Origin of the sequence: Parablautia sp. Marseille-Q6255, assembly GCF_951230155.1 — a bacterium.
Classification (GTDB): Bacteria; Bacillota; Clostridia; order Lachnospirales; family Lachnospiraceae; genus Choladousia.
Map to the genome: position 1 here is coordinate 115,344 of NZ_CATNVD010000007.1, position 54,521 is coordinate 169,864.

Annotated in this window: 48 protein-coding genes and 1 riboswitch (1 of these 49 only partly in view); of the genes, 5 read left to right on the forward strand and 43 right to left on the reverse strand. The window is 47.6% G+C overall.

What is annotated here, in order from left to right; genetic code table 11:
* From QOX44_RS06835 to QOX44_RS06870, 8 genes are all read right to left on the reverse strand, one after another.
* Nucleotides 1-1,157 carry the 5' portion of a glycoside hydrolase family 31 protein gene (locus QOX44_RS06835; protein WP_283682262.1) on the reverse strand. 838 nt of this gene lie to the left of the window's left edge, so only the first 1,157 of its 1,995 coding nucleotides appear in the window; it begins with the start codon at nucleotides 1,155-1,157; the stop codon falls past the left edge of the window.
* A 183-nt stretch (nucleotides 1,158-1,340) separates the two neighbouring features.
* On the reverse strand, nucleotides 1,341-2,165 hold the full coding sequence (locus tag QOX44_RS06840) for a carbohydrate ABC transporter permease (RefSeq protein WP_283682263.1): 825 nt from the start codon (nucleotides 2,163-2,165) through the stop codon (nucleotides 1,341-1,343).
* Complete coding sequence (locus QOX44_RS06845; RefSeq protein ID WP_283682264.1) at nucleotides 2,155-3,060, reverse strand: carbohydrate ABC transporter permease; 906 nt, start codon at nucleotides 3,058-3,060, stop codon at nucleotides 2,155-2,157. The genes QOX44_RS06840 and QOX44_RS06845 overlap by 11 nt, the downstream gene beginning before the upstream one ends.
* Before the next feature lie 145 nt (nucleotides 3,061-3,205).
* Nucleotides 3,206-4,453 carry an ABC transporter substrate-binding protein gene (locus QOX44_RS06850; RefSeq protein ID WP_283682265.1) on the reverse strand — a complete coding sequence of 416 codons (1,248 nt, stop codon included), beginning with the start codon at nucleotides 4,451-4,453 and terminating at the stop codon, nucleotides 3,206-3,208.
* Nucleotides 4,454-4,573: 120 nt separating this feature from the next.
* Entirely contained in the window at nucleotides 4,574-6,640 is a 2,067-nt protein-coding gene (locus tag QOX44_RS06855) for a glycoside hydrolase family 31 protein (RefSeq protein WP_283682266.1), read from the reverse strand.
* Complete coding sequence (locus tag QOX44_RS06860) at nucleotides 6,637-7,662, reverse strand: LacI family DNA-binding transcriptional regulator (protein ID WP_283682267.1); 1,026 nt, start codon at nucleotides 7,660-7,662, stop codon at nucleotides 6,637-6,639. Before QOX44_RS06860 ends, QOX44_RS06855 begins: the two co-directional genes overlap by 4 nt.
* 277 nt (nucleotides 7,663-7,939) lie before the next feature.
* Nucleotides 7,940-10,168: an ASKHA domain-containing protein gene (locus QOX44_RS06865; RefSeq protein ID WP_283682268.1), complete on the reverse strand. Its 2,229-nt coding sequence runs from the start codon at nucleotides 10,166-10,168 to the stop codon at nucleotides 7,940-7,942.
* An 85-nt stretch (nucleotides 10,169-10,253) separates the two neighbouring features.
* Nucleotides 10,254-10,907 carry a corrinoid protein gene (locus QOX44_RS06870; RefSeq protein ID WP_283682269.1) on the reverse strand — a complete coding sequence of 218 codons (654 nt, stop codon included), beginning with the start codon at nucleotides 10,905-10,907 and terminating at the stop codon, nucleotides 10,254-10,256.
* A gap of 200 nt (nucleotides 10,908-11,107) precedes the next feature.
* On the opposite strand from QOX44_RS06870, the gene QOX44_RS06875 reads away from it, so the two are divergent.
* Nucleotides 11,108-12,358 (forward strand): PocR ligand-binding domain-containing protein, encoded by a 1,251-nt coding sequence (locus tag QOX44_RS06875; RefSeq protein WP_283682270.1) that lies wholly within the window; start codon nucleotides 11,108-11,110, stop codon nucleotides 12,356-12,358.
* A gap of 73 nt (nucleotides 12,359-12,431) precedes the next feature.
* On the opposite strand, the gene QOX44_RS06880 is transcribed toward QOX44_RS06875, so the two are convergent.
* The 11 genes from QOX44_RS06880 to QOX44_RS06930 form a co-directional block, all read right to left on the reverse strand.
* Nucleotides 12,432-13,439 carry a uroporphyrinogen decarboxylase family protein gene (locus QOX44_RS06880; RefSeq protein ID WP_283682271.1) on the reverse strand — a complete coding sequence of 336 codons (1,008 nt, stop codon included), beginning with the start codon at nucleotides 13,437-13,439 and terminating at the stop codon, nucleotides 12,432-12,434.
* Between the two features lie 269 nt (nucleotides 13,440-13,708).
* Nucleotides 13,709-15,514 (reverse strand): single-stranded-DNA-specific exonuclease RecJ, encoded by a 1,806-nt coding sequence (locus QOX44_RS06885; protein WP_283682272.1) that lies wholly within the window; start codon nucleotides 15,512-15,514, stop codon nucleotides 13,709-13,711.
* 126 nt (nucleotides 15,515-15,640) lie between these two features.
* Entirely contained in the window at nucleotides 15,641-17,782 is a 2,142-nt protein-coding gene (secD, locus tag QOX44_RS06890; protein WP_283682273.1) for a protein translocase subunit SecD, read from the reverse strand.
* A gap of 12 nt (nucleotides 17,783-17,794) precedes the next feature.
* Nucleotides 17,795-19,156 (reverse strand): thioether cross-link-forming SCIFF peptide maturase, encoded by a 1,362-nt coding sequence (gene scfB / locus QOX44_RS06895; protein WP_283682274.1) that lies wholly within the window; start codon nucleotides 19,154-19,156, stop codon nucleotides 17,795-17,797.
* 163 nt (nucleotides 19,157-19,319) lie between these two features.
* The gene (gene scfA, locus QOX44_RS06900) at nucleotides 19,320-19,460 is read right to left on the reverse strand and encodes a six-cysteine ranthipeptide SCIFF (RefSeq protein WP_283682275.1); all 141 of its coding nucleotides are present in this window, start codon (nucleotides 19,458-19,460) and stop codon (nucleotides 19,320-19,322) included.
* Between the two features lie 120 nt (nucleotides 19,461-19,580).
* Nucleotides 19,581-20,345: an ABC transporter ATP-binding protein gene (locus QOX44_RS06905; RefSeq protein WP_283682276.1), complete on the reverse strand. Its 765-nt coding sequence runs from the start codon at nucleotides 20,343-20,345 to the stop codon at nucleotides 19,581-19,583.
* Nucleotides 20,342-21,409 carry a FecCD family ABC transporter permease gene (locus QOX44_RS06910; protein WP_283682277.1) on the reverse strand — a complete coding sequence of 356 codons (1,068 nt, stop codon included), beginning with the start codon at nucleotides 21,407-21,409 and terminating at the stop codon, nucleotides 20,342-20,344. The genes QOX44_RS06905 and QOX44_RS06910 overlap by 4 nt, the downstream gene beginning before the upstream one ends.
* Nucleotides 21,409-22,521 (reverse strand): ABC transporter substrate-binding protein, encoded by a 1,113-nt coding sequence (locus tag QOX44_RS06915; protein ID WP_283682278.1) that lies wholly within the window; start codon nucleotides 22,519-22,521, stop codon nucleotides 21,409-21,411. Before QOX44_RS06915 ends, QOX44_RS06910 begins: the two co-directional genes overlap by 1 nt.
* Before the next feature lie 133 nt (nucleotides 22,522-22,654).
* Nucleotides 22,655-22,783: riboswitch (cobalamin riboswitch) on the reverse strand.
* Between the two features lie 57 nt (nucleotides 22,784-22,840).
* A complete protein-coding gene (locus tag QOX44_RS06920; RefSeq protein WP_283682279.1) occupies nucleotides 22,841-23,557 on the reverse strand; it encodes an HAD family hydrolase in 717 nt (238 codons plus the stop codon).
* Between the two features lie 32 nt (nucleotides 23,558-23,589).
* Nucleotides 23,590-23,976: a DUF6483 family protein gene (locus QOX44_RS06925; RefSeq protein ID WP_283682280.1), complete on the reverse strand. Its 387-nt coding sequence runs from the start codon at nucleotides 23,974-23,976 to the stop codon at nucleotides 23,590-23,592.
* A 137-nt stretch (nucleotides 23,977-24,113) separates the two neighbouring features.
* Nucleotides 24,114-26,192, reverse strand: a complete 2,079-nt coding sequence (locus QOX44_RS06930; protein WP_283682281.1) for an elongation factor G — start codon at nucleotides 26,190-26,192, stop codon at nucleotides 24,114-24,116.
* 207 nt (nucleotides 26,193-26,399) lie between these two features.
* Between QOX44_RS06930 and QOX44_RS06935 the strand changes: the two genes are divergently transcribed.
* Entirely contained in the window at nucleotides 26,400-27,500 is a 1,101-nt protein-coding gene (locus tag QOX44_RS06935; RefSeq protein ID WP_283682282.1) for a prephenate dehydrogenase, read from the forward strand.
* Here QOX44_RS06935 and QOX44_RS06940 read toward each other — a convergent pair.
* The gene (locus QOX44_RS06940; protein ID WP_283682283.1) at nucleotides 27,482-28,666 is read right to left on the reverse strand and encodes an MFS transporter; all 1,185 of its coding nucleotides are present in this window, start codon (nucleotides 28,664-28,666) and stop codon (nucleotides 27,482-27,484) included. The two genes, QOX44_RS06935 and QOX44_RS06940, sit on opposite strands and share 19 nt — an antisense overlap.
* Nucleotides 28,667-28,672: 6 nt before the next feature.
* Complete coding sequence (locus tag QOX44_RS06945) at nucleotides 28,673-28,897, reverse strand: hypothetical protein (protein ID WP_283682284.1); 225 nt, start codon at nucleotides 28,895-28,897, stop codon at nucleotides 28,673-28,675.
* 144 nt (nucleotides 28,898-29,041) lie between these two features.
* On the opposite strand from QOX44_RS06945, the gene QOX44_RS06950 reads away from it, so the two are divergent.
* Both QOX44_RS06950 and QOX44_RS06955 read left to right on the forward strand, forming a co-directional pair.
* Nucleotides 29,042-29,992 (forward strand): AraC family transcriptional regulator, encoded by a 951-nt coding sequence (locus QOX44_RS06950; protein ID WP_283682285.1) that lies wholly within the window; start codon nucleotides 29,042-29,044, stop codon nucleotides 29,990-29,992.
* A 42-nt stretch (nucleotides 29,993-30,034) separates the two neighbouring features.
* A complete protein-coding gene (locus QOX44_RS06955; protein WP_283682286.1) occupies nucleotides 30,035-30,352 on the forward strand; it encodes a hypothetical protein in 318 nt (105 codons plus the stop codon).
* A gap of 192 nt (nucleotides 30,353-30,544) precedes the next feature.
* On the opposite strand, the gene QOX44_RS06960 is transcribed toward QOX44_RS06955, so the two are convergent.
* The 22 genes from QOX44_RS06960 to QOX44_RS07065 all read right to left on the reverse strand — a co-directional run bounded on the left by QOX44_RS06960 (nucleotide 30,545) and on the right by QOX44_RS07065 (nucleotide 53,625).
* Nucleotides 30,545-31,870 (reverse strand): M18 family aminopeptidase, encoded by a 1,326-nt coding sequence (locus QOX44_RS06960; protein WP_283682287.1) that lies wholly within the window; start codon nucleotides 31,868-31,870, stop codon nucleotides 30,545-30,547.
* A 17-nt stretch (nucleotides 31,871-31,887) separates the two neighbouring features.
* On the reverse strand, nucleotides 31,888-33,948 hold the full coding sequence (locus QOX44_RS06965; RefSeq protein WP_283682288.1) for an ABC transporter substrate binding protein: 2,061 nt from the start codon (nucleotides 33,946-33,948) through the stop codon (nucleotides 31,888-31,890).
* A gap of 69 nt (nucleotides 33,949-34,017) precedes the next feature.
* The gene (locus tag QOX44_RS06970) at nucleotides 34,018-36,105 is read right to left on the reverse strand and encodes a polyribonucleotide nucleotidyltransferase (protein ID WP_283682289.1); all 2,088 of its coding nucleotides are present in this window, start codon (nucleotides 36,103-36,105) and stop codon (nucleotides 34,018-34,020) included.
* Nucleotides 36,106-36,312: 207 nt separating this feature from the next.
* Nucleotides 36,313-36,579, reverse strand: a complete 267-nt coding sequence (gene rpsO / locus QOX44_RS06975; RefSeq protein ID WP_176850356.1) for a 30S ribosomal protein S15 — start codon at nucleotides 36,577-36,579, stop codon at nucleotides 36,313-36,315.
* A gap of 132 nt (nucleotides 36,580-36,711) precedes the next feature.
* Nucleotides 36,712-37,158, reverse strand: coding sequence for a DUF3592 domain-containing protein (locus QOX44_RS06980; protein ID WP_283682290.1), 447 nt, complete (start codon nucleotides 37,156-37,158; stop codon nucleotides 36,712-36,714).
* Nucleotides 37,151-38,044, reverse strand: coding sequence for a riboflavin biosynthesis protein RibF (gene ribF, locus QOX44_RS06985; RefSeq protein ID WP_283682291.1), 894 nt, complete (start codon nucleotides 38,042-38,044; stop codon nucleotides 37,151-37,153). The genes QOX44_RS06980 and ribF overlap by 8 nt, the downstream gene beginning before the upstream one ends.
* 55 nt (nucleotides 38,045-38,099) lie before the next feature.
* Nucleotides 38,100-39,002, reverse strand: coding sequence for a tRNA pseudouridine(55) synthase TruB (gene truB, locus QOX44_RS06990; RefSeq protein ID WP_283682292.1), 903 nt, complete (start codon nucleotides 39,000-39,002; stop codon nucleotides 38,100-38,102).
* Entirely contained in the window at nucleotides 38,995-39,963 is a 969-nt protein-coding gene (locus QOX44_RS06995; protein WP_283682293.1) for a DHH family phosphoesterase, read from the reverse strand. The genes truB and QOX44_RS06995 overlap by 8 nt, the downstream gene beginning before the upstream one ends.
* A 117-nt stretch (nucleotides 39,964-40,080) precedes the next feature.
* Nucleotides 40,081-40,449, reverse strand: coding sequence for a 30S ribosome-binding factor RbfA (rbfA, locus tag QOX44_RS07000; protein ID WP_283682294.1), 369 nt, complete (start codon nucleotides 40,447-40,449; stop codon nucleotides 40,081-40,083).
* 177 nt (nucleotides 40,450-40,626) lie between these two features.
* The gene (gene infB / locus QOX44_RS07005) at nucleotides 40,627-43,653 is read right to left on the reverse strand and encodes a translation initiation factor IF-2 (protein ID WP_283682295.1); all 3,027 of its coding nucleotides are present in this window, start codon (nucleotides 43,651-43,653) and stop codon (nucleotides 40,627-40,629) included.
* Nucleotides 43,631-43,978 (reverse strand): L7Ae/L30e/S12e/Gadd45 family ribosomal protein, encoded by a 348-nt coding sequence (locus QOX44_RS07010; protein ID WP_283682296.1) that lies wholly within the window; start codon nucleotides 43,976-43,978, stop codon nucleotides 43,631-43,633. Before QOX44_RS07010 ends, infB begins: the two co-directional genes overlap by 23 nt.
* Entirely contained in the window at nucleotides 43,965-44,246 is a 282-nt protein-coding gene (gene rnpM, locus QOX44_RS07015) for an RNase P modulator RnpM (RefSeq protein ID WP_283682297.1), read from the reverse strand. The genes QOX44_RS07010 and rnpM overlap by 14 nt, the downstream gene beginning before the upstream one ends.
* A gap of 2 nt (nucleotides 44,247-44,248) precedes the next feature.
* Nucleotides 44,249-45,496: a transcription termination factor NusA gene (gene nusA, locus QOX44_RS07020; RefSeq protein WP_283682298.1), complete on the reverse strand. Its 1,248-nt coding sequence runs from the start codon at nucleotides 45,494-45,496 to the stop codon at nucleotides 44,249-44,251.
* 16 nt (nucleotides 45,497-45,512) lie between these two features.
* Nucleotides 45,513-45,980: a ribosome maturation factor RimP gene (gene rimP / locus QOX44_RS07025; protein ID WP_283682299.1), complete on the reverse strand. Its 468-nt coding sequence runs from the start codon at nucleotides 45,978-45,980 to the stop codon at nucleotides 45,513-45,515.
* Between the two features lie 156 nt (nucleotides 45,981-46,136).
* On the reverse strand, nucleotides 46,137-47,453 hold the full coding sequence (locus QOX44_RS07030; protein ID WP_283682300.1) for a hypothetical protein: 1,317 nt from the start codon (nucleotides 47,451-47,453) through the stop codon (nucleotides 46,137-46,139).
* A 158-nt stretch (nucleotides 47,454-47,611) separates the two neighbouring features.
* Nucleotides 47,612-48,808: a glycine C-acetyltransferase gene (locus tag QOX44_RS07035; RefSeq protein ID WP_283682301.1), complete on the reverse strand. Its 1,197-nt coding sequence runs from the start codon at nucleotides 48,806-48,808 to the stop codon at nucleotides 47,612-47,614.
* Nucleotides 48,792-49,877, reverse strand: coding sequence for an L-threonine 3-dehydrogenase (tdh, locus tag QOX44_RS07040; RefSeq protein ID WP_283682302.1), 1,086 nt, complete (start codon nucleotides 49,875-49,877; stop codon nucleotides 48,792-48,794). The genes QOX44_RS07035 and tdh overlap by 17 nt, the downstream gene beginning before the upstream one ends.
* A 552-nt stretch (nucleotides 49,878-50,429) precedes the next feature.
* Nucleotides 50,430-50,594, reverse strand: a complete 165-nt coding sequence (locus QOX44_RS07045) for a hypothetical protein (protein ID WP_016439144.1) — start codon at nucleotides 50,592-50,594, stop codon at nucleotides 50,430-50,432.
* A gap of 386 nt (nucleotides 50,595-50,980) precedes the next feature.
* Nucleotides 50,981-51,529 carry a hypothetical protein gene (locus tag QOX44_RS07050; RefSeq protein ID WP_283682303.1) on the reverse strand — a complete coding sequence of 183 codons (549 nt, stop codon included), beginning with the start codon at nucleotides 51,527-51,529 and terminating at the stop codon, nucleotides 50,981-50,983.
* Nucleotides 51,530-52,190: 661 nt separating this feature from the next.
* Entirely contained in the window at nucleotides 52,191-52,325 is a 135-nt protein-coding gene (locus tag QOX44_RS07055; RefSeq protein ID WP_442955384.1) for a sigma factor-like helix-turn-helix DNA-binding protein, read from the reverse strand.
* A 182-nt stretch (nucleotides 52,326-52,507) separates the two neighbouring features.
* Nucleotides 52,508-53,494, reverse strand: a complete 987-nt coding sequence (locus QOX44_RS07060) for an alpha/beta hydrolase (protein WP_283682304.1) — start codon at nucleotides 53,492-53,494, stop codon at nucleotides 52,508-52,510.
* Nucleotides 53,491-53,625 (reverse strand): hypothetical protein, encoded by a 135-nt coding sequence (locus QOX44_RS07065; RefSeq protein ID WP_283682305.1) that lies wholly within the window; start codon nucleotides 53,623-53,625, stop codon nucleotides 53,491-53,493. Before QOX44_RS07065 ends, QOX44_RS07060 begins: the two co-directional genes overlap by 4 nt.
* 162 nt (nucleotides 53,626-53,787) lie before the next feature.
* On the opposite strand from QOX44_RS07065, the gene QOX44_RS07070 reads away from it, so the two are divergent.
* Entirely contained in the window at nucleotides 53,788-54,300 is a 513-nt protein-coding gene (locus QOX44_RS07070) for a TetR/AcrR family transcriptional regulator (protein WP_283682306.1), read from the forward strand.
* Nucleotides 54,301-54,521 lie beyond the last annotated feature (221 nt).

Below are 54,521 nucleotides of genomic sequence, written 5' to 3' on the forward strand. Positions count from 1 at the left end.
CCTGCAGAGCGCGTCATATAATATCCAAACAGGTTATGTACTTTGTCATGGCGTATCCGCTCTCCCCGGTAATTATGATAAAAGCTCCTGTAATCCTCCGGATTCTTCTCCAGCCCCGCCACCATATCTTTGAACGCAAAGAATGATTTTACGTCAAGATTTATGTCCCGGTATTCTTCCAATTTGTCAAATGTCTCTTTCAGCCTGCGCTCGGAATAAAAGATCGCCGGTTCATTCATATCGTTCCAGAAGCCGTCAATCCCCTTATCAAGCAGGAATTTATATTTCAGGCCAAACCATCTTCTCGCCTCGTCATTTAACATATCCGGAAAATGACAGCGCCCCGGCCACACGCCTACGACAAAATCCTCTCCGTTTTCATCCTTACAGAAATAGCCGTTTTTTACGCCCTCTTCGTACGTATCGTAGCCCTCTTCTATCTTTACGCCTGCATCGATGATCGGCACGAGATGAATGCCCTGCTCTTTCATTTCTGATACAAGTGCTTCAAAATCAGGGAAGCTCTCCCGGTCGATCGTAAAGTCCTTGTAGCGCTCCATGTAATCAATATCCAGGTAAATACTGTCGATCGGTATATGATTTTCCCGGTACTGCCTGGCTACCTCGCGCACCTCCTGCGACGTCCGATAGCTCCAGCGGCACTGACCAAATCCGAACGCCCACTTTGGCGGAAGAAACGGCAGACCGATCATTTCCCGGAACTCTTTTACGATCTCATCCGGCGTCTCCCCTTCAAACTCGTACAGCTCATAATCCATCCCGTCGATCCTGATCTCCAGCAGGCTGTGTTTCGTATACCCTATGTCAAATGCGATCTTATCTGGCGTATCGAGGAAGAGTCCGAACGGTCTTTTTCCCTTTCCCGCCACGATCAGAAAATTATGGGCGCCGTACAGTGAACTCGTATTTTCATGATGATGCGGCTCATCCGTACAGTTACTCACATAGATCCAGCCCCGCTTGTTGATCCCTCGCACATTTTCACCAAGACCGTATACGATGTCCTCCTCATCCATCATATATCTGAGCGTACTGCCTTCTTTTTCAAAAAACTGCGTTTTACTGCCGCAAGCCTCCGGCTTCTTGATCACTGCGTCCGTCTCGAGCGGACTTCCAAAAACATATCTCCTTACCATAATCTAACTCCAGTTCTGTAAATTTTATGTATCTGTTCAGTACCTTCACAGATACGATTCGTAACTCCATGAAAATCGGCTGCGCCGATGGGCTTTATTCACACCTGATTCATGCCTTTACGGTCTCATCAGCAGGTGATTCGTCTGTTCTGAACAGTTGCAATTTTATTATTTTATATGCTCCTATGATTTTACACCGCCTGCCATAACGCCCTGCCTGAAGTGCTTCTGTGCACAGATATACACGATCACGATCGGGATCATAGAGATCAGGCTGCCCGCCATCAATACATTATACTCGGTTCCGTACTGTCCGTTCAAGCTGTTTAATGCAAGCGTCAGCGTCATTTTATTTTTATCTGTCAGCATCAGAAGCGGCCAGAGATAATCGTTCCAGCTCTCCATAAATGTCGTGATCGTCAGCGTCGCGATAGAAGATCCGCAAAGCGGTAAAACGACTGTTCGGAAAATGCGGAACATGCTTGCTCCGTCGATGCGTGCCGCTTCAATAAAATCATCTGGAATCGAACGCATCTGCTGCACCAGCATGAAAATACCGAAAGCACGAAACATTGCCGGAAGTATCACGCTGGGGTACGTATTGATAAGCCCCAGCCGGTTCATGATCACAAACAGAGGAATCAGCGTAACCTGTGTCGGTATCATCATAGACGCCAGATAGATATTTAACACCGCTCCAGCGCCCGGAAAACGAATCTTCGTGAACGCAAAAGCCGCCATGGATGCGGAAAGCACTGTAATGAATGTATAAGAAAAAGTAATAAACAAGCTGTTTAACATAGCCCGCAGAAACGGAAATCTGGAAAATACTTTTTCATACGCATCAAGCGTCGGCTCTGCCGGTATCCACTCGATCGGGAGCGCCATCAGTGCGCCCTTGCTTTTTAAAGAAGTAGACACCATCCAGAAAAACGGAATCATCACAATGACTGAGATCAGACAGGCGACTGTATAAAACCGGACATTCTGCCATACCTTACGATTCATAATGCACCCATCCCTTCTGTCCTTTCATTTGGATCACGGTCAGCACAAAAATAATGACAAACAAAAGCCATGAATATGCAGACGCATAACCCATCTTGAAATATTTAAATCCATACGTATAGATTCGCTCGACCATTACCTGCGTTGCCCCGTTCGGTCCGCCCTCCGTCATGATCATGACCTGCGGAAATAGCTGGAATGCATTGATCAGCGACATGATCATACAGAAAAAGATCGAGGGAGTAAGAAGCGGAAGCGTAATAGAAAAGAACTGCCTGATCTTCCCTGCGCCATCCACACGCGCCGCCTCGTAATACGTTGTATCGATCATTTTCAGACCGGATAAAAGAAAGAGACCGAAAAAGCCCATATCCTTCCAGACAGATGCCAGTACGATCGCAGGCATCGCCCACACCTCGCTCGTCAGCCAGCTCGGTCCCCTGACACCGATATAGGAAAGCAGCTGATTAAAAATCCCGTACTGTGGGCTTAATACCCATTTCCAGATCAGGCTGGCTGCCACCCAGGAGGTCAGCACCGGAATGTAGTACATCACGCGAAATGCTGTGATGCCTTTCATATTTTTATTCAAAATCACTGCAATTCCAAGCGATGCCAGAAAAACAAGCGGAATGTACAACACAATATAATACAGTGTGTGTCCCAGTACCTTCCAGAATTCTGAAGTCGTCAAAATATTTATGTAATTTTCCAGCCCCACAAAATGCTGTGACAGTGTATTCAAATTCAGTTTATCCAGCCCGTTCCAGTCGGTCAGACTGATAAAAATCGAAATTACGATCGGTAGCAGACTGAAAATGATCATTCCCACAAAGCTCGGAAGCATAAATGGAACCGACCGTATCAGCGCCTGCTGCTTTTTCTTCTTGCTCATACCGTTCTCCTCATTTTGTCCATATCATCAGATATCCCGCAAATCCCATGTGCAGTATATCATATCGCATATGTCACATGATATACTGCATCGTGTGATCGCCGGATATCTGAAAATGCAGCATTATATAGCGAATCAAACCATTTTATTGAAGAGTGATCTGCGCTTCACACTCGCTCTGAGCCGCGTCAAGCGCCTCCTGTGGCGTAATCTTTCCGGATGCCGCTTCTGCGAGCTTTCCTGTGATAATGTCGGACATCAACGCATAATCCTCAATGACCGGAGCTACCTCAAGATAATCCAGAGAATCAAACACTGCCTGACGGTTCTGCGGAGGAGTCATTTCAAGATAACTGGAAAGCACCTCCTCATTGCTGATCGCCGGAAGATCCCATCCCGCGTCTATACGCATCTTTGCCGCCGTCTCACTTGATGCGAGCCAGTTGATCCAGCACTGTGCCGCTTCTTTTTTCTCTGTATCTGCATTTACTACAAGCGCATTGCTGAAGAAATGTGTCGCTTTTTGCGTCTGCCCCGGCTCTACACAGATATCCCATTCAAAATCACAACCTTCTGCAAAAGTAGAGAATGCCCATATACCGGTCGGTATCATGCCAAGACGTCCGCTCTGGAACAGATCCCAGTCTCCCATACCGCTCATCTGCTCATCATTTGGCTGCACGTTGCTGTCAGTGATCTTGGAGATCATCATTTCTGCTGCCGCTACATTTTCTTCGGAATTAATCGTAAACTCTGTCTTATCCTCATTTAAAATACTTCCGCCAAACTGAGCCGCCACCTTGAAAAATTCATTAAATGTCACTGGCTGATAGATACCGTACGTATTTTCATCAAGTGCCCGAATAGCCTCTGCCGCCGAAAGAGCGTCCTCCCAGGTCCACTCATCAGTCGGATAGTCGATCCCTGCCTGATCGAACAGGTCTTTATTATAAATGAGAACAACGTTAGAAAAATTGCCTGGCACACCGTACTGTGTTCCATCTACATTAAAGGCAGAAAGAGCCGTCTCATTATACCCCGATGCATCAAGATCATCGAGCGGCGCAAGCGCGCCCTTATTTGCATACGCTGCAAAGTTCTCGATATTCAGCTCATAACAGTCAGGAGCTGTACCGCCTGCTACTCTCGTCTGCATCTGCGTAAAGTAATCATCGAATCCTATCGTTTCAATCTCAACGGTAATGTTCGGATACTCTTCATGAAATGCTTCATACATCGCCTCCAGCGTTTCCTCCTGTCCGCCTGAAGCATTGAAGTTTGCATATGTAATCGTAACCTCTTCCTCTGCTGCCGCTGTCATCGTGCCTGCCGCCAAAACTGCTGCCATCGCTGTACCTGCCGCCATTGCTTTCCACTGCTTCATCTCTTTCATATTTCTTCTCCTTTCTATATTTAACCGGTTAACCGGCCAGAGTACACACATATTTTTCTTTGTTAAATAAATATTATCCATTTTTTACACTTCCCGCAGTCTGTTCAAGGCTTCCATCTTTTATTTCAGGATTTCCCATGAAATCTTACGCTTTGCGCCTTTTATATCTGCATGAACTCTCCCCTGCTCCCAGTTTAGAAGAATCTCTGATTCCTCGTCCCGGAAACGGTATTTTCCGCTCTCTCCTGCCAGTATAAAATGTAGCCGTTCAAATCCGTCGGATGACAGGCTTTCTGTCCTTATGTCATCTCCCTGCACGTGTTCCTTCATAGCCACTGCGTGACCGCCTCTTAAATAAACCGGAAAACGTTCCTTAGAAAGAATAACTTCATCCCCATTGTATTTTCTGTGAGAAAAGAAGCCGTACCACGTTCCCGGCGGAAGCCAGAGCTGTCTGCCCGTCTGATTCTCCTCAAAGAGCGGCGCGACAAGAAGACTTTCTCCGAACATATACTCATCCTCCCACTCAACAGACTGCCTGTGACAAGACCAGGTATATACAAGCGGCCGCATCATCGGTCGATACGCTTCACAGCAGTCCATTGCGCTGCTGTAGATGTACGGGACAAGATCCATATGGAGATTATGCCAGAAGCGAATCTCATCCAGCAATTCCGGTTCATCCCACGCCTTCGCAATGTTCCACGGACTCCGTTCATTATTCCCGTCTGCACCGGGCATAATCTCTTTGAACTGCCCTCCGTCCGGTTCTGAATGCCACTGCAAAGCCGGTACAAAGCACGCAAGCTGCGTCGCTCTCCGATACAGGTCCGACGTTGGAAGAGGTCCTGCAAATCCTGCTATATCAAAGCTCCAAAACGGGATACCCGTCATTGCCGCAGACAGACCTGCCTGAAATACATCTCTTAATTCACTGTTCTCAGACTGCTGATCGCCGCCCCAGTGGATCGGCATACGGTGTGCGCCCCGCGAGCCGGCTCTTGAAAACAGGACGTGATCCCTTCCCAAAAACTTTGTATACGCTTCTGTATACAGCCTTGCATACGCGTTTTTCGCTTCCGTTCCGTCCATTCCATTCTTTAATAGGACATCAGGGCGGTAAATAAACTCTCCTCCGTCTGTCTTGAACCCGTCTACCCCCATATCAAGAAGATACTGACGCTTTGCAAACCATGCGTCGCACGTATCCTGATTGGAAAAATCCGGTATGAGCGATGTCTCAAACCAGTTTCCTGCCGGAATCTGATACGGAGTTCCGTCGCTGTTTTTCACGCAGAGGTCTTTTCTGACGGCATCCTCTTTGTCAAAAATAAGCTGCGTGTTTTTCTCTTCCTCCTCTGACTGACCTTTGTATACCGGGATCTGCCACAGGACAAGACGGATCCCTCTGTCATGAAGACTGCGGATCATTTCAGCCGGATCGCTCCAATAACTGCTTTTGGAATAATCAAAATCATCCGCCGTAAATATACCTCCATCCGTCTTTGGCTCATAAGAAGCTCCGTTCCAGATGTAAAATGTCGCTTCATCGCTCCATGCTTCCAGCACCATCACACTTGCCGGAAACTGATACTTTTCCAGATACTTTATCTGATTCTCCACATCCTGCTGCGAATTCCAGTGATTCGCAGAGATCCACACGCCAAACGCATACTTCGGCGGCAGCTTTGCCTCTCCCAGAAGCTTCATGTATGCTGAAATCACCTCATCGACCGCTCCGGCAAACACATACACATCTGCATCCGAAGGAAGCTCGCACACGATCGTCTCATTGAAAGAAAACACTGTTTTCTTGTCGGTGTCAATATAAATACCAAGTCCCGTATCTGTTACAAAGAACGGAGCCGTCAGATACGTGTAATCTCCCTGATGGCAGAAATGCTCGATCACCTGATTAACGACCGTATTTCCCTTTTGGTTCAGTCCATTAAACTTCTCTCCCATACCGTACGCTCCGGCATACGGTACTTCAATCCGAAGGCAATCCTCTCCTTCGTTTCTCCTTCTATGCAGCAGGACCTGCGCTCCGCTTGGAAGAACTGCCTCCAGCGTCCCTTCGCCGCACGGTATCACCCATTGTTTCATAAAATAATCCGATACACCTCTCTTTCTTTGTTTCTGCAGACGGAATATCTTTCCCTTCCTGCCTTTCTTCTCATCGATCACACGCGTATTCTTCGCACACTGTCTCTCTCCACAATCTTTACCGGAAGTATTTCTTCGACCTTCTTCATCCTGGGATCCGCCATATTCTGTACAAGCAGCTCTACGGCATGCTCGCCTTTGAGCGAAATCTCCTGTCGGACTGTTGTCAGTCCCGGCGTCAGATATGCGGAAATATCGAGGTCGTCAAATCCCATGATCGAGATGTCCTCAGGTACACGCACGCCGGACTCATAAAAACCTTTCATCAGCCCGATCGCAAATATATCCGCCGTCGCTACAAGTGCCGTCAGCTCCGTGTGCGACTTCGCGATCCGGTAAGCGATGTCTGCGCCGCTGTCATAATCCACGTTTCCCTCAAAGACGTATTCTGCCCTGTACGGAACTGCGAATTCCTCCAACGCCTGCTGATACCCTTTAAACCGCTTCTGCATAACGCCATCCTCATGAAGCAGGCCTGCTACAAGCCCTACCTTCCGATGCCCGGCTTCCAGCACATGCTTTGTCGCCATATAGGAACTGTACTGGTCGTCGATACGCACCTGATGAAATCCGTCATACCTGCAATAGCTGTCGACCATCACGACCGGCACATCGAGCTGACCAAGCTGCTCAAAAAACTCATTCTGGTATGTGCCGATAATAATGACACCGTCAAGATTGCGTTCACGGATCAGATCCAGATAATCCGCCGTCACATCCGTTGCGGAGATCAGTACGTGATACCCGTGCTGCCTCGCGTGATACTCGATGCTGCCAAGAATCTCACTGTAGAAATTGTTGCGGAACATCAGCGTACTGCCCGGCTCTGTCTGCGGAACAACAACACCGATCAGCTTTGTGTCTTTCACGGACAGCCCGCGCGCATTTAAATCCGGCACATACTCAAGCTGCTTGATCACATCGAGTACAACCGCTTTCGTCTGCTCTGAGACTTTTTTCTTTCCATTTAGTACGTATGATACGGTCGCAACAGACACACCTGCCACCGCCGCCACATCCCGGATCGTTGGTCTTTGCTTCATAATGAGATTCCTCTGCTTCTGCCCTTCTTGTTCTTTGGTTTTTTACTTTGTTTCCTGCCTTTTATTGCTTCTTCCTGTTCTTTCTACTGGTAAATCATTACTTGTTTTAAACCCTGGTTAACCGGTTAACTAAATTATATTACCGCCGGTTCTTCCTGTCAATCCACAAGTTTTATACTGCTTTATTTTCATTATATTTCAACAAAATAAAACTGCTGTTTTTTAGCAATATGCCAAAAATACAGCAGCTTAGAATGAACGGCGCATGCACGGATAATTATTCTTCTCCAAACATCATGTATTCCATATAAAACTCCTGAAAATCCGGATCTGCCGACAGACTGATCTCGGTACTCATCCCGACCAGCGCATCCAGCCTGTCATCTCCCCGGCTGTCCATCAGATATCTGGCAGCGCCTGAGAGACTGCTGTTTCCTACTGTCCGGATCTTTCCGCGGAATTCCTCCGGGAGCATACCGATCGCGAACGCCTTTTCCACATCCAGCCGGAAGCCGAAGCCGCCCGCCACGCAGACGTGTGCGACCTGTTCCTTCTCTACTCCGTAACGAAGGAGAAGCGTCTCGATCCCGGCGCGCACTGCTGCCTTTGCAAGCTGGATCTCCCGTATGTCCTTCTGGGTGAAAACGATATTTTCTCCGCTCTTTGTTGTGGCCAGAGGAAAGCCTTCCTCAAAGTATTCCTCGTCAAGCAGTCCTGACGGTTCAACGAGCCCGCACCGCACCAGCTCTGCCGCCGTTTCCACAACCCCCGTGCCGCAGATGCCTGCAGGCTCGCGGTCCTGGATTGTGCGCACGGCGGCCGTATGATCCGCGCCGATCTCCACTGCGCAGATCGCGCCCGGGATACTTCCCGTCCCCCACTCGATATTGCCGCCTTCAAAAGCGGGGCCTGCCGCGGTCGATGCGGTATAGATCTGCCCGCGCCGTCCGACTGCCATCTCCCCGTTTGTACCGAGGTCGATCAGCATACTGACCTCATCTGTTTCGTCGAAGCCGCAGGCGTAGAGTCCCGATACAATGTCTCCGCCAACGTATGTCGAGATACCAGGGAGCACGGTGACTTCTGCATCACACAGATCACTGCCAAACAGTTCGCCAAATGTACTCTTGATAAGACCGATATTGACCGGCGTAAACGGATACACGCCCAGCGTATCGCAATCATATCCCATCAGCAGATGAACCATTGTCGTATTGGCGCCCACTGCGATCCTGCGCACAGAAGCGGAAGAAACTCCGCTCTCCTGCATCAGTCTGCAAAAGCCGGAGAACAGATCCTTGCGGATACTGTTTTTCAGCGCTTCCTTCTTTCCTTCTACAAATGCCTGGATCCGCGAAATGACATCGGCGCCGTACGCACGCTGTCCGTTGATAAAGGTCACTGTATGCAGGATACGCCCTGTCTCTCCCTCCAGAAGCTCCATTGCGACTGTCGTTGTCCCGATATCGACTGCCACGTCATACCATGCCCTCTCCGTCTGCGTGCCTCCCTGCATCACTTGCTTTTGCGGCTCTTGTTTTTGCTCTTCCAGTATATCGCCGACCACATCAAACTCTGATTCATCCGGCAGATCGAGAAGGATCTCCAGATCATCTTTTGGGAAAAGACAGCATGCCAGACGGTATCCGGCTGCAAGCTCTGCTTTATCAAGCGACTTTTTATCTCCTTCGGAAATCGGAGCATCCCCCGATAGGATCTTTATGCGGCACTTCCCGCACCGCCCTTTTCCTCCACACGGCGCGCTGATAAAAAAGCCGCTCCGCACGAGTGCATCCAGCGCCGACTCTCCTTCTTCCAGCAAGATCTTCTCTGTCACATTGCTGCGTGTCACCGTAAGCTCTGTCTTTGGGATATTTCTGTGGCGGCACGTCACATTCGGGCAGTTGCGGCAGTCATGCTGCGCTTTGAATATACCTGTATCCTGCGTCAGAATAAAAATCTGGCACGTTGTCTTTACCGGATCATACATATATCCGCTGCTGATCCCGATCCCGAACCGTTCCTGCAAATGCAGGTATTCCCACGCCACCTTCTGAGATTCCATGGAAATATCCTGCGGCGCCTCCAGCCTTCGCAGGATCCCTGTCTCATGCTCTGCGCAGACCTTGCGCAGCTGTTTCTGCCAGATTTGCTCCAGAGAAAACAGAGCCGCATCTGCCATTGCATCGCAGAGCATCCCGCGCACATAATCTCCTGATGCAAACGCCTGCGTGCTGGCTGCGCTTATGGCCTTTCCTACGCTCGTGACCACATACAGTACCGGCGTGCCTGCCTTGTATTTTTCTGTCGCTATCTCTTTCGGAAGCTCGCCAAACCCCATCACTCCGACCGGCGAGAGCATTTCCATTACCGACTCATATATCTCCCGGTACTCATCGACCACCTCTTCATAGACAGGGCTGTCCTCGTAGCAGTCCATCCCTTTAAGCGTCTCATCGAGTCCGACCTTGGGCTGCAGTCCTTCCAGTTCGTAAAACCGTTCCATCTCCGTCCTCCCGAATCATGATAAAATCGGCTCCGTATATAATCCTATATCCCGGAGCCGATCGGTCAGTTCATATCTACTGTGCTTATGATGCTTTTTTTGCCATTACTGCTTCTTTCGCTTTTTCTGCTGCGCTCGCTGCATCCGGTGTATAGTAGTCTGCACCGATCTGCTGTGCAAATGTGTCATTGACCGGAGCGCCGCCTACCATGACGATATATTTATCGCGCAGACCGCGCGTCTTCAGCTCTGTGATCAGATCCTCCATATTCGGCATTGTTGTTGTCAGCAGAGCAGACATACAGATCACATCAGCGCCTACCTCTTCTGCTTTTTCGATAAATGCTTCCGGAGCTACATCTACTCCCATATCATGAATCTCAAATCCTGCCCCGCGCAGCATCATGACAACAAGGTTCTTTCCGATATCGTGCAGATCGCCTTTGACCGTTCCGATCACGGCCTTGCCTACCGGCTCGTTTCCGACCTCGACCAGCTTCGGCTCAAGAATCGCAATACCTGCTGACATCGCTCTGGCTGCCACGAGTACCTCCGGCACGAAAATCTCATTCTTTTTGAACTTCCCTCCAACGATCATCATTCCATCAAGAAGTCCCTCATTCAGGATCACTTTCGGATCCATCCCTTCGTCGAGCGCCTGCTGCACAAGCGCCTTTACATTCTTTGCGCGTCCCTTCTGTAAAAATTCAGAGATTTCTGTAATAATTGTTTCCGCCATTTTTAATACCTCCTGCTGTTTTTCTCACGTACTTCTCCGCTCTTTCCGTGACTTTCTTTTACATGGTCATTATATGTTTTTTTTCCTATACTTTTTTTGATTTATTTTGGAAAACCTGTATATTTTTTTACTTTTTTCCCGTATAATACAGACTGTAAAAATATATTTTGAAATTTTTTTCGTTTTAGGGGGATTTTTTTATGCAGCCGATCTTATACACGGTTATCCAGAAGCAGCATCTGCATGATATGCTCGAAACCTTTTATCACTGTATCAATCTGCCGATACAGGTGCTCGATGAAAACGGAAACATTCTCGACAGCTTTGGAGACACCTATCATTACTGCCGTATTTTCAAAGGCTTTCTGCCAAAGTCGGAATCCTGCCAGAAGATACACTCCAATGCCAGCAAGCTGGCCATGAGTCTGGGGGAGACGTATATCTTCGCCTGCCATTCCAACCTGAACCACATTGTGTTCCCGCTCACCAATCACAATACACTGCTTGGCTCTATTCTTGCCGGCCCGTTTTTGATGGATGAGCCGGACTCTCTGCTGCTGTCTGATCTTTCCCGCAAATACCAGATCCCCGCCATATCCCTGCTGGAAATGTACGAAGAAGCCGGCAAGCTTCCCGTCATTGACCCGCCCAGGGTCACCTACATCAGCAGACTTTTGTATTTTATGTGCTCCGGACTCGTCACAGACAGCCGCAACCAGTTTATCTTAAACCAGAGCAAGCTCCATCAGCAGTCCGTGATCAACGAGTCCATCCAGACCTACAAAGCCGCCTCCGACATAAACAAAAAAGCCTATCCCTATGAAAAGGAAAAGGCCCTGATCACCAAGCTGAAAACAGGGGATACGGAGCAGGCGAAAGCGCTCTTAAATGATCTACTCGGATACGTGTTTTTTGCAGAAGGGACTGACTTAAACATCGTCAAATCACGTGCGATCGAGCTTTCCTCCCTGCTCTCCCGCGCAGCCATCGAGGGAGGGGCGACAAGCGACAGCATCCTTCGCGCAAACAATCAGTTCCTGATGGATATCCAGAATACTGATACGCTCGACGATCTCTGCTACCGCCTGCAGGAAACCATAGATGTATTCACAGAATGTATGTTTAATTATATTCCAAGCAAGGGCAGCGAGCTGATCAAAAAAGCGATCCGCTATATTTCAAAGAATTTCCAGCACACGCTCACGCTTGATGAGGTGGCCAGCCACGTGCACCTCAATCCGTCGTATTTTTCGACCCTGTTCAAGCAGTCAACCGGCTCTTCCTTCAAAGAATATCTCAACCTCGTCCGTATCGAGGAGAGCAAGCGACTGCTTGCCAACACAGATTATTCGATCATCGACATCTCTATCGCCGTGGGATTCGAAGATCAGAGCTATTTCTCAAAGGTTTTCAAAAAATATACCGGACTGACGCCAAAGCAGTACAGATAAAACTGCGAGGCGCTGCAGGCGACCCGTTCCGGTCAGTCATCCTGCAGCGCCTCGTTTTCTTTATTCATTTTCTTTATTTCTGATAAAATTTTTCTGACGCGGCAAAGAATGCCCCGAGATTTTCCATCGTTGTCTGCGGCGGAATATCACAGCCACTCGCAAGTACAAAATTCGGATACCTGCTGCAGCGCTCAAGAAGCTCGTACGTCTCCTTTTCGATCATCTCCGGCGTACCGTTCCGAAGCGTTCCTGCCGGGTCGATATTTCCGATGATCATGCGGTCTGACGGCAGCGCCTGGAGCGCCTTCTCGATGTCGATCGCATTGCCAAAGCTGTATGCGCGGACATTGAGCGCTGCGAGCTGATCCATCAGCGGCTCTACCATTCCACAATTGTGATACAGGAACAGGAAGTTTTCGTCTTCGACTGCCGCACGGACCTTCTCTACATAAGGATTTGAAAATTCTTCCATCAGAGACGGAGACAGAAGTCCTGCCGCCGGTTCTGCCATGGCGATACCATTTGCGCCTGCCTCTTTAAATGCCTTTGCATATTCGATCAAAAAGTCCGTCGCCTTTTCCAGCACTGTCTCTACCATCTCCGGTTCCTCGTAACACAGGATCATGATCTCCGTCATGTCAAGCAGTCTGCCTGCCAGAGAATACGGCCCGATGATACCTGCGAGCACCGGGCGGTCTGTGATCCTCTCACACGCTTCGCGTATCCCCTTCACACACTCCCCGGTGCGTCCTGCACCGACCTGTGGTACCTGCAGCGCCTCTGCCTCATCCTCGTCATGGATCAGCGCGCCATGCATCGTCGGAATATCATCCGGACTGTAGATCACCTCTGCCCCAAATGCCTCCGCTTCTACAGACAGATCCATCAGACTGAAGGATACGCCTGCATCAAACCGTTTTGCGATCGCTTCCATACAAAGCGCCTGGTTGTGTCCGTCCCGGACCAGCTCCTCCACATTTTTTCCGATCAGCTGTGTTCCCGGAAAAGAGAGGATCGGCATCGGTTTCCGTACTGCCTCTTTCATATAGCTTTCAAGCCATTCGTTCATATTTCTTTTCATTATCTATCGACCTCCACCTTCCATTATCATGCCCGCCGGATAGTTTCCGGTAATTTCTTGATGAATCCTATTATAATTACCATTTTCTATTCGTCAATAGCTTTTGGAGAAGTGACAAAGAGGGTCTGGAAATTCAAAAGAAATCACGATTTCTTCAAGTTTTCGCTGTATTTTCCCGCTTTCCTGCAAAGCAGATCCTGTTTTTGTAATTCTATTATATATCATAGTAATTATTTCAGGTTTTTTATCAGACAGCTGCCGGTCCCTGTTTATTTGTAGTTTTTTATCACGATCTGAAGCGACTTTCTGCCCATGTATTCATTCACAGACGGATAGTACGCAATATCCAGCTCCATTCCGGCTCCTCTTCCCCAGAAAAGCTCCTGTACTTTGCTCTCCCCGTATTTTTCCGTCAAGTATCCGCGCAGTTCTTCCGGATCTCCAAAATACATGGCATCCATGACGCACCCCTTCCGGTTCATCACACGCAGCTTTACGACATTTGCATTTTTCCCAAGAATACGTGCTCCCTGTAAAGACAGATGCGCTTCCGCAAACAGCGGCTTTTCATTTCCTTTTCCAAATGGTTCCAGAAGGGAAAGCTGTGTGATGAGCGGTTCGTTGATATAGTCAATGGGCATTGGTACATCGATCACTACCTTTTCTACCATATCTTCCTGTGTCAGCGTGCAGTTTTCATTCAGCCGCCTGCGCATCTCATCAATGCGGCTTTTTTCCAGGGAAAAGCCTGCCGCCATCGGATGACCGCCGTATTTCGTAAATACATCGCCGCACTTTACCATCTCGTCAAACATCGAGTACGCTTCGATGGAGCGCCCGGACCCTTTGGCGCCATCCGCGGCATCTGTCACAACAAAGGTCGGCTTTCCATACCGCTCGCGCAGTCTCCCTGCTACAATTCCCGCGATACTCTCATGGCAGGAGGGCAGATAGATCACCAGTACGCGGTCTCCATCATAGACGCCTGCATCAATCGCGCGGCACGCTTCCTCTACGGCTTCCTGGGTCAGATTCTTTCTCTCGTCATTGAGCTCCTTTAATTCCTCCGCGAGCTGCTTTGCCTCCTGCGGATCTTCTGCAAGCAGCAGACGCATGGAACGCTTTGCAGTATCGAGCCGTCCGCTTGCATTGATACATGGTCCCAGCACAAATCCAATATGATACGAGGATACACTGTGAAGATCGATCCCGTTTGCGGCAACCAGAGCGCGCAGTCCGCAGTTATCCGTAAGTGGAAAACGCTTCAGCCCCTCCTTTACCAGAACCCGGTTTTCCCCGTCCAGATCCATCACGTCTCCGACTGTAGCAAAGGCAACGAATGGCAGCAGCTCCTGTGCCTTTGAGAAAGGAATCCCGCACCGCTCATACAGGCAGCAGATAACCTTCCACGCTACCGCAGCGCCGCACAGCTTTTTGTACGGGTATGCACAGCCCGGCTGCCTGGGATTGACCAGCGCATCTGCATCCGGCAGGAGATAGCGCCGCTGTGTTTCTCCCTCCAGCGCCCCTTCCGGCTGTGATGCGCACGCTTCATACCGAGGCTCATGGTGATCGGTAACGATCACTGTCATCCCGTGCTTCCTCGCATATGCGATTTCGTCGGGCGCTGCGATCCCGTTATCACACGTGACCACTGTATCAATCTCCTCCTCCAGCGCCAGCTCGATCAGATGTATATTAAGCCCGTAGCCGTCCTTCATACGATCCGGGATCTCAAAGTCTACATTTCCTGCACACTGAGAGATCCCCCGATACAAAATGTACGTGGCATTGACGCCGTCAATATCATAATCGCCAATGATCCGTATCTTTTTTCCCGCCCGGATCTTTTCTTCCAGAAGCGCGGCAGCCTCCGGGACGCCTTTCATCTGTCCCGGCTCGTGCAGGACCTCCAGCCCGCCGTGCAGATACTCCCCGATCGCCTCATCTCCTGTCACCTCACGATTACGGATGAGTCTGGCTATGACAGGGTCAATGTCAAACCTCCCGGCAATCCCTTCAAAATCAGCACGCTTCGCAGCCACAAACCATTGTTCCTGTTTTTTTCTCAGCATATGTTCTCCTGTTTTCCTGTATGACCCTCTTTTTGGCCATATATAAAACTGCCCGGTCATCTGCCCGGGAAGCCTTCCGGCTTCCGGAACGCAGATTCTCCGGACAGTCACTTTCTCTGTTATCTGTTATCTGGTTTTCTTTGCATGACTTTTCATCACATACCACAGCGCGCCTGTGATGCATACAGAAGAATATCCTCCTGCGACAATACCCACGATCATCGGAAGTGCAAATTCCTTGATCGTAGCTACGCCAAGGACATAGAGCACTGCAATCGTGATAAATGTGGTCAGGGAGGTGTAGACACTTCTTGTCAGCGTCTGAGTCACGCTCGTATTGACGATCTCTGCCAGAGAAGCCTTGCTCATCAGCTTGAGATTCTCTCTGATACGGTCAAAGATAACGATCGTTGCATTGATGGAATATCCTACGATCGTCAGCATACACGCAATAAAGGTATTGCCGATTGAGATACGCACCAGTGCATAGCATGCAAATACAACGAGTACATCATGCAAAAGTGCGATAACCGCACTTCCTGCAAAGCGGATATCCTTGAAACGGAACCAGATGTAGACGAGCATGCACAGCGCTGCTATGATCACTGCTGTGAACGCATCCTGCCGCATTTCATTGCTGACGGTAGAGGAGATCGTCTCAAAGTTAATAGCTTTTTTATCAATATGGTATGCATCCTGCAGTGCCTTTGAGAGCTCCTCGCGCTCATCCAGCGTAAGCACACGCGTCTTGATAAATACCTCATTGGAGCCGGCTACCTTCTGGGTCTGGATCTCCGCATCTCCTGTGACCTTACGGATGATCGGCTTTACATCTGAATCAAGCTGACCGATCGACAGGTCCTCATTAAAGATAACGCTTGTAGAGGTACCGCCCTTAAAGTCCATGCTCAGGTTCAAAGCTCCCTTTCCGGCAGCAGAATTGATCCCCATGCTTACCGGACCGACAAGGATCAGCACCACAGAGATCGCAAAGAAGAGGTTCTTCTTTCCGATAAAGTTGATCACTCTCGTCTCTTTTGCCCTGCCGTAATACTTCGCATCCTTAAAGCCAAGCTCATACAAAGCGGTCACGATCAGTCTGGAGATCACCAGAGCCGTGATCATGGAAAGTACGATACCAAGCGCCAGCGTCTGAGCAAAGCCCTTCACGCTTCCTGTTCCCATCAGGTTCAGTACAAACGCCGCGATCAGCGTTGTAATATTTCCATCAAGGATCGCAGACAGCGCTTTCTGGAAACCGGTCTTTATCGCAGTTTTTACGGATTTTCCTGCCGCGATCTCCTCGCGGATACGCGCATAGATAATAACGTTCGCATCGACTGCCATACCGATCGTCAGGATAATACCGGCAATACCCGGCAGCGTCAGTGTCAGATCAAACGCATTCAGGCTCACAAGTGTCAGCCCTACATAGATCAGCAGAGAAAAGCCTGCCACGACACCCGGAAGCGCGTACACCAGGATCATAAAGATGATCACAAGCGCAATGCCGATCGCTCCTGCGATCAGGCTGGTACGGATCGCATCCTCGCCAAGCTGTGCCCCGACTACATTAGAGCGGATCTCTTCGAGCTCCAGAGACAGCGAACCGATACGGATGGAGGATGCCAGATTCTGTGCCTCCTCTGCAGAAGCCATACCGGTGATGATCGCCGTACCATCCGGGATCGCCTCATTGACGGTCGGATCGCTGATCACCTGGTTATCATAGACGATCTCGATCGGCTTTCCGATATTTTCCGCAGTCGCCTTTGCAAAAGCTTCCTTGCCTTCCTTCGTCAGCTCCAGCTGTACAACGTACTCCCTGTTTCCCATATTGTCCTGCTGTGCTCTTGCCTCTGCATTTGCCACCTGATTTCCTGTGAGGACAACGGTGCCGTCTGTCAGACGGAACTCCAGAGAACCTGGTTTTCCAAGCTCCTCGAGGATCGCGTTTGCATCGCTGACGCCCGGGATCTCGATATTGATACGGTTGGAACCCTCCTGATAGACCTGTGCCTCTGTGCTGTAGCCTGTGACTCTTTGCTGCAGCTTATAGACCGTATCCTTCATGTCCTCCTCAGACGGAGTCTCTTCCCCCTTTGCCTGGTATGTGATGCTGACACCACCAGACAGATCAAGGCCGAGAATAATGTTTTTCGCTGCTCCTGTTCCTGTCTTGCCGATACCGACTGCTGACGTATAGACCAGCAGCGCCAGTAAGGCTACCATGCCGACAAGAACAATTTTTGCCCTTTTCTTGTTCATGATACCTCTCCTTTATTCATTGTCGGCCAACGCCGCTTTTATCATGATCGCACACTCCACACGTTTACGCTGCAGCTCGCAGCCAATGTCGTACGCATCCTGGATCGTTCCGTGGAAATTGTAGGAGTTTGCCGCACAGCCGCCGCTGCAGTAGAACTTTGCAAAACAGTTTCTGCACTTTTCCTTTGTATATACGTTGCAGCACTTGAACTCATCTACGATCTCCGGCTTTGTGATCCCTTCATCGACATTGCCCATCAGGTATTTATCAATGCCCACGAACTGATGGCACGGATACAGATCCCCCCATGGCGTCACGGCAAGATACTCCGTGCCGGAGCCGCAGCCTGACAGGCGCTTGTATACGCACGGACCGCCGCTTAAATCTATCATATAATGGAAGAACGTAAAGCCGCGCCCTTCCTTCTCGCGTTTTACCATCTCTGCCGCAAGCTTATCATACTCTGCAAGGATCTGCGGGATATCCTCCTTCTGGATCGCGTACTCCTCCGTCTCAGGAGCAACGACCGGTTCTACTGATATCTGTTCAAATCCTTCATCTGCCAGATGCAAAACGTCCTGCGAAAAATCGAGGTTATGATGTGTAAATGTACCGCGCACATAATACTTCTGCTGATTTCTGCTGTCGGCAAATTTTTTGAATTTGGGAAGGATCAGATCATAGCTGCCCGCGCCCTTCCGGAACGGACGCATAAAATCATGTACCTCCCTGCGGCCGTCGATGCTGAGTACGACATTCGCCATCTCTTTATTGCAGAACTCCATGATCTCGTCGTTTAACAGTACGCCGTTTGTTGTCAGCGTAAAACGGAAGTTCTTGTCATGCAGCTTTTCCTGCTCTCTTCCGTACTTTACGAGATCCTTGACTACCTGCCAGTTCATCAGCGGCTCTCCGCCAAAAAAGTCGACCTCCAGATTCCGTCTTGACCCTGAATTTGCGATCAGAAAATCAAGTGCCTTTTTGCCGACCTCATAGCTCATCAGCGCACGTCTCCCGTGATACTCCCCTTCCTCCGCAAAGCAATAGCGGCAGGCAAGGTTACAGTCGTGCGCAATGTGCAGGCACAGTGCCTTTACCACAGTCTTGCGCGCCTTGTAATCCGTGATCGCGTGCTCGTAGATATCCTCTGTAAACAGCACTCCGGCTTCCTTTAAAGCCTCACATTCCTCAAGCGCCTCAGCAATCTCCTCTGCCGGGTACTTCTTTTCCAGCTTTTCTGTCACTGTCTGCGCCGTATCGCCTGCATCAAGCAGAGCGATCACGTCATATACAAGCTCATCTACGACATGCACAGAACCGCTGTTCACATCCAAAACGATGTTGTATCCATTATTTTTATACTGATGGATCACACCAAAGCTCCTTCCTTTCACTCACAAAAAAACCGGGGCATTACAGACCAGCTGCATGAACCCCTTCCTGAGTGTTTTTCTTTTTCTTTCTGTAATCAGAACAGTTGCAAATCATTCAGAAAGGCAGCGAAGCATCTCTCCGCTGCCCATTTTGCCATGTTTTTTATTTGTTTTCGCAGGTCTGATTTCCTACTGTGCAGGAAGTCTTGCATGCGGACTGGCAGGATGTCTGGCACTCACCGCATCCGCCCTTCTTCAGTGTGTTCTGTAACGGCTTTGTGTTTAATGTCTTAATATGCTTCATTTTGGCACTCTCCTTATCTTCATAATATAAATGCGGAGCAGACACGCACCCATGCAGGCACACGCCCCGACCTTATGGGCTATTGTACCACACAATGGCTGAAAAAAAAAGTACTTTCTCTCACATTTTCTTTAAAATCATATGCCGGTATCCGTTATACTCATCCATTTTTGCCTTCACTCCATACACCTTCTCCATGTTTTCTCCGGTCAGTACCTTCTGCGCATCTCCGAAGGTATACACTTTCCGGTCGCAGAGCATGAGAAAATCATCGCAGTACATGGCCGCCAGATTAATGTCGTGAATCGAGACAATAACCGTCAGGTTCTGTTCATCTGCCAGCCGTCTCACCATACTCATCGTCCGAAGCTGGTTTTTCAGATCCATACTGCTCGTCGGTTCATCAAGCAGAAGGAGCCGCGGCTCCTGACACAGCGCCCTTGCCAGAAATACTCTCTGCCGCTCTCCGCCGCTCAGCTCATTCGTATACTTAAAAGCAAACGGCGTCAGTTCCAGAAGCGAAAGCAGCTCCATCACCTTTTGTTCATCTTTTCTGGCTGATCGCATGCCCTGAAATGGCCTTCGCCCCATCATCACCGCGTCAATGACCCGCATGGGAAAGGCCGGATTCGTATTTTGCGGAACGTACGCCACAAGTTTTGCCTTTTTCCTGACATTCATATGCAGCAGATCCTCCTCATCCAGAAAGCTGCTGCCCTCAAACGGACGCAGAATCCCGCTCAACGATTTCAAAAGAGTCGTTTTTCCTGTTCCGTTCGGCCCAAGCAGCGCCAGGATCCGTCCTTCCTGCTGCGTAAAGCTCACCCGGTCCAATATCTGCCTGCTGCCATACCGGAAAGAAAGATCTGTCACACACAGTGTCATACGCCTTCCCCCTTTCTCTGCACCAGGATCAGATTAATGAAAATCGGCACACCCAGAAAGGAGATCACGATGCCCACCGGTATCATCACCGGCGCCAGAATCAATCTCCCGATCGTATCCGCTACGAGCATCAAAAATGCCCCCATTACTGCGGAAAACGGCAGCAGGTACCGGTGATCGCTCCCGATCAGCAGCCGCGCGATATGCGGCCCTGCCAGTCCGACAAAGCCAATGACTCCTGTAAAGCTGATCACGGCAGCCGTTGCGAGCGCCGCCTCTGCGCAGACCAGAAGACGGATCCGCTCCGGATGGATGCCAAGCGTCCTGGCCACCTCATCGTCTCCACCTGCAATGACGTTGAGGTCCCTGGCATACCAGAGCATTCCTGCCGTGCAAAACACTACGACAACTGCCATGACAAATACCTCTTCCCACTGGCTCCCGTTCAGGGAACCGAACGCCCACTGGACAACCTCCGCAAGCTTGTGCTCGCTTGCAAAAAATTCAATCGTAGACGTACAGGCGCTGAAAAAATAATTCAGCGCGATTCCCGTCAGTACGATCGTTGACGGACTCATGCCCGCTCTCGCTGAGATCAGTGAAACAATGCCCATGCAGCCAAGCGCCCACAAAAATGCATTGAATACCGTTCCAAACGAGCTGCCGCCAAAAAATCCAATTCCAAAGACAATGGACAAGGATGCGCCGAATGCAGACGCATTTGATATACCGATCGTAAATGGACTGACCAGCGGATTACGTGTGACTGCCTGCATGGCAGCGCCTGACACGGAAAGTCCGATCCCCGCCACGATCGCCATCGCCATTCTTGGAAGCCGCAAAAGTACGATGATCTTGTCCTGCTTATCCACGGCTTCTCCCCCTGCAGTGAGGGTGCGCCAGATGCTTCCTGTCACGGCTCCAATATCTGTGTCTGTCGTTCCCAGCGTCGTAAAAAATATAGCAAGAAGCAGTACCAGAAAAAATCCGCCTGCGATCATGATATATTTCTTTTTTCTTCCCCGGCGATATGTGCCAAGAATCTCATCCCTGTGCTGCATCATCAGCTATGTAAATCCTTCCCGCTGTAAAAGTGGCCTTCCACATTTTCAAATCCCTGGAAATCCTCCATCCATGCCCGGAATACCTCTGCCGGATCCAGCTGTGGCAGAAGGTCCGGATACAGCATTTTTGCGATATAGCATGTACCTACCAGTTTACTTGCCCCGCCATGGCTAAACTGCGTCATAAAATAAATGTCATCATTTTTTACCGCTTCGATCTCGTCCCAGCCGGCGCGGCCTGTGATCGTATCATAGGCTGCCTGAAACTCTTCTTTTGAAGGCGGCGTATACAGACCCGTCCCTGACATGGCCTCTGCCGGAGTGACCAGCTTAATGATCACCTCCGGATCCCGGGCGATCACTTCTTCCGGATCCACCTCACCCTTATTTACATTTTCATAATCCACTGCAAAAATATTATCCGCAAATGCATAATCAACCATATCAAACATCGGATCTCCCGGGAAAATCGTCGTCAGATCAGAAGTGCTCTCAATATAGAGCGTCCTCTTCTCCACTCCTTCAAGCTGTTCCCGGATATATTCCAGCTTTCCGTTAAAATAATCGTAAAACTCCTGCGCCTCTTCCTGTGTTCCAAACATGGTCCCGATATTGCTTACCTGATCTTTGAAGTCTGCTGTGTCATAGCCTGAGATCACAAAAACAGGAATCCCGAACGGCTCCAGCTTTTCTTCTGCCTCTTCGTATGCACCGTTCGCAGGCAGGATCACAACTTCCGGATCCAGTTCTACGATCTTCTCATAATCAAGCTCTCTCTGACTTTTTCCGATCACCTCATCCGGATCGAACATCCCCCAGTACTCTCTGTCCTGCGCCGTATTTAAATCTACCGAAATAATGTGGTCAATCGCGCCGCAGGCGCGGATCAGCTCATTGTTGTACCGCAGTGCGCTCACTGCCGTCTCTACCGGGCACTCAAGCTCCACCTCTCTGCCTGCATTATCCGTCAGCGTGATCCGCTCACGCTCCTGAGCGCTTTCTTCCTGTGTCTGTGCATTCTGCTCCTGTGCCTCCTCTGCCACAGCGCCACCGGGGCTCGCCAGTGCCGCTACCGCCAGTGCCAGCAAAAAGGCTGCTTTCTTGTTTTTCATACGATTTCTCCTTTCGTTTTTCCTCTGCCGGGCCCCGGTCAGGGCTCTCCTGCATATGCAGACAGCATAGAAAAAGGCCTGCCTACGGCAGACCTGTAACGTCAGCTACTCCTGTTCCGGTGTCCGCAGAATAAGATGTATTTTTCCACAGGCAAGTATCTGACTTATGAGACGCAGCAAACGCTCAAATACAGTAACGGCCTTGTACAGGATTCTCACCTGTTTCCTTTTATGCTCACGCACCTGGGAAAATAATATAGAAACAAATATAAGCTATCACATTTCTTCTGGCATGTCAATTATCTGGTCTAAAACCTTTCTAGATCCGTAACCGTTCAGCCGCCTCCTTCACCCACGCCAGCAATTCTGTCTCACTGCGCACCATATATTCCGGGCAGACTGCCCCTGCCGGAAGCTTTCTGCCAAGCTTATTGAGCCATATACTCTTCCATCCGGCATGCTGTGCTCCGACTATATCATTCTCATAGCTGTCACCCACAAAAATGCAGTCTGACGCGGACACTCCAAGCCGCTCCTGCGCACACCGGAAGATCGCCGGATCCGGCTTAGACGCGCCACATTCTTCCGAAATGATCACATGCTTTGCATCAATCCAGCGCTCCATCCCCAGTATATTCGTCTTTTTTCTCTGGTGCTGAGTCGGACCATTTGTAATGATCCCCAGCAGCGCCCCGGCATCCCGGCAGATTGTCAGTATTTCTTTCATTGTATCTGACAGGGTGATCTTCTCCTGATTCCGCTCATAGGCGCGCTGAAAGTCGAGCGCCTCCTGTGAGGTGATCTGATATCCCAGATCAGCAAACGCCATCTGCCCCCGGTAGATAAACATTTCTTCCATGGATATTTTTCCTGCCATTGCATCCTCAAATACCTCATTACTGCGTCTGGATCGCGCTGCAAACAGCCTACGAATATCCGGCTCAAGCCTTCCGTCAAAAACATCCTTGCAGGCCCTTTGAAACGGCTCTATCTGTTCATACAGTGTATCATCCATATCAAATACGATCGCTTTCATTTCTGTTCTCCCCATTCTTCTGTTCGTAGTCCTTATTCCATCAGCTTAAAAAACTGGCTGTACCCTGCATGTTCCATCATTTCCTGAATCCCTTCTAAAACCTCCTCCTGTGAATAGTGGTTCTGTTCCAGGAACTGCGCGCTCATCTCCGATAAATGCTGATAAAAAAGAGCAGCCACAGCCAAATCCTCTTTATTACTGTAATCTATTCCTTCCAGGATCAGATTTTCAGCCTCATTTATATTGCCTTTGTCTGCCAGTGCCAGCAATTCATCCAGCTTTTTTCCGGATACTTCATATTTATTTGTCGCCTCCTGCTTCACACAGGTGTAGTCTTTGCCAAACATGAGGGAAAACAATACTCGTACCATTTCTTTGATGATCCGCATGATATAATCTTTCTCATCTTCAAAATTCATTCCCATACTCCTTCGTTTTCCGCTGTACTTCTTTGATAGATTTCCCTGCAATATCAAGAGGCTGCTGCAAAATACAGATTCCTGTGGATGTATTTTGCAGCAGCCCTAAATTCACTTAACCATAGCAGCTGATCTTATTATTCCTCGCCTGCATTCTGACGCGCTGCGATCTCCCTCTCCTGAACATCATTCGGAGCCTGCTCATAACGTGCAAACTCATAAGAATAGGAACCGCTTCCGCCCGTCATAGAACGAAGCTGTGTCGAATAACCGTAGAGCTCCGACATCGGAATGTCTGCCTCAACAATAGTATTTCCTTTGTGGTCCGGATTCATACCGAGTACGCGTCCGCGTCTCTTGTTCAGATCCCCCATAACATCGCCGGTAAACTTATCCGGAACAGTAACCTTCATAGATGCGATTGGCTCAAGAAGAACCGGTCCTGCCTCCATGAAGCCTTTCTTGAATGCCTGACTTGCCGCTGTCTTAAACGCCATCTCGGAAGAATCCACCGGATGATAGGAACCATCGTAAAGGACAGCCTTTACGCCGACTACCGGATAACCTGCCAGAGGTCCCTTAAGCGTTGCATCCTGAATACCCTTCTCGACTGCCGGGAAATAGTTCTTTGGAACTGCGCCTCCTACTACCTCCTGCTCAAACTCATATGCCTTATCCAGCGTGTCAAGCGGTGAAAAACGCATCTTTACATGACCATACTGCCCGTGTCCGCCTGACTGTTTCTTATATTTGGAGTCTACGTCAGAGCTCTTGCGGATCGTCTCGCGGAATGCTACCTTTGGCTTCTCCAGCTCTACCTCCACTTTATATTTTGTCAGAAGCTTGCTGGCGATAATATCCAGATGCTGATCGCCCAGTCCATAAATAAGCGTCTGACGATTTTCACCGTCATTGACAACCCGCAAAGTCAGATCTTCCTGAGCCATCTTTGCAAGCGCCTGCGCTACCTTATCCTCATCGCCTTTGTCTTTTGCCTTATAACGCTTGTATGTATACGGAACAGGAGTATCGATCTTTCCGTATGCGACCGGGGTTGCTTTCGTAGAAAGTGTATCGCCTGTCGCTGCATTGAGCTTTCCGATCGCTCCGATGTCGCCTGCATGCAGCTCTTTTACTTCGACTGCCTTGCTGCCTTCCATTACATACAGCTTGCTTAAACGTTCCTCAGAATCCCTGGACTCATTATACAGCGTGTCATCGCTCTTGATAACGCCGGAAGCCACCTTGATCATAGAATACTTTCCGATAAACGGATCTACGATCGTTTTCCATACAAACGCAGATTTCGCTTTTGCAAAGTTATAATCCGCTTCAAAGACTTCCTTTGTCTTCATGTTCACACCGGCGATCTTGCGCTTCTCCGGTGACGGCATATAGCTTACAATATCATCGAGAAGGATCTGGATTCCCTGAAGGTTCAGGCTCGCTCCCATTGTCACCGGAACGATCGACATATCGTCTACGTTTGCATGCAGAGCAGCCACGATCTCTGCCTCAGAGAACTCCTCGCCGCTGAAGTAGCGCTCCATCAGCTCTTCACTCGTCTCTGCGACTGCCTCGAGCAGATGCTCTCTGTAATGCTCCAGATAATCCTCCAGATAATCCGGAACCGGACACTCTACCTTTTCCTGCTTATTCACATATCTTCTGCCCGCACTCTTTACGACATTCACATAGCCGACAAACTTTTCATTTTCACGGATCGGAATGTGCAGCGGCGCAATTTTCTTTCCATACAGCTCCGTCAGCTTCTCAACAACTTCTCTGTAGCTGGCATTATCATAATCCATATTAGAAACGTAGAAAAATCTCGGCAGCTTATACTTTTCACAAAGCTCCCATGCCTTCTCCGTACCGACTTCTACTCCATTCTTTCCATTTACAACGATGACTGCAGCGTCTGCCGCTGCCGCTGCCTCTTCTGCTTCTCCCAGAAAATCAAAATACCCCGGTGTATCAAGAATATTGATCTTCGTATCTCCCCATATGATCGGCACCATAGTAGTGCTGATTGAAAACTTTCTCTTAATCTCTTCTTTATCAAAATCGCTGATCGTATTTCCTTCAGCTACATTGCCAAGTCTGCTCGTGATTCCCGTCAGATATGCCATAGACTCTACAAGACTCGTCTTACCGGAACCACCATGTCCAAGAATGACGACATTACGGATTTTATTTGTTGTGTAAACATTCATAGCTTTTTCCTCCAATACTAGTTAGTCAGTGGACACAACTACACCACATGGCTATATTCTACTAAAATTTATTAAATATTTCAAGCATTTTATTCATTATTAACAATATTTTTATTTTTTACGCGTTAAAGCAATAAAGTGTTGACAGTCATTTTGTTTAATAGTACAATATACAGAAATTGCTTTCCAGAAAGAAGGATTTTAAATATGAAGTTTCATACATTTGGATTTATCGGTCTCGGACTGATTGGCGGAAGCCTCGCGCTTGCTCTGAAACGCACAGATCCCGACTGCTGCATTATGGCATACGTCCGTACACGCGCTACCGCAGAAGAAGCGCTTGCCTGCCATGCGATCGACCAGATCTGCAGTTCCTCTTCTGATCCGCAGTTTGCCCAGTGCGACTGCATTTTTCTGTGCGCCCCTGTCGGCAGTAATATCGAAGCGCTTGCCTGCCTGAAAAATATAATAAAAAAAGACTGCCTTCTGACGGATGTAGGCAGTGTAAAAAGCGATATTCATAAAGCAGCACATGAGATGGGCCTAGACGGGAGGTTTATCGGCGGGCATCCTATGACCGGATCAGAAAAATCCGGTTTTGCAAATGCTCAGGCTCATCTGTTTGAAAATGCTTACTATATCATCACCCCCTCCCAGGGGACGCCGCAGGAATGGATCGATGCATACTATAATCTCACAGCAGCCATCGGTTCCATACCGCTGATTCTGGACTACCGGCAGCACGACTACGCCACTGCCGCCGTCAGCCACCTGCCCCACCTGATCGCCGCCTCACTTGTAAATACGGTCCACGATCTGGACTCTGCGGATGAGATCATGAAAATGATCGCTGCCGGTGGATTTAAGGATATCACCCGCATTGCCTCTTCCTCCCCCGAAATGTGGGAACATATCTGTCTGTCAAACAGTCAGAATATCTCGGAGGTGATGGATACCTTTATCTCCTTGCTGGAAAACTGCCGCCGGGAGATGTCGGCCGGAAATGGAAGCGCCATCTATAAAACCTTTGAGCGTTCGCGCGATTACCGCGATTCGTTCGCCTCCTCTTCGCTTGGTTCGATCAAGAAAACGTACCGCATTTACTGCGATATTGTCGATGAGTCGGGCGCCATCGCAACGATCGCCACAACACTTGCCGTAAACGGCATCAGCATCAAAAATATAGGGATCGTCCACAACCGCGAGTTCGAAGAGGGAGCACTGCGCATTGAATTTTATGAAGAAGCCCCTTCCCTGCAGGCTGCCGAGCTGCTGCGCCAGCATCGCTATCAGGTGTGGGTGCGGTAACGTTTTCTGCCAAGAGCAAAAAGCGCCGCTAACAAACCAAGCGGGAATATCAGACCAACGCTCATGCCAATGCGAATACGATCTCCGGCAGCCTGTGTAACCCAGCCGACAATCGCCGGTCCGATACTCCCGCCCAAATCTCCGGCCATCGCAAGCAGTGCAAACATGGCTGTACCTCCTGACGGGAACCGTCCAGAGGAAATACTGATCGTTCCCGGCCACATAATTCCAACAGAAAATCCGCACATAATACAGCCAATCAGCCCCAGTGCCAGGTTGCCTGACAGCGCAGTCAAAAGATAACACACGACACACAGACAGCCGGACCCCACCATGAACTTCTTTAAGTCCATTCGATCACCGTATTTTCCAAATATCACACGGCTAATTCCCATGGTGAGGGCAAACATACACGGACCTGCCAGATCTCCTATTGTTTTGGATAATCCCAGCGCTGCTTCCGCATACGCCGATGCCCATTGCGCCATGGCAAGCTCTGACGCGCCGGAACAGACCATCAAACAAATAGAACTCCAGAACAACGGAGTTCGAAACAATTCTTTTATTCCCATTTTGCGGTCTTCCTCTACTAAATGCTCTATAGGGCACGTCGCAAAATTGTAAATATTGACTGCCGGAATCATCGCCCACAGTACCGCCAGCCACCTCCAGCTGTCTATTCCAAACAGCAGGAAAAATAAAGTCGAAATCAATATTGTCCCTACTGTTCCCCAACAGTAAAAAGAATGAAGAAGACTCATTGTCGCTTCCTTATTTTCAAAGGGACAAGCTTCTACTATAGGGCTGCAAAGAACCTCGATCAATCCGCTTCCTATTGCATATAAAATCACACTGCATAGGATCCCCACGAAAGGATCCGGCAAACACTCCGGTAAAAATGCCAGACCAAGCAGTCCTGCCGCCGCACATACCTCAGAAGCTACAATACAGACGCGGTATCCGATCTTGTCTACAAATTTGGCACAAAACAAATCCACTACAAGCTGCGTAAAGAAAAAACACATAGGGATCAGCGCAATACTTCCCAGAGCTATCTGATAATCATAACGAAATTTCAAAAATAACAGCGGAGCAAAATTTGCCGCGATTGCCTGCGTGATAAACCCCATATAACATGCGATTTTTGTTTTTCGATAGTTTCTCATAATACTCTAACCCCCTCTCTTTCCTTCCTTACAGCAAATCTTAATTGCATTTTCGTCTCCATATAAAAAACAGCCTTCGTAATTTCCTTCTATGTAGCTTGGTTCATAATTCACTGTAAAGCCTGCTTCCATTAAATCTATCATCAGTTCATTTACCTTACTTTTACTGTCAACATAGATAACAAGGCATTTTCCGGTTTTATACGCTTTTGTTTTTATAACTCCATTCATACGTCCACTCCCTCTTTTCCTTTTTACCGTTCCATGACTGTTTCTATTCTGAATTATATAACACAAAAATTTATTTTTCATTGATTTATATCCTATATTTATTGTATAATATCACAAAATCCTATTTTTTCAGGAGATTTGCGTATGAGCTCTGATACATCCTACAGCAGGATCATTACAGATGAAAATTTAATGGAAACGATCCAACACGGTCGTGTCGACTATCCGTTTCATTTTTATTATGACAATTTAGGACTGTTTGATTTTAACTGTATTGAATGGCATTGGCATGCAGAACTGGAATTTGTATACATCGAATCCGGAACCGTAACGTTTTGGATCGGCGAAAAGCAGTTTACTTTACCGGAAGGACACGGTGTGTTCATTAACTCCAAAATCCTGCATCGCTTTTCTTCCTCCGACAGAGCTGTAGTCCCAAATTTTCTGTGTCTTCCTTTTTTTATTGCCGCACAGGACAGCTTGATATATAATAAATATGTCTTACCTTTTATAACGTCTTCCATGCCATTCCGGATTTTTCACACGGAAGTTTCATGGGAAGCAGAAGCGTTATCAATCATAAAGCAGATTATAGCTGTTCAGAGCTGCGCCTCCTGTGAGCTTGCCACATCTGCCCTTATTCAAAGACTCTGGCTGACACTATATGAGCATACAGATATCCCAAAGCAGGAGCGCACAAATGTATCGGCTGCTTCTCAGGCAAGATTGCAGATGATGATGCAATATATTCACCAAAATTACGCTGCCAACATATCGCTGGACGATATTGCCCGTCATGCGATGATCAGTAAAAGCACTGTATTAAACCTGTTTAACAAATACCTACGCATTACACCAATCAACTATTTAATAAACTACCGTTTAAAGGAAGCAGCGTTGCTACTGTCAAAAACCGAAGAAAAAATTTCTGCAATTGCCCGTGCGGCTGGGTTTCCTAACGTGGACTATTTTTGCAGATTATTTAAAAAACGCTATCATTTAACACCTACCGAATATCGAAAAAAGAAGGAGGCAGACTGCGCGTATTGGTGCAATGGAGAAAACCCGGAAATTATTTTATACAAGAAAAGGTAATGTTCCATACATAAACAGTCATTCTCTAGGGGAGGACAAGACATGGTCATAGGATTTGTGACATGGAGTATTGTTGCTGTTATTTTCCTCAGCATCGGAATCACCTGCCGCAGGTCAGACAAAGCAACAGGCTTCTTTACTTTTGTAGAACCGCCAGCCGTAACGGACGTCAAACAGTACAATAAAGCCGTATCAATATTATGGTTTGGGGCAGCCGTTATACTCGAAGTATTAGGACTGCCACTGCTCTTTGCAAAACAAAACTCGCCTGTATTTATTTTTATGATCATCGGCATGATGCTGCTCGTGATCGGAATGGCTATCGTATATCTGAGAATCGAAGCAAAATACAGGAAATAGATAATCCGACATCATACAAAGGGGAGGCTGCAATATACATCCGGCGGTACCCTTTCGGATGATTTTCCTTCGAAAACTAAGATGTTTTCTGCGGAAAACACACCGAAAATCCACCGGAATCAGTATTTTGCACCATCCCCTTTTGTTTTGATATACTATCTTTTCTAAGTTAAAAATCGCCTGTTTTAACACTCAAAAATTCTCCAGCACAAGGTCATCTTCCTCACACTGCACCGTGCTCCGGTAAAACATCTCTGCCACACGCGTAAGATACCACGTATCCTTCACGCCAGCCGTCTCATACGGCGAATGCATCGCAAGCTGCGCCAGACCGATATCTACGCACCGGAGCGATACCTGTGTATTGGAGATATTTCCAAGCGTTGAGCCTCCTGCAATATCCGAACGGTTCGTGTAGACCTGACAGGGTACCTCTGCGAGCGAGCAAAGCTGCTTAAACACTGCACCGCTTACTGCATCTGTCGTATATTTCTGATTTGCATTATATTTGATCACAATTCCATGGTTCATCTGCGGTCTATTTACCGGATCCGCCATCTCCGGATGATTTGGATGCACTGCATGTGCATTGTCACAGGAAATCATGAAGCTGTCTGAAAGCGCCGCCCGATATTCTGCCTGCGATCTCCCCAGACTTTCATTGATACGTAAAAGCGTATCCTGTAAAAATGTAGATGCCGCTCCCTGTCTTGAAACGCTTCCTGTTTCTTCATTATCAAATGCACAGAAAACACAAATATGTTTTTTATCCTTCTCCTCTGCTGCGAGAAATCCCTGCAAAGACGCGTACATACACTGCAGATCATCCAGCCGCGGAGCAGAAAGGAACTCATTTCTGCTGCCCCAGATACTGCCTTTTTGACGATTGTACAAAAACAGATCCATTCCCAGCAGCTCTTCTTCCAAAACGCCGGCTTCGTCCGCGATCATCTTCACAAACGTACCCTTTGCTGTCTCATCGCCAAATATCGGGCACATATCCGTCTGTGCATTATACTTCATCCCGTCATTTGCGTCGCGATTCATATGGATCGCCACATTCGGAAGCATCAAAATATCCCGGTCCACATTCACAAGGATCTGTTTCAGGCTTCCATCTTTCCTCGCCACCACACGTCCTGCCACTGAGAGCGGACGGTCAAACCACGGAGCGCAAAGCATCCCTCCATACTTTTCTACATTCAGTTTTGTGTATTTTTTATCTGCCTCTATTTCAGGATTCTCCTTCACCTTAAAGGAGGGTGAATCCGTATGGCTGCACATCAACTGAAAACTGGAAAACGGCTCCTCGGGAATGCGAAATGCAATAAGCGAGGACGCATTGCGCGTCACATAATAGTTGCCGCCAGGTATCAGCTCCCATCTTTTATTCTCCAGCAGCCGGACAAATCCATTCTGCTCCAGCATACTGGCAGTATTCTTCACCGCCTGAAAACAGCTTGGACTTTTTTCAATAAAATCAAGAAGTCCCTTTGCACTTTCTAAACTTTTCTGCATATTCTCTCTCCCTCAGCTTAATACTCTTTGACCTCATCCACAGGCAGTCCGTCATACGTCAGACCTAATTTATCTGCTTCTTCTGCATTCCAGTACAAGATACCATCCTCATATGCAGCGACACAGCCCTGCTCTACCTGCGCGCTGTCCATACCGAGAACCGGAATCCCCACTTCATCAGCATACGCCCGGACTGTCTGGATCAGACCCGTTACCATTTCATCCTCCATGCAGAAAATCGCATCTACATTTCCTGCCATTTCCGAAACAATAAGATCAATATCTACTTCTGCCTCGATCGTATCTGTGACAAGCCCAATTCCATATTCAGAAGCAAGCTGCGTATACTCCTGGATCTGCGCTTTTGCATCCTGATTCGTTTCAGAATAAATAATACCGACGCTTTGCATCTGCGGTGAAAATTCTTTTGCCAGCTCAAACTGTGCCTGCACTGCATTTTCCCACTTTACATCCTCCTCAGATGCCAGCTGTTCGGATTCCGACTCTTCAGATTCCGGCTGTGCTTCTGACTGAGCCTCGCTCTCTGTCTCGGTTTCTGTCTGCGCTTCGCTCTCTGTCTCAGATTCTGACTGCATCTCGCTCTCTGTCTCAGATTCTGACTGCGTTTCTGACTGCATCTCGCTCTCTGTCTCAGATTCCGACTGCGTTTCTGACTGCATCTCGCTCTCTGTCTCAGATTCCGACTGCGTTTCTGACTGTATCTCGCTCTCTGTCTCGGTTTCTGTCTGCGCTTCCCCATTTATCAGTCTTTCTTTCGCGCTCATGTCCTCAGCGCCGATGCTTTCCAGAAATTCAGACTTCACATAAGCATTCACAGACTCATTGGCCTGTGTATAACGGATTTCAGACCATCCATTCTTTTCAGAAATAACGATAACGGTCTCACCTGCCGCAAATTTACCGATTTTTTCAGAGTCCATGGATGCCTCTGCTCTTATATTGATCGTCTCTTTTACCGTACATACTGCACTCGCGTCGCTTAAATACTCTGCCTTTATGTAACCCTCAGCAAAGCCTTCGTCTGTCTCATAACGAACATGGATCCAGCCTGTCTGCTCAGATAAAGCAAGTACATGCATACCCGGTGTAAGCAGCGCCTGAATATCTGCCTGCTCGGATGCTGCTTTTCTTACATTCACTCGATCATTTACATATTTAAGCTCCTGCGTAAACTCATCTTGCGCCTCACTCTGCGCTTTGGCTTCTGTTTCAGATTCCGGCTCAGTCTCCGTCTGTGCCTGCGTCTCGCTCTCTGCTGCGGTTTCTGTCTGTGTTTCCGGCTGCGTCTCGCTCTCTGCCTCGGTTTCTGTCTGCGTCTCTGGCTGTGTCTCGCTCTCTGCCTCAGTTTCTGTTTGTGTTTCCGGCTGTGTCTCGCTCTCTGCCTCGGTTTCTGTCTGTGTTTCCGGCTGCGTCTCGCTCTCTGCCTCGGTTTCTGTCTGTGTTTCCGGCTGCGTCTCGCTCTCTGCCTCGGTCGCCGTCTGCGCCTGGGGCTCGCTTTGCTCCTGCGTTACTTTCTGTGTCTCGCTTTGTTCCTGAGATTCACTTACTTTCTGCGTCTCACTTTGTGTCTGAGATTCGCTTACTTTCTGCGTCTCAGACGATACCTGTGTTTCCCGCTCGCTTTCTGGCTTCTTCTTCGGCTTTGATGGTTTTTTATCTTTCCTGCCTGCAGGTGAAGAGGAATTTTTATCACCCGTCTCCGTTTCTGTATCCGAGCCGGCTGTAGTCTCTTCCTCTGTCTCTTCTTCCCCCGGTTTTTGTACTGTTACGGATGTCTGTGACTCTGTCTGCGCTTCTGTCTGTGTCTCCGACTCCGGTTCTGTGAATGTCTCCGGCGGTGCAGGCTCCGTCTGCGTTTCTGCTGACAGATCCAGTTCCAGCTCCTGTGCGCCCGTCTCTGTTTCTGATAATTCAGATCCTGTGCTATCCTCTGACATGACTTCCATATCAGAGATCACCAGTGTTTCCGGCTCCTCCTCTTTCTGTGAAGAACAGCCCGTCACTGCTGACATCACCATCGCTGCTCCGGCTAAAGCTAAGATTTTCTTATATTTCATAAGCCCTCCTCCTTACGGGTTATTTATGCAGAAAGCGCCTCAGAAACTGAGGCGCCCACACTGACTTTTTCACTCTTTTACATCTTTCATGCTGAAGCTCATTCTTCCCATCTTGTCTTTTCCAAGGCAAACTACCTTCACCTTATCGCCAAGGGTAAGTACGTCCTCCACGCGGTTGATTCTCTCTTTTGCAATTTTAGAAATGTGGACCATTCCCTCTTTGCCCGGTGCGAACTCAACAAAAGCACCGAATTCCTTAATGCTGACAACTTCTCCTGTAAACACCTGACCTGCTTCAAAATCTGTGACAATGATGCTGATCATCTGTGCTGCCTTATCCATCATCGCCTGATCTGTACCGCAGATAGATACTGCTCCATCGTCTGTAATGTCGATCTTCACGCCTGTGCGCTCAATAATCGTATTGATCGTCTTTCCGCGCTGTCCTACTACGTCACCGATCTTCTGCGGATCGATCTGCATGGAGATGATCTTCGGCGCGTATTTTCCTACTGTCGGTCTCGGCTCAGAAATGCACGGCATCATGATATCATTGAGGATATACATTCTTGCCTCGCGTGTTCTCGCGATTGCTTCCTCTACGATCGGCCTTGTCAGTCCGTGGATCTTAATGTCCATCTGGATCGCTGTGATACCGTCAACTGTACCAGCCACCTTGAAGTCCATATCGCCAAAGAAATCCTCAAGTCCCTGAATATCTGTCAGAACAATATAGTCGTCATCTGTCTCGCCTGTCACCAGTCCGCAGGAAATACCGGCTACCATCTTTTTGATCGGTACGCCTGCTGCCATTAAGGACATCGTAGACGCACAGATACTTGCCTGTGAAGTAGATCCATTTGACTCAAATGTCTCAGATACCGTACGGATCGCATACGGGAATTCTTCTTCTGACGGAAGCACCGGAACAAGCGCTTTCTCAGCCAGAGCACCATGTCCGATCTCACGGCGTCCCGGTCCGCGGCTGACTTTCGTCTCGCCAACAGAATAAGACGGGAAATTATAATGATGCATGTATCTCTTGCTTGTAATATTCTCATCCAGTCCGTCTACCTTCTGCATCTCAGAAAGCGGAGCAAGTGTCGTGATCGTGCAGATCTGTGTCTGACCACGCGTAAACATTGCGGAGCCATGTACTCTCGGGATAAGATCTACCTCAGCGGCAAGCGGGCGGATCTGTGTGATCGCACGGCCATCCGGACGCTTGTGATCCTTCAGGATCATCTTGCGGACAGTCTTTTTCTGATACTGGTAAATTGCTTCCGGAAGCAGCGCCAGCCACTCCTCATTCTCAGCAAATGCTTCCTCAAGCTTTGCTGTCACCTGACGGATATTCTCCTCGCGCACCTGCTTTACGTCAGTAAATACTGCTTCTTCCATCTCAGCCGGCGTAACGACCTTCTTGATCGCCTCAAACAGCTCTTCCGGGATCGCACAGCTCTCATATGCGTGCTTCGGCTTGCCTACCTCAGCCATCATTTTCTTAATAAACTCAATGATCTCCAGATTGATCGCATGACACTTGTAAATAGCGTCAAGCATCACTTCCTCTTTTACCTCATTTGCGCCTGCCTCGATCATAATGACCTTCTCGCCTGTAGAAGCGACTGTAAGCTGCAGGTCACCGTCATCCCACTGCTTCTGGGACGGATTGACGATCAGCTCTCCGTCTACCAGACCCATCTGCGTCATCGCGCACGGACCGTCAAACGGAATATCAGAAATCGCTGTAGAGATAGCCGCTCCGAGCATAGCTGTAAGCTCCGGACGGCACTGCGGATCAACCGACATAACCATGTTGTTGAGGGTTACGTCATTTCTGTAATCCTTCGGAAAAAGCGGACGCATAGGACGGTCGATCACGCGGGACGTAAGGACTGCATTCTCCGATGCCTTTCCTTCTCTTTTATTGAAGCCTCCCGGAATCTTTCCGACAGAGTAGAACTTCTCCTCATACTCTACGCTGAGCGGGAAAAAATCGATCCCGTCTCTTGGCTTCTCAGAAGCCGTAGCAGTAGAGAGGACTGTAGTCTCTCCATAATGCATCAGCGCGCATCCATTTGCCTGAGCGCCCACACGACCTACGTCAACAGTGAGCGTTCTTCCTGCAAGTTCCATAGAAAAACTCTTATACATATTCTTTCTCCTTTTCTGATGTCTCATCACCGAATGAAACACAGCCGGATTCTGCAAAACTCCGAAACTACTGAAAAAAAGACCGATGCTCCTGTACCTCGAGCCTCCCATCTGCTTTTCAGTGGTCTCGGTGCATGTCCTGCAGTATCGCCTGTGTCAAACTGTAACTGCAAAGCAAGGGCGGAATCACTTCCGCCCTCTGTTTTATTATTTTCTGATTCCAAGTTTTGCAATCAGCTCACGGTATCCGTCAAGATTTGTCTTCTTCAGGTATGCGAGAAGTCCACGTCTCTGACCTACCATCTTCAGCAGACCTCTTCTGGAATGATGATCCTTCGGATGTGTCTTCAGATGCTCTGTCAGCTCCTGGATTCTTGCTGTAAGAACTGCGATCTGTACCTCCGGTGAACCTGTGTCGCCCGGTGTTCTTGCATACTCGTTGATGATTGCTGTTTTCTTCTCTTTAGAAATCATAATAAATCCTCCTGTTTTCTGATCGCCTGCTACCAAGCCAGTGGTCGGAGACTCCATACTGCTGGGTGGCGGCTGAATTTCATACCTGTTCAATATAACATACGTTCCCGGTTCCGTCAACAAAAAAGTAAGCTAAATCTCTACCCTGGCTGCATACAGCAAAAACAACGCACAGCCTGCCAGGATCAGTACGACTCCGCTGATCCCGAAAAGCTCTGCGATCAGCTTTCTTTTGTCACGCGATGCAATGCGAAACTGCTCCGGTCTGGCCGGATTATAACAAAGCGTCACCCTCTGATGCATACGGTACGGACACGGGTAGGTATCTGCGGTATCTTTTACCTTTACGGGACGCCCATCCGCAAAGAATTCAAATACTGCCACCTGATTGTTGCGAAATTCTGTTTGCGGTGCATCTGCGCTGCGCGGTCTTGTGATAATATCTACCACCTCCGCCTGCACGCGTCTCGCATAAGGGTCCTTTCTGCCGGAAATATACTTAAGTATCACGCCCGTAAGCGCGCTGACAAACCCCATAACAAATAGCAGACAGCTCACTCCCCACAGACTGTCATACATGGAAATACTCCTTTCCTGCCAGCAGGTCGCTGCTCATCTGTTCTTTCAGCTTTTCCACTGAAGCGAATTTCTGCTCCGGGCGCCGAAACTTCAGCAGACTGACCTGCGCCTCACATCCATATACTTCTTCACTCATACCATATAAATACGTCTCTACACCAAGAAACGTACCATCTACCGTCGGTTTATAACCGATATTCGTAACGCCGCAGTATACCCTTCCATTCAGTGCCGTATGACTGAAATAAACGCCCTGCGGCGGAAGAAGCTTGCGCGGCTCGGGAACCAGATTGATCGTAGGCATGCCGATCCGGCGCCCGAGCTGCTTTCCATGGCAGATGATTCCCTCCACCGGATAAGGACTGCCCAGGAGCTTGCCGACCAGCTCCATGTCTGCCCTGGCAAGCGCCTCCCGCACATAGGTGCTGCTGATGTCCCGTTTTCCGTAACACTCTTTTTCAACAATTTCAACGGTATAGCCATACTTTTTGCCAAACGCGGCAAGCATTTTCGCATCACCTGTCCGGTCCTTTCCAAACCGGAAATCTGTCCCCACCACAATGTGCTCTGTCTTCAGCCGCCTGATAAGGATCTCCTCTATAAAGGTCTGCGGCTCCATCCCAAGTATCTCCGGGACAAACGGACACCGGATCATACAGTCCATGCCGTACTGCTCCAGCCTTTTTCTCTTTTCCTCAGCAGTCAGAAGCACTGGCACCTGATCCGGCGCGATCGTGAACACAACGGATCTGCAGTCCGGTCTGCGATATGCCTGGACACGCCGGATCAGCTTCTGATGCCCGCGATGCAGACCGTCAAATTTGCCCAGAGTGACTACGCTTGGAACATCCATGTGAAACTGTGCGATCTGATCCATATATTTCATCTGTCTCTTTCGTCAGCTCCTTCTTTTGCAGCGGCTGCTCCGCTGCCGTATGATCTTACAGAAACATCTTTACTGCTCTGTAGCTGTCTTTTTCCGCTTTCCATTCATATACTGCAAGAAACCTGCCATCCTGGCTGTACAGTCTTATCTGCATGCCGTCCTGCGGCCGGTTCTCACCCTCCAAAGCTAAAGCTCCCCTGCCAAGCGGATTTCCGTTTTGTACCAGACGCAGCGCTTTTTCTAAAAGTACTGCTTTGGGAAGCTGGAGAAACACAGAGTCTGTACTTCGGATGATCTCCTCCAGTCTTCCTTCATCCCGATATTGTTCGATCGCCGCAAGCGTCACACTTTCCTCCTCCAGAAACGGACCGACACGCGTGCGAAGAAGCGTTTTCATACATCCGCCGCAGCCAAGTGCTGCTCCAATATCATGGCACAGGGTGCGGATATAGGTGCCCTTCGAGCATTCAACCGAAAACTCTACCTCTGGCAGATCGATTCTTTCGATCTCTATCCGGCTTACTGTAATCTTCCTTGCTCTGCGCTCCACCTCAACACCCTGACGCGCAAGCTCATAGAGCTTTTTTCCATTTACCTTCAGTGCCGAATACATCGGCGGGATCTGCTCCTGTTCCCCTGTAAACCGGCTGATACATGCACGCACCTCTTCCGGTGAGCAGGTAACCTCCGCCTTTGAGAGGATTTCCCCTGTCATGTCCTGCGTATCCGTCACTGTGCCGAGCATAAGCACCGCCCGGTATTCCTTTGTCTTATCTGCAAGAAGCTCGCAGACCTTCGTCGCCCTTCCAAGACAAACCGGAAGCACGCCCTGCGCCTCCGGATCCAGTGTCCCTGTATGACCAATTTTTTTCTGTTTCAAGATTCCCCGCAGCTTTGCCACTACATCATGAGAAGTAAAGCCGCGTTCTTTGTATACATTAATAATGCCGTCAATCAAGATTTTCCACCTTTTGCAGCTGCTGCTCGATATGCAGCGTAATATTATTTACCACATCATAAATGCTTCCCTGCATTGCGCACCCTGCGGCACGTACATGCCCGCCGCCGCCAAAATATCCGGCCACAACGCTCACATCTACACATTCCTTAGAGCGCAGACTCACCTTATACTCACGCGGAGCAGTCTCGTAGATAAAGATCGCTACTTCTACTCCCGCCGTGCTCATCAGCACCTGTACGATCCCGTCAAGGTCTGACGGTTCTACGCCGTAAAACTCCATATCCTTTTGCCGGACTGCGCTAAAGATCACCTTCTTATCCATCACCAGAATACTTTCCAGAAGCGCTCTTCCCAGAATCTGATTCTGATGATACGTCTTCTCATAAAAAGTATGGTTGATAATTTTAGAACAGTTGATCCCCTTTCGCATCAGCTTCGCCGCAATCTCCATTGTCTCCGGCGAGGTACAGGAATGACGAAATACGCCTGTGTCGTGTACAATGCCCATATACAGGGCTTCTGCACTCTCATACGGAAGTTTTTCTTCATCCAGTATCCCAAATACCAGCTCAGAGGTAGAGCTTGCCTCCGGAACAATATAATTGATCTGTGCAAACCCGCCATTGCTAATATGGTGGTCTATGCAGATTGTTTTTGCCGCCCCCGTACAGTATCCTGCCGCCCTGCCCAGCCGCTTGATATCTGAACAGTCCAGGCCAAAGAACACATCGTACGTTTTCTCCTGCTCAAAATCATGGCAGATCTGAGAAACTCCGGCAAGCATCTGAAAGGCAGCCGGTATCGGTTCAAGATATACGGTCGTCTCAATCTCTGGATAATTCTTTTTCAGATAATGATACAGACCCAGGCATGCCCCCACTGCATCGCCGTCCGGTCTGATGTGCCCTGCTATAGCAACCGACTTCACGCCGTTTAGTTCACCTGCAAGATTAATCATCGAAATCCATCCTCTCCTAAATAGAACAGTTCAGCCATCTGCAAAGTATAATCGCAGTGCGATTCCTGCGGCGCATTTTATTGCGCACGGCCAGACTGTCACCTTAAATAAGCAATATCACTGCTTTTCCTGATCAGAACTGATCACATCATCGATCAGGCGGGACATATTCACCCCATATTCGATCGACTGATCCAATATAAACCGGATCTCCGGTGTGTTGCGCAGATTCACACTGCGCGCAAGCTGGCGGCGGATATACCCCTCTGCACTCTTTAAGCCGGCCAGCGTATCTGCCGCTGCCTTCTCATCCCCCAGAACGGAAATGTACGCCTTACAGGTCTTAAGATCAGGCGCAACCTCAACCGCTACCACTGATGTCATGGGTGCGATCCGCGGATCCTTGATCTCATTTTGTATGATCGTAGACAGCTCCTTTTGAACCTCGCCGTTGATCCTCGTGTTTTTAATACTGTTTTTTCTCATAACGATCGCCGCCTTTTCCTTTCACTTCGTCCTTTTTCCATAGTTCCATGAGCCGTGCCGACCTCGATTTTGCTTCGCTTCTTCTCGGTCGCGGGCATTCGCCCTATAAAATCGCCGTCTGACAAATTCGGCTGCCAGCAGCCAATTTGTCATCCGTCGATTTTGCACGGCTCATTGTTATCGCGGAACTTCTACCATGGTGTAGGCTTCTACGCGGTCTTCTTCTTTGATATCGTTGAATTTTTCAAATACAAGACCACACTCGTAGCCTGCCTTTACTTCTTTTACATCGTCCTTGAAACGCTTCAGGGATGCCACAGCGCCGTCGAAGATCACCTTGTCATCACGCATGATCCTTGCGGAGCAGCCTCTCTGGAATACGCCGTCAAGCACATAGGAGCCTGCGATTGTTCCGACACCGGAAGCCTTGAAGGTCTGGCGTACTTCTGCGTGGCCGATCACCTTTTCTTCAAATACCGGATCGAGCATACCCTTCATTGCAGCCTCCACATCTGCGATCGCATCGTAGATGACACGGTAGAGACGCACGTCTACGCCCTCGCGCTCTGCCGTAGCCTTGGCTGTCGCATCCGGACGCACATTAAATCCTATGATGATCGCATTGGATGCAGATGCCAGCGTGACGTCGGATTCATTGATCGCACCTACTCCTCCGTGGATGATCTTGACAACAACCTCTTCATTTGAAAGCTTCAGGAGGCTCTGCTTTACAGCCTCGACCGAACCCTGTACATCCGCCTTTACGATGATGCCAAGCTCTTTGAGGTTGCCTGCCTGAATCTGAGTGAACAGATCATCCAGCGACATTCTTGCTTTTGTCTCCTCAAGCATCCGCTCTCTGCCCTCACTGATAAAGGTCTCTGCAAAGCTTCTTGCTTCCTTTTCATTGTCCATAGACATAAAGATCTCACCTGCATTCGGCACATCGCTAAACCCAAGGATCTCTACCGGAGTAGATGGCCCTGCCTCTTTTACACGGCGTCCTTTATCATCCATCATAGCTCTGACTTTTCCATAACAGGAGCCTGCTGCGATCGGATCGCCGACATGCAGCGTACCCTTTTGTACCAGAACAGTAGCTACCGGACCCTTGCCCTTGTCAAGCTCGGCCTCGATCACAAGACCTCTTGCCTTTCTCTTCGGGTTTGCTTTCAGCTCGGATACCTCTGCCGTCAGAAGGATCATTTCAAGCAGTGTATCGATACCTTCCTGCGTATGTGCGGACACCGGAACAAAAATAGTGCTTCCGCCCCAGTCCTCCGGTATCAGCTCGTACTCGGACAGCTCCTGTTTTACGCGATCCACGTTTGCACTCGGCTTATCGATCTTGTTGATCGCAACAATGATCTCAATCCCTGCTGCCTTCGCATGGCTGATCGCCTCAACCGTCTGCGGCATCACGCCGTCATCTGCTGCCACAACGAGGATCGCGATATCTGTCGCATTTGCTCCACGCATACGCATTGCTGTGAACGCTTCATGTCCCGGTGTATCGAGGAAGGTGATCTTCTGTCCGCCAACAGATACAACATATGCACCAATGTGCTGTGTGATTCCACCTGCCTCTTTATCAATCACGTGTGTGTTGCGGATCGCATCCAGAAGCGATGTCTTACCATGGTCAACGTGTCCCATAACGCAGACAACCGGTGAACGCGGTACCAGTGTCTCCTGTGCATCGTCTTCTTCTTTGAGAAGCTCCTCGATCACGTTTACCTTTACTTCTTTTTCACAGATACAGTTGAACTCCAGTGCGATCTCCTCTGCCTTGTCGAAATCGACCTCCTGATTCACTGTAACCATTGTCCCCTGAAGGAAGAGCTTCTTAACAACAGCAGACGGCTGCACCTTCATCGCCTCTGCAAGCTCTGAGATCGTCAGACGCTCCGGAAGCGTAATTGTGCGGATCGTCTCTTCCGGCTTCTCTGCCGGCTTTTGCTCCGGCGCTTTTGTATTCTGGTTCTTCTTGAAGCCGTTCTTTCCATTCTGGCGTACATTCTTTTCCATTCTTTCGAGCTTATCACCCTTATCACTGCGGTTTCTGTCCCCGCGCTCTGTACGCTTTCTGCTCTCCTTCTCCAGAGGCTTTGACTCTGCCGGCGCCTTCGGGATATTTACTGAACGGCCTCTGCCGGCGCCTTCACCCTGGTAACGGCCTCCCTGACCACGGTTTCCGCCGTCATTTGAGTAACGGCCTCCCTGGCCACGGTTTCCGCCGTCGTTTGAATAACGGCCTCCCTGGCCACGGTTTCCGCCGTCGTTTGAGTAACGGCCTCCCTGACCACGGTTTCCGCCGTCATTTGAGTAACGGCCTCCCTGGCCGCGGTTTCCGCCGTCATTTGAGTAACGGCCTCCCTGACCGCGGTTCCCGCCGTCGTTTGAATAACGGCCTCCCTGGCCACGGTTGCCACCGTCATTTGAGTAACGGCCTCCTTGGCCACGGTTCCCGCCGTCATTTGAATAACGGCCTCCCTGGCCGCGGTTCCCGCCGTCACCCTGGTAGCGACCTGTCTGGCTGCGGTTTCCGCCATCGCCCTGATAGCGGTTTCCTGACTGAGCCTGCGGTCTTGTCTGTGAGGCAGCCGGAGTCTGTGCCGGTTTTGTCTGCACAGAAGGGATTTCCTGTGCCTTAACTGGCTGCGTCTTTGCTTCTGAGGAAGTCTTCTGGACTTCTGTCTGCTGCTTTGCCTGTACCTGTACCGTAACCTGCTCCGCAGTCTTTACCTGGGAAGGCTGTGCCGTCTGACTGTGCGAACGGCTCTCGGCCGTACTTTGTGCTTTTGTCACAGGCTGCTGTGCTTTCGCGCCTGACTGGCTCTGTGTCCTCGGCTTTGCGCCCTGCGGTCTTGGTCTGCTTCCCGGCTTTACCATACCTGTCTTACTGTTTTGAGGACGGAACACCTGGATAATATTTTTCTTCTTCGGGTGTGTGCCACCTTCTCCTTCAGTTTTTTTAACGGAATCCTTTTCAACCATCTTATCCGGATTCTGCTCCATACGTTCATCCTCCTTTATACTGTCCGGTTTCTGTCTGAATAATACCCGGATTTTTCCTGCATCTGTCTCTTCCACATTACTCATGTGACTCTTCACTTCTACTCCGTTTTTCAACAGAGCCTGAATAATCTCTTTATTTTCTCTGTTCAATTCCTTAGCCAGTTCATGAACTCTGATTTTTGCCATACTCACTACCTCCATCCTTCCTGCTTTCCATCTTTTTCTCTATCGCTCTCGAAAGCCCGCTGTCCATCACCGCCAGGGATGCTCTGAATTCACATCCGATCGCCGCTCCGAGCTCTTCTTTTGTGCCATAGAAAAATGCCGGTACTTCGTAGAAGGTACACATATTCCGGAATTTCTTTTTTGTATTATCTGAAGCCTCTTCCGAAATAATGACAAGACTGGCTTTGCCTGATTTGACTGCATTCTCGGTTTGAAACTCACCGGCTGCAATCTTGCCTGCTTTCTTTGCTATTCCTACCAGCGACAATATACTATCTTTTTTCAATCGCTTCAATCTCCTCCTTCAGCATCCCATACGTCTCTTCTGGGATCCTGCATTTCAACGAACGCTCCAGGCCCTTATTTCTGACTGCTTTTTCAAAACATTCCATTGCACAGCAGACATATGCGCCCCGTCCGTTTTTGCGTCCTGTCGCATCAAGGACGATCTCGCCCTCCGGTGTGCGGATGATCCGCAGCATTTCCCGTTTACTTCTCATCTCCTGACATCCCGTGCACTTACGCAGCGGGATTTTCTTTGTCTGCACTGCCATGTTTACTCCTGTCCGTCCGTTTCCAAATCATCTGCCGGAAAATCTCCGTCCTCAGAATACGCTTCTGCGTCAGTTTCCTCTGAGTATCCGTTTTCCGGATTCTCCTGCGCGTCCGTCTCCTCGTACTCATCGCCGTAATATTCCCCGTCCTCGTAATACTCTTCTTCATCCTCGTAGTAGTCTTCTTCGTATTCCAGAAGATCACCGGATTCTCTTGCCTGTGTCTCGCTCTTGATGTCGATCTTGAATCCCGTCAGACGTGCCGCAAGTCTGGCATTCTGTCCTTCCTTGCCGATCGCCAGTGAGAGCTGATAATCCGGCACGACAACCTTCGCTGTCTTTTCGTCGCCGTCTGCAATAACAGAAATCACCTTTGCCGGACTGAGCGCATTTTCAATCAGAAGCGCCGGATTCTCATCCCAGTTTACGATATCGATCTTCTCTCCGTGCAGCTCATCCACGACTGCGTTGACACGCGAACCGTTCACGCCGACGCATGCGCCTACGGAATCAACATCCGGGTCATTTGACCATACTGCCATTTTTGTCCTGCTGCCCGCCTCACGCGCAATGCTCTTGATCTCAACGATGCCGTCGCGGACCTCTGTCACCTCTGATTCAAACAGACGCTTTACAAATTCAGGATGTGTCCTGGAGACGAGCACCTTCGGTCCTTTCGGCGTATCCTTTACCTCGAGCACGTATACTTTAATACGCTCCGTCGGACGGTACGTCTCTCCCCGGATCATCTCCTCCGCATTCAGCATAGCGTCCACTTTACCCAGATTAATGCTGATATTGCGGCCAACATAGCGCTGCACAACGCCTGTCACGATATCCTTTTCCTTCTCATAATACTCATTATAAAGTACCTTGCGCTCCTCCTCGCGTATCTTCTGAAGAATCACATTTTTCGCATTCTGAGTTGCAATACGTCCAAATTCTTTTGACTTGATGTCCACACGTACGATGTCGCCGAGCTCATATCTGGAATCCTTCAGCTTCGCATTTGTCAGGCTGATCTGTGTCAGCTCGTCTTCTACCTTTTCCACGACCGTCTTCTCGGCATACACCTCAAATTCGCACGTATTCGGATCGATATTGACTACGACATTATTTGCCTCCGTCTTTCCATAATGATTCTTACATGCCTGCAGCAGAGACTGCTTAATCGCATCCATCAGCGTATCTTTGCTGATATTCTTCTCTTTTTCAAGAATCGTCAGTGCTTCAAACAACTCGTTATTCATGATCGTATCCTCCCTGTTAGAAATCAAATGCGAGCCGCACCAGAGCGATATTCGCGCGGTCAAACTCCATTGTTTCCTGATCTTCCATCTCAATAATTATTTTTTCTTTGTCATACCCCTTCAGGATACCTGTAAATTCCTTCTGATGACTGATCGCACGGTAGGTGCGTACCTCGACCTCTTCACCTATACTGCGTGCAAAATCCTTTTCTTTGCGAAGCGGACGGCCCAGTCCCGGTGAGCTGACTTCAAGAATGTACGCCTCATCTATAAAATCATGTTCATCCAACAGATCGCCAAGCGCCCGGCTGACTACCTCACAGTCATCTACTGTGATCCCTCCCGGCTTATCAATATAGGCACGAAGATACCAGCTGCCGCCTTCTTTTACATACTCCACATCAACCAGCTCAAACTGATGCTGCTCCACGATCGGCAGCAGAAGCTCTTCCGTCTTCTGTTCGTACAGTTCTCTTTTACTCATCCACATTCCTCCAGACTTTGTAACGGTTCAGTACCCTCACTTCACAAATAAGAGTGGACCGCCGGCCCACTCTCATTCAACTAGTAATATTTTATTCTAACTCATCATAGCACTATTCTCCGGCAATTGCAAGCCCTTCTTTTCGTGCTTTTCCACTTACTCCTGCGCAAATGTATTGTTGCAGGTTACCTCCATAACCGTATCCTTGCCAAACTGACCATCATCTCCTTTGTAGACGATCAGCTCATAGCACTTGTCGTACTCCAGCTCATTGACGGTATAATAAGCAAAATCACTGCCCTCATCCCGCTCGGTCGTATATGCCACACCAGCCGCCTCAAGAGCTGCTACCATATCTGTCTCTGGCATTCCGGTCGTGATGCCTCCCGGCAGAGCGCCCTGCGCCTCCAGTGTGTAGCCGCCTACCGTCAGAGTCTCCAGCCAGCAGTTCTGCGGAATTGTAGCATAATCCTCCTGGTTGACTGCGATCTCTCTGATCTCCTGTCCACCCTTGCGAAGCGTTACCCATCCGAAATTGTGGGCTGCGATCTCAGCGTCGCTGTCTGTCTCATCCAGCTCCCAGCCATCTGCGATCAGCACGCTGACCGGAACCGGCACCTCGTATACCGTTCCATCCAAAGAGATCTGGAAGTCATTCAGACTGTCTGAAAGAGCCTCCGGTTTCACATATCCGCTCACCGAAGCCGGCACCTCCGCGCTGATCTCACCCGCATCAAAGCCCTCCGGCTCTACAAAGTTGCGCACCTCGATGTCATTGAGAAATCCAGTCTCATGATCCACATACAGATCCACATAGCTGTAGGAGTCTGTCTCATACGTATATTTTTTGTAAAGATCTCCTTCGTATACATCAGAAGGCGTGCCGTATGCCGCCTCGATCGCCGCTGCATCCGCCTGTCCTCTGACAATACCGCCCGGCAGTACGACCTCATTTGCCGTGACATCCCAGTCAAAGCTGTCGATACTCATACCGCCGATGATGCACTGATCAGCCGGCGCATTGTTCTTTGACAGATTGATCACATATGCCATACATTTTGCTCCGTCTTTTGTAAAATACAGCATATCATACTGCTCAGGCTCCAGCGTAGGCAGTTCAGAATCCTCATTTGTCCAGCCGTATGCTACAAAATCAGAATACATCATCGGAAACTGATAGATCTGATCATCAATCTGGATCTGAAAATCAGACCATTTATCAGAGAGCACTGCCGGCTGCGCTGCTGCGCCTGTCTCCGTCTGCGCTGCTGCTGCATCTGTCTCTGACTGTGCCGCTGCATCTGTCTCTGACTGTGCCGCTGCATTCGTCTCTGACTGTGCCGCTGCATCCGTCTCCGGGGCTGCCGCCTGTGTTTCCTGCACGGCCGCCTGCGTCTCACTCTCCTGCGCAAATGCCGGTGTTGCCGCAAGCATCATTGCCGCGAGCAAAAAAGAAACCTTCTGCATTTTCATATGTAACCTCCATACATTCATCGTAATTTAGCTGCCAGAACAGACATCATGCACTGTGCACAATCCTTCCTCCTGACATCTGGATGATGGTATGCATCATACCATATTTCAGAATCTGTCACAATATTTTTTAATGATTTTTAACAATTTTTTTCTTTTTATCTTCCGATCTCATCACGAGTTTCTTTGAAGCATTTTACAATAAAATCAATATCTTCTTTTGTGTGGCTCGCGCACACCTGCGTACGTATTCTTGCTTTTCCTTTCGGAACAACCGGATAAGAAAAGGCAACTACGTATACGCCCTTTTCCATCATCTTTTTTGCATACGCTACAGCCAGCTTTTCTTCATACAGCATGACCGGTACACAGGGATGGGTGCCTGGGATAATATCAAAACCGTTTTCTGTCAGCTCTTTTCTGTAATATGCCGTGATCTCCTCCAGATGATCGCGCAGCTGCGTACTCTCCTCCAGCATATTGAACATCTCAATACTTGCGCCCGCGATCGCCGGTGCAAGCGAATTGGAGAAAAGATACGGTCTGCTTCTCTGGCGCAGCAGATCGATGATCTCTTTTCTTCCGGAAGTATATCCGCCGGACGCCCCGCCCAGCGCTTTTCCGAGCGTACCTGTGATAATGTCCACACGGCCTTCCACGCCGCAGTACTCCGGAGTCCCTCTGCCGTGCTTTCCGACAAAGCCGACTGCATGACTGTCATCTACCATCACAAGCGCATTGTACTTATCTGCCAGATCGCAGATCCCTTTCAGATTGCAGATAATCCCGTCCATGGAGAATACTCCGTCCGTGGCGATCAGCTTGATCCTTGCGCCTGCCGCATCAGCCGCCTGAAGCTGTGTTTCCAGATCTTCCATATCGTTGTTTTTGTAACGGTAGCGTTTCGCCTTGCACAGACGCACTCCGTCAATGATCGATGCGTGATTCAGTTCATCGCTGATCACCGCGTCCTGCGCGGTAAGAATCGTCTCAAAAAGGCCGCCGTTTGCATCAAAGCAGGAAGAATACAGAATCGTATCGTCTGTGCCGAGGAAGCCTGAAATCTTTGCCTCCAGCTTTTTGTGGATATCCTGTGTACCGCAGATAAAGCGGACGGAAGCTACACCGAAGCCCTTTTCATCGTATGTTCTCTTTGCCGCCTCGATCAGTCTCGGACTGTCTCCCAGCCCAAGGTAGTTGTTCGCGCACATGCACAGAAGCTCTCTTCCATCCTCCATCGTCACACGGGCACCCTGCGGCGAGATAAAGGGCGCCTCACCCTTAAAAAGGCCTGCCTCCCTGATCGACTCTACTTCTTTCGTATAAATATCCAGTATATCATTTTTTCGTGTCATGAGCTGTTCCTCCTTCTCCATCATTGATATGGCTCCAATCCAGAATCACCTTGCCGGACTGCCCGGACATCATTGCCTCAAATCCCTTTTCATAATCTCTGATATCAAAATGATGCGTGATGATGTCTGAAATATCCAGTCCCGCCTGGATCATTGTAGACATCTTGTACCACGTATCCCACACCTTGCGCCCGTATATGCCGCGGATGTTCAGACCATTAAAGATCACCGTCTCCAGATCAAGCACTGCATCCTGACGCTGAAGCCCCAGCAGTGCGATCTTGCCTCCGTGCTTCATATTGTGGATCATATCAGAAAGCCCCATCTGACTCCCGGACATCTCCAGTCCAATATCAAAGCCTTCCGTCATTCCGATCTCCGCCATTACCGCAGAAAGCTTTTCTCTGTTCAGATCCACGGTACGCGTCGCGCCAAGCTTTTTCGCCAGATCAAGCCTGTATTCATTCAGGTCTGTGATCACTACGTGGCGCGCTCCCGCAAACTTCGCAATAGCAGCGGCCATGATCCCGATCGGACCTGCTCCGGTGATCAGCACATCCTCTCCCAGCATATCGTAAGAAAGGGCAGCATGTGTGGCATTTCCAAGCGGATCAAAGATCGCATAAAGCTCCTCCGGGATATTGGGATTGCACGGCCAGACATTCTCCGCCGGAATCACAAGGTACTCCGCAAATGCGCCGTTTCTGTTGACTCCGACGCCCTTCGCATCCTTGCAGTTCTCCTTATGGCCTTCCAGGCAGTTGCGGCACTTTCCACATGTGATGTGCCCCTCACCTGACACCAGATCTCCCGGCCGGAAGCCCTTTACGCCTTCTCCAACCTCCACAACCTCTCCTACGTATTCATGTCCGGCTGTCAGACCGATCGGGATCGTATGCTGTGCCCACGTATTCCACTGATAAATATGTACGTCAGTGCCACAAATAGCAGTCTTGTGGATCTTGATCTTTACATCATTCGGTCCGACCTGCGGAACCGGCATGCGCTTCATCCAAAGCCCCTGCTCCGGCTTTTCCTTTACGAGCGCCCACATCGTATGATTTTCCATTTTTCCGTTCTTCCTTTGCATATATTTTCTGATAACCTGGTGCCTTTATCTTAAAACCATCATAATAGAAAATCATATATTTTTCAACCACTTTTTTCCGTACAGTGCGGACATTTTTTCAAAAACGTATTTTTCTCACGCACATGCACATTTGTTTTTCTGACAAGAGCATTTCCGGATCACATCACATGACCAGTCTTTCCTATGAAGTCGAAGAATTATATATACGTATGTAACCGAAAATGATATAAGTTGATATTACAAGTGCAACTTTTAATTGCATTTGTACCAACGTTCCAAACACCAAATTTATATTCTCCTGCCGGGACAGATAAACTACTTACTGTATAGCCAGAATCATATATTGGTTATTGCTGATATTAGTTATTGGAATATGTGTGGCAGGGACAGGGATACTGGCACTACTTAGTGTGACAGCCCCACTTTCACTTAATAAAGTTCTAATGAATCTTCTGCATCCACCCACATCTGTAAATTGCCATCAAGATATAAAATTGTTCCATATTCTTAACCTCTCAAATTCAAATTTTGTTATTTAGATTTATCCTTGAAAAAGCCAATTAAAATTAAAGCAATACCAAGAATTGCTACTGGAATATAAATAACATTAGGTATATGATAAACAAATCTATCAATTCCAGACATAACAATATAAATAATAATTCCCACACTGATTAAAATGCTTTTATCTTTCATAGTTGGTCTCCTTTACAACTTCAATTTATCTTTATCTGCATTATATCATACTGTTATAAGCAGTATCATTTCTTTTCTGCTTTTGAAAAGTTACTTATCAGCCTATAATTTGTAAAGAGTGTTGTTCAGCATTGCTTACACAACAAGCCCTTGACTAACCACAGACTAATAAGGTTTAGAACAATCAAGCAGAAATGAAATAGTCTGCTGTTTTACGGCATAGAAAAAGACACTCAGTTTCAAGTGTCGTTCTTCCATAACTTTGTATAACTTTCTATAAGTCGTTAAATAAGGCTCTTTCATTTATTGTAATTTCGTTGTAAATTGCTTGATATTTTCTCTTTCAAATCTCTCTAAATGCTGTATTTATGCGGATAATTTGCATTTTAGCACTGTTTTTTTGTATTAAAGACAACAGTCCCTGATATATTGAGCGATTCTGTACTTGTATCTTTATACTGTAAGTTTTCGCTACTATTTCGTATTCCGAATGAATACCATCCATCTGAACTGATTTTAAACACACCAGTTCCTGTGCCGCCAATAGCTGATCCTGCGTTTTCTGTTCCGTCATCTGAAATTAAAATAACCTCGGCAACCAGCCCTGTGCGAAAATATGTAACATGGTACATAATTTCTTCGTCTTTCTGTAAAAAAATTTTATCCACATAAGCTGTGTGTTCTCCTGGTTTCAAATCTGAAAAACCAAAACCAATACCATTTGTTAAATTACATTCTTCATCCTTATTTGCAAATAAGTTACTGCTATAAACAACACTGTTTTCATGTTCTACAGCTGAAACATTGCTATCAAAATTATTCTGCAAACTGCCTAAATAGCTTTCTGTTTCAGACATACGATAAGAATTAATATCAGGAAACAAAATTAAGAATAAAATTTCAATAACAGGTACAAGTAAAAACATTTTATTCATAAGTTCACCTTCTCTCTTAATCCTCATTAAATTATTTTACAATACAGTATCGCCTTTCGTATATCTTTTTCATTGACTCATCTGTAATATCAGATGTATTAATATGTGATTCAAAATTTTTGAGATACAAACAGAAAAAGTAGATGTTATCAATACGAAACCTAAGCTTGCTCATATTTCTAAAAACATGGATGCTTAAAAAAATGACTGTGGTCAAACCACTTGAAATATAATTATCAAAATAAACTCCAGTTCACTTTTACTTACATTTTTTTAATAGTCTGATATTTATTCCTATAAAATACTATAAGACATGTTATGATTTATAATAATATTAAAGCATATAATTTTACATTCGTCAATTATATTTTCAGATTATAATTAGTTTTTCCATATTATATTTGTAATTTGATATAAATATTATATCTGATTTTTGATTATCCGCATAAGCATTATACTTTCAAGTATTTTGAAATATAGAAAAGCACTCATTTTACCACGAATTTACCACAATTAAATGAGCTTTGATATGGCACAAAAATAATATGGGAGATAGCACAAACCACATCTTCAGTTTTTTATTCATTTAATATGATTACTGATTTCAAATTTTAAGATTGCTTTCATCATTTTTGTATGAATTTGACCTTTTTTCATTGGTTCAATTCCTTTCTTTCAATAGTGCTTTTAATTTCTTCAATCCGTTACTTCTTCTACGATAAATAGCAGAACGTGACACATGATATAATTCTGCAATTTCTTGGTCGCTCATGCTTTGAAAATAGCGTAATAGAATAAAGCATTAAATTGTATTCTAACGATATGCTCGAAAGAAGATGTGTTCATAATCTCCCCCCTTTCCGCATACGATGAAATATATAAACGGAAATACCGTCTATACCTTTTGAAATACGGAAAGTGAGCAAGAAAAAAAGTCCGCACAAAACATATTGTCTGTACGAACTTTATGTAGATAGCTTAGTCAAGTGGCATATATTTTTCCAAATATTCCTCAACTGTTTCCATATATTTTTTATATATTTTATTGTCGTTTTGAAGTCCATGACCTGAATGCGAACATTCAAAATATTGGTAATCTATATTGTTTTCCTTATATGCTTTTAATAGTCTTTGCGAAGCTTTGAATGGTTGTACCTTATCATATTTTCCATAAGCAACAACACTCGGAACAGTATCTTCATTTACCCACATGACTGCGGATATTGGTTTTAATTTATCAATATATGAACCATTTTCAATCATGTCAGATGTTAATTTAATTCCACCCATAACTCCGAAAAGTCCAGCACTGCCCTGTCTTGCTTCATCTGTATTTTTATCAAAACCGTAAATCCCCCAGTCTTCTGCATAAAAGCTTGAGGGTCCAACTGCACCAAATAATAGTTTTACAGGTATTGGAGAAATATCAGCATCTCTATAAGCGTAAATCATTGCAAGTGTATGACCAGCAGACCCTCCGGCAATCGCCATTTCGTTGATAGAATATCCATATTTTTTTGCTTCCTCAATTACTCTTGAAATTGCGTTTCTAATTTCGATAGATTGTGTATAGACATTTGCGTCTGGATTTTCTTCACTAAAGAGTGTGTAGTTGATACCAACGGCAACATAGCCTTTTGAGCAAAGCCATGATAGTATTTGTTTGTCATCCGCTTTATCCCCCGAAGTAAAACCACCTGCATGAAGATATACAACCAAACCATAGTTATCTCTTATATTATTCGCAGGCAAATACATATCAAATTTATTTGCCTGATTATCGCCATAAGATAAATCTGTATACAATGTACCTGTTTTCTCTGTAAATTCTATTTCATATTTTTTAGACCATGACGGTTTTAACAAAAACTTTGAGCCTGCTCCTAATACAAAGCAAACAAAAAACATAAGAATACACAAAAATACAAACATTACTTTTCTACCTTTCTTTTTAACCTGTTTCATAGAAAATTACCTCCGAATAATGTACCACCCATAAGCAAATTTAGTATTGCTCTGAATGCCAGTCGCCCTAAAACGAAAGCAATTACTCCTATAATAATCAAAATAAGCATGCGTGATTTTGTTATTTCCATTTTTACTTCCTCCTAATTTAGTTCTTGACGATATTTTTATAATTTTGCTATAATATAGATGATACACTTGTATCATCAAAGATGTAATAAGTGTATCATAAGACTGTTGAACTATTCAACTTTATAACAAAAATGAAACAAAATGAAGGGGATTGTATCGTTATGGATAATAGCGAAAAAAATAAATATGTAAAACAAGAGATTACAAATGCGTTAATTGCTTTATTGAAAGAAAAAGACTTACAAACAATCACAATAAGTGAAATAACATCAAAAGCACAAGTCGGTAGAGTTTCGTTTTACCGAAATTATGCAAGTAAAGAAGATGTTTTGGAACAATACATGCTCTTTATTATCAAAGAATGGGAAAACAAAAATAAATCAACTGATTGTTCTACTGATGTATTGCTTAAAACTCTATTTGAGCACCTCATTGTATACAAGAACTTTTATACCTTACTTTATAAAAAAGGATTGTTTTATCTTTTTAGAAATACCATAAAGCAGACTATGATTAAAGATACTATACTATCTAATGCAGAGGCATACTCTGTTGCTTTTGTATCTTATGGTATTTATGGCTGGATAAAAGAATGGATAGCTCGTGGTATGCAGGAGTCAGCAGAAGAAATTTTTACTTTTTTACAAAATCAATCTGTTATCAGTACAAATTAGCTTTTAACTGTTTTCAAAATTACGATTATCATTGTTGCCATATCAAGAATTTTACGTTGCAATCATTTTTTGTAAATCATATTTTGCGTAAAATAGTCAAGACCACCGGCTTAGCCCAACATCATAAACTTAAGCGGAAATTATTCCTATACCCGTTACTTTTTTAGATATAACAATTATATTTTATAGAAAAAAGTCCATACTTTCTCCAATGGAATTGT

Bases quoted from the DNA above. Each gene is read 5' to 3' on its own strand.
- nusA (WP_283682298.1), bottom strand. From the start codon at position 45,496: ATGAATAACGAGTTGTTTGAAGCACTGACGATTCTTGAAAAAGAGAAG.
- QOX44_RS06870 (WP_283682269.1), bottom strand. From the start codon at position 10,907: ATGGCGGAAACAATTATTACAGAAATCTCTGAATTTTTACAGAAGGGA.
- scfA (WP_283682275.1), bottom strand. From the start codon at position 19,460: ATGAAGCATATTAAGACATTAAACACAAAGCCGTTACAGAACACACTG.
- QOX44_RS06905 (WP_283682276.1), bottom strand. From the start codon at position 20,345: ATGACACTGTGTGTGACAGATCTTTCTTTCCGGTATGGCAGCAGGCAG.
- QOX44_RS06955 (WP_283682286.1), top strand. From the start codon at position 30,035: ATGGTCATAGGATTTGTGACATGGAGTATTGTTGCTGTTATTTTCCTC.
- rnpM (WP_283682297.1), bottom strand. From the start codon at position 44,246: ATGGCAGTGCAGACAAAGAAAATCCCGCTGCGTAAGTGCACGGGATGT.
- QOX44_RS07065 (WP_283682305.1), bottom strand. From the start codon at position 53,625: ATGGAAATAACAAAATCACGCATGCTTATTTTGATTATTATAGGAGTA.
- QOX44_RS06920 (WP_283682279.1), bottom strand. From the start codon at position 23,557: ATGAAAGCGATCGTATTTGATATGGATGATACACTGTATGAACAGATA.
- QOX44_RS06860 (WP_283682267.1), bottom strand. From the start codon at position 7,662: ATGAAGCAAAGACCAACGATCCGGGATGTGGCGGCGGTGGCAGGTGTG.
- rbfA (WP_283682294.1), bottom strand. From the start codon at position 40,449: ATGAGAAAAAACAGTATTAAAAACACGAGGATCAACGGCGAGGTTCAA.
- QOX44_RS06970 (WP_283682289.1), bottom strand. From the start codon at position 36,105: ATGTATAAGAGTTTTTCTATGGAACTTGCAGGAAGAACGCTCACTGTT.
- tdh (WP_283682302.1), bottom strand. From the start codon at position 49,877: ATGGAAAATCATACGATGTGGGCGCTCGTAAAGGAAAAGCCGGAGCAG.
- rimP (WP_283682299.1), bottom strand. From the start codon at position 45,980: ATGAGTAAAAGAGAACTGTACGAACAGAAGACGGAAGAGCTTCTGCTG.
- QOX44_RS06935 (WP_283682282.1), top strand. From the start codon at position 26,400: ATGAAGTTTCATACATTTGGATTTATCGGTCTCGGACTGATTGGCGGA.
- QOX44_RS07070 (WP_283682306.1), top strand. From the start codon at position 53,788: ATGGATAATAGCGAAAAAAATAAATATGTAAAACAAGAGATTACAAAT.
- QOX44_RS06885 (WP_283682272.1), bottom strand. From the start codon at position 15,514: ATGCTGAGAAAAAAACAGGAACAATGGTTTGTGGCTGCGAAGCGTGCT.
- QOX44_RS06965 (WP_283682288.1), bottom strand. From the start codon at position 33,948: ATGAAATATAAGAAAATCTTAGCTTTAGCCGGAGCAGCGATGGTGATG.
- QOX44_RS07060 (WP_283682304.1), bottom strand. From the start codon at position 53,494: ATGAAACAGGTTAAAAAGAAAGGTAGAAAAGTAATGTTTGTATTTTTG.
- QOX44_RS06960 (WP_283682287.1), bottom strand. From the start codon at position 31,870: ATGCAGAAAAGTTTAGAAAGTGCAAAGGGACTTCTTGATTTTATTGAA.
- QOX44_RS06865 (WP_283682268.1), bottom strand. From the start codon at position 10,168: ATGGAACGGTTTTACGAACTGGAAGGACTGCAGCCCAAGGTCGGACTC.
- QOX44_RS06950 (WP_283682285.1), top strand. From the start codon at position 29,042: ATGAGCTCTGATACATCCTACAGCAGGATCATTACAGATGAAAATTTA.
- QOX44_RS07035 (WP_283682301.1), bottom strand. From the start codon at position 48,808: ATGACACGAAAAAATGATATACTGGATATTTATACGAAAGAAGTAGAG.
- ribF (WP_283682291.1), bottom strand. From the start codon at position 38,044: ATGAAATATATGGATCAGATCGCACAGTTTCACATGGATGTTCCAAGC.
- infB (WP_283682295.1), bottom strand. From the start codon at position 43,653: ATGGCAAAAATCAGAGTTCATGAACTGGCTAAGGAATTGAACAGAGAA.
- QOX44_RS07050 (WP_283682303.1), bottom strand. From the start codon at position 51,529: ATGAATAAAATGTTTTTACTTGTACCTGTTATTGAAATTTTATTCTTA.
- rpsO (WP_176850356.1), bottom strand. From the start codon at position 36,579: ATGATTTCTAAAGAGAAGAAAACAGCAATCATCAACGAGTATGCAAGA.
- QOX44_RS06845 (WP_283682264.1), bottom strand. From the start codon at position 3,060: ATGAGCAAGAAGAAAAAGCAGCAGGCGCTGATACGGTCGGTTCCATTT.
- QOX44_RS06980 (WP_283682290.1), bottom strand. From the start codon at position 37,158: ATGTATGACAGTCTGTGGGGAGTGAGCTGTCTGCTATTTGTTATGGGG.
- secD (WP_283682273.1), bottom strand. From the start codon at position 17,782: ATGAACAAGAAAAGGGCAAAAATTGTTCTTGTCGGCATGGTAGCCTTA.
- QOX44_RS06840 (WP_283682263.1), bottom strand. From the start codon at position 2,165: ATGAATCGTAAGGTATGGCAGAATGTCCGGTTTTATACAGTCGCCTGT.
- QOX44_RS06910 (WP_283682277.1), bottom strand. From the start codon at position 21,409: ATGATGCAGCACAGGGATGAGATTCTTGGCACATATCGCCGGGGAAGA.
- QOX44_RS06850 (WP_283682265.1), bottom strand. From the start codon at position 4,453: ATGAAAGAGATGAAGCAGTGGAAAGCAATGGCGGCAGGTACAGCGATG.
- QOX44_RS06875 (WP_283682270.1), top strand. From the start codon at position 11,108: ATGCAGCCGATCTTATACACGGTTATCCAGAAGCAGCATCTGCATGAT.
- QOX44_RS07030 (WP_283682300.1), bottom strand. From the start codon at position 47,453: ATGAAAATGCAGAAGGTTTCTTTTTTGCTCGCGGCAATGATGCTTGCG.
- QOX44_RS06940 (WP_283682283.1), bottom strand. From the start codon at position 28,666: ATGAGAAACTATCGAAAAACAAAAATCGCATGTTATATGGGGTTTATC.
- QOX44_RS06925 (WP_283682280.1), bottom strand. From the start codon at position 23,976: ATGAATTTTGAAGATGAGAAAGATTATATCATGCGGATCATCAAAGAA.
- QOX44_RS06945 (WP_283682284.1), bottom strand. From the start codon at position 28,897: ATGAATGGAGTTATAAAAACAAAAGCGTATAAAACCGGAAAATGCCTT.
- QOX44_RS06880 (WP_283682271.1), bottom strand. From the start codon at position 13,439: ATGAAAAGAAATATGAACGAATGGCTTGAAAGCTATATGAAAGAGGCA.
- QOX44_RS06930 (WP_283682281.1), bottom strand. From the start codon at position 26,192: ATGAATGTTTACACAACAAATAAAATCCGTAATGTCGTCATTCTTGGA.
- QOX44_RS06995 (WP_283682293.1), bottom strand. From the start codon at position 39,963: ATGATTAATCTTGCAGGTGAACTAAACGGCGTGAAGTCGGTTGCTATA.
- QOX44_RS07045 (WP_016439144.1), bottom strand. From the start codon at position 50,594: ATGAAAGATAAAAGCATTTTAATCAGTGTGGGAATTATTATTTATATT.
- QOX44_RS06915 (WP_283682278.1), bottom strand. From the start codon at position 22,521: ATGAAAAACAAGAAAGCAGCCTTTTTGCTGGCACTGGCGGTAGCGGCA.